The organism is Stenotrophomonas sp. STEN054 (assembly GCF_056854535.1).
Window position 1 is genome coordinate 1 of the sequence record NZ_JBXFWG010000012.1, and the last position, 56,259, is coordinate 56,259.

General features: G+C 66.8%; 59 protein-coding genes. 51 read left to right on the top strand and 8 right to left on the bottom strand.

The features are described from left to right. Positions 1-88: 88 nt before the first annotated feature. Positions 89-982: a hypothetical protein gene (locus AC1VXD_RS06600; RefSeq protein ID WP_482991397.1), complete on the bottom strand. Its 894-nt coding sequence runs from the start codon at positions 980-982 to the stop codon at positions 89-91. Between the two features lie 190 nt (positions 983-1,172). Here AC1VXD_RS06600 and AC1VXD_RS06605 point away from each other — a divergent pair, with 190 nt between their 5' ends. From AC1VXD_RS06605 to AC1VXD_RS06620, 4 genes are all read left to right on the top strand, one after another. Next, positions 1,173-2,297, top strand: coding sequence for a GNAT family N-acetyltransferase (locus tag AC1VXD_RS06605; RefSeq protein ID WP_482991398.1), 1,125 nt, complete (start codon positions 1,173-1,175; stop codon positions 2,295-2,297). An 84-nt stretch (positions 2,298-2,381) separates the two neighbouring features. Then, a complete protein-coding gene (aat, locus tag AC1VXD_RS06610) occupies positions 2,382-3,122 on the top strand; it encodes a leucyl/phenylalanyl-tRNA--protein transferase (RefSeq protein WP_482991399.1) in 741 nt (246 codons plus the stop codon). Between the two features lie 86 nt (positions 3,123-3,208). Next, positions 3,209-3,427 (top strand): translation initiation factor IF-1, encoded by a 219-nt coding sequence (gene infA, locus AC1VXD_RS06615; protein WP_005409596.1) that lies wholly within the window; start codon positions 3,209-3,211, stop codon positions 3,425-3,427. A gap of 202 nt (positions 3,428-3,629) precedes the next feature. Further along, the gene (locus tag AC1VXD_RS06620) at positions 3,630-4,022 is read left to right on the top strand and encodes a hypothetical protein (RefSeq protein ID WP_482991400.1); all 393 of its coding nucleotides are present in this window, start codon (positions 3,630-3,632) and stop codon (positions 4,020-4,022) included. Positions 4,023-4,085: 63 nt separating this feature from the next. On the opposite strand, the gene clpA is transcribed toward AC1VXD_RS06620, so the two are convergent. Next, positions 4,086-6,368, bottom strand: a complete 2,283-nt coding sequence (clpA, locus tag AC1VXD_RS06625; RefSeq protein ID WP_482991401.1) for an ATP-dependent Clp protease ATP-binding subunit ClpA — start codon at positions 6,366-6,368, stop codon at positions 4,086-4,088. Positions 6,369-6,673: 305 nt separating this feature from the next. Continuing rightward, a complete protein-coding gene (gene clpS, locus AC1VXD_RS06630) occupies positions 6,674-7,000 on the bottom strand; it encodes an ATP-dependent Clp protease adapter ClpS (protein WP_079221861.1) in 327 nt (108 codons plus the stop codon). A gap of 110 nt (positions 7,001-7,110) precedes the next feature. Here clpS and AC1VXD_RS06635 point away from each other — a divergent pair, with 110 nt between their 5' ends. The 8 genes from AC1VXD_RS06635 (at position 7,111) to AC1VXD_RS06670 (ending at position 12,689) form a co-directional block, all read left to right on the top strand. Then, positions 7,111-7,599 (top strand): hypothetical protein, encoded by a 489-nt coding sequence (locus AC1VXD_RS06635; RefSeq protein WP_108768831.1) that lies wholly within the window; start codon positions 7,111-7,113, stop codon positions 7,597-7,599. A 1-nt stretch (position 7,600) separates the two neighbouring features. Further along, on the top strand, positions 7,601-8,062 hold the full coding sequence (locus tag AC1VXD_RS06640; protein WP_482991402.1) for an NUDIX hydrolase: 462 nt from the start codon (positions 7,601-7,603) through the stop codon (positions 8,060-8,062). Next, positions 8,059-9,201, top strand: a complete 1,143-nt coding sequence (mnmA, locus tag AC1VXD_RS06645) for a tRNA 2-thiouridine(34) synthase MnmA (protein ID WP_482991403.1) — start codon at positions 8,059-8,061, stop codon at positions 9,199-9,201. The genes AC1VXD_RS06640 and mnmA overlap by 4 nt, the downstream gene beginning before the upstream one ends. Continuing rightward, the gene (gene hflD, locus AC1VXD_RS06650; RefSeq protein WP_482991404.1) at positions 9,198-9,812 is read left to right on the top strand and encodes a high frequency lysogenization protein HflD; all 615 of its coding nucleotides are present in this window, start codon (positions 9,198-9,200) and stop codon (positions 9,810-9,812) included. Before mnmA ends, hflD begins: the two co-directional genes overlap by 4 nt. 171 nt (positions 9,813-9,983) lie before the next feature. Beyond that, entirely contained in the window at positions 9,984-11,174 is a 1,191-nt protein-coding gene (locus tag AC1VXD_RS06655; RefSeq protein ID WP_482991405.1) for a methyl-accepting chemotaxis protein, read from the top strand. Positions 11,175-11,272: 98 nt separating this feature from the next. Beyond that, positions 11,273-11,494, top strand: coding sequence for a hypothetical protein (locus tag AC1VXD_RS06660; RefSeq protein WP_482991406.1), 222 nt, complete (start codon positions 11,273-11,275; stop codon positions 11,492-11,494). Between the two features lie 103 nt (positions 11,495-11,597). Then, positions 11,598-12,062, top strand: coding sequence for a hypothetical protein (locus tag AC1VXD_RS06665; protein WP_482991407.1), 465 nt, complete (start codon positions 11,598-11,600; stop codon positions 12,060-12,062). A 105-nt stretch (positions 12,063-12,167) separates the two neighbouring features. After that, entirely contained in the window at positions 12,168-12,689 is a 522-nt protein-coding gene (locus AC1VXD_RS06670) for a hypothetical protein (protein ID WP_482991408.1), read from the top strand. A gap of 107 nt (positions 12,690-12,796) precedes the next feature. Here AC1VXD_RS06670 and AC1VXD_RS06675 read toward each other — a convergent pair whose 3' ends face one another. Next, on the bottom strand, positions 12,797-15,535 hold the full coding sequence (locus AC1VXD_RS06675) for a bifunctional diguanylate cyclase/phosphodiesterase (protein ID WP_482991409.1): 2,739 nt from the start codon (positions 15,533-15,535) through the stop codon (positions 12,797-12,799). A 131-nt stretch (positions 15,536-15,666) separates the two neighbouring features. On the opposite strand from AC1VXD_RS06675, the gene AC1VXD_RS06680 reads away from it, so the two are divergent. Together AC1VXD_RS06680 and AC1VXD_RS06685 are read left to right on the top strand one after the other, a co-directional pair. Further along, a complete protein-coding gene (locus tag AC1VXD_RS06680) occupies positions 15,667-17,769 on the top strand; it encodes a sensor histidine kinase (protein WP_482991410.1) in 2,103 nt (700 codons plus the stop codon). 3 nt (positions 17,770-17,772) lie between these two features. Beyond that, on the top strand, positions 17,773-19,548 hold the full coding sequence (locus tag AC1VXD_RS06685) for an EAL domain-containing protein (RefSeq protein WP_482991411.1): 1,776 nt from the start codon (positions 17,773-17,775) through the stop codon (positions 19,546-19,548). Between the two features lie 84 nt (positions 19,549-19,632). Here AC1VXD_RS06685 and AC1VXD_RS06690 read toward each other — a convergent pair whose 3' ends face one another. The 4 genes from AC1VXD_RS06690 to flgA form a co-directional block, all read right to left on the bottom strand. Then, a complete protein-coding gene (locus tag AC1VXD_RS06690; protein ID WP_108768822.1) occupies positions 19,633-20,850 on the bottom strand; it encodes an ATP-binding protein in 1,218 nt (405 codons plus the stop codon). Positions 20,851-20,943: 93 nt separating this feature from the next. Beyond that, positions 20,944-21,282, bottom strand: a complete 339-nt coding sequence (locus AC1VXD_RS06695) for a flagellar protein FlgN (RefSeq protein WP_482991412.1) — start codon at positions 21,280-21,282, stop codon at positions 20,944-20,946. Continuing rightward, positions 21,279-21,584: a flagellar biosynthesis anti-sigma factor FlgM gene (gene flgM / locus AC1VXD_RS06700; RefSeq protein ID WP_482991413.1), complete on the bottom strand. Its 306-nt coding sequence runs from the start codon at positions 21,582-21,584 to the stop codon at positions 21,279-21,281. The genes AC1VXD_RS06695 and flgM overlap by 4 nt, the downstream gene beginning before the upstream one ends. A 75-nt stretch (positions 21,585-21,659) precedes the next feature. Continuing rightward, entirely contained in the window at positions 21,660-22,316 is a 657-nt protein-coding gene (gene flgA, locus AC1VXD_RS06705; RefSeq protein WP_482991414.1) for a flagellar basal body P-ring formation chaperone FlgA, read from the bottom strand. 154 nt (positions 22,317-22,470) lie between these two features. Here flgA and AC1VXD_RS06710 point away from each other — a divergent pair, with 154 nt between their 5' ends. The 37 genes from AC1VXD_RS06710 to fliR all read left to right on the top strand — a co-directional run bounded on the left by AC1VXD_RS06710 (position 22,471) and on the right by fliR (position 56,099). After that, positions 22,471-23,415: a chemotaxis protein gene (locus AC1VXD_RS06710; protein ID WP_079221845.1), complete on the top strand. Its 945-nt coding sequence runs from the start codon at positions 22,471-22,473 to the stop codon at positions 23,413-23,415. Between the two features lie 145 nt (positions 23,416-23,560). After that, on the top strand, positions 23,561-23,956 hold the full coding sequence (gene flgB, locus AC1VXD_RS06715) for a flagellar basal body rod protein FlgB (RefSeq protein WP_482991415.1): 396 nt from the start codon (positions 23,561-23,563) through the stop codon (positions 23,954-23,956). Positions 23,957-23,959: 3 nt separating this feature from the next. Further along, complete coding sequence (flgC, locus tag AC1VXD_RS06720) at positions 23,960-24,367, top strand: flagellar basal body rod protein FlgC (protein ID WP_313148365.1); 408 nt, start codon at positions 23,960-23,962, stop codon at positions 24,365-24,367. Positions 24,368-24,390: 23 nt separating this feature from the next. Beyond that, positions 24,391-25,071 carry a flagellar hook assembly protein FlgD gene (locus AC1VXD_RS06725; RefSeq protein ID WP_482991416.1) on the top strand — a complete coding sequence of 227 codons (681 nt, stop codon included), beginning with the start codon at positions 24,391-24,393 and terminating at the stop codon, positions 25,069-25,071. Between the two features lie 33 nt (positions 25,072-25,104). Next, a complete protein-coding gene (gene flgE / locus AC1VXD_RS06730) occupies positions 25,105-26,328 on the top strand; it encodes a flagellar hook protein FlgE (RefSeq protein ID WP_079221841.1) in 1,224 nt (407 codons plus the stop codon). 32 nt (positions 26,329-26,360) lie between these two features. Then, positions 26,361-27,110, top strand: coding sequence for a flagellar basal body rod protein FlgF (locus tag AC1VXD_RS06735; protein ID WP_482991417.1), 750 nt, complete (start codon positions 26,361-26,363; stop codon positions 27,108-27,110). A gap of 103 nt (positions 27,111-27,213) precedes the next feature. Then, positions 27,214-27,999, top strand: coding sequence for a flagellar basal-body rod protein FlgG (gene flgG / locus AC1VXD_RS06740; RefSeq protein ID WP_482991418.1), 786 nt, complete (start codon positions 27,214-27,216; stop codon positions 27,997-27,999). A 22-nt stretch (positions 28,000-28,021) separates the two neighbouring features. Then, positions 28,022-28,714, top strand: coding sequence for a flagellar basal body L-ring protein FlgH (gene flgH / locus AC1VXD_RS06745; RefSeq protein WP_482991419.1), 693 nt, complete (start codon positions 28,022-28,024; stop codon positions 28,712-28,714). A gap of 2 nt (positions 28,715-28,716) precedes the next feature. Beyond that, positions 28,717-29,859, top strand: coding sequence for a flagellar basal body P-ring protein FlgI (locus tag AC1VXD_RS06750; protein WP_482991420.1), 1,143 nt, complete (start codon positions 28,717-28,719; stop codon positions 29,857-29,859). Position 29,860: 1 nt separating this feature from the next. Next, the gene (locus tag AC1VXD_RS06755) at positions 29,861-31,072 is read left to right on the top strand and encodes a flagellar assembly peptidoglycan hydrolase FlgJ (RefSeq protein ID WP_482991421.1); all 1,212 of its coding nucleotides are present in this window, start codon (positions 29,861-29,863) and stop codon (positions 31,070-31,072) included. Positions 31,073-31,080: 8 nt separating this feature from the next. After that, complete coding sequence (flgK, locus tag AC1VXD_RS06760) at positions 31,081-32,961, top strand: flagellar hook-associated protein FlgK (protein WP_482991422.1); 1,881 nt, start codon at positions 31,081-31,083, stop codon at positions 32,959-32,961. Beyond that, the gene (gene flgL / locus AC1VXD_RS06765; RefSeq protein WP_482991423.1) at positions 32,958-34,163 is read left to right on the top strand and encodes a flagellar hook-associated protein FlgL; all 1,206 of its coding nucleotides are present in this window, start codon (positions 32,958-32,960) and stop codon (positions 34,161-34,163) included. Before flgK ends, flgL begins: the two co-directional genes overlap by 4 nt. A 68-nt stretch (positions 34,164-34,231) precedes the next feature. Then, positions 34,232-35,374 carry a flagellin gene (locus AC1VXD_RS06770; protein WP_481562503.1) on the top strand — a complete coding sequence of 381 codons (1,143 nt, stop codon included), beginning with the start codon at positions 34,232-34,234 and terminating at the stop codon, positions 35,372-35,374. 217 nt (positions 35,375-35,591) lie between these two features. Beyond that, positions 35,592-36,731 carry a flagellin gene (locus tag AC1VXD_RS06775; protein ID WP_482991424.1) on the top strand — a complete coding sequence of 380 codons (1,140 nt, stop codon included), beginning with the start codon at positions 35,592-35,594 and terminating at the stop codon, positions 36,729-36,731. Between the two features lie 165 nt (positions 36,732-36,896). Then, positions 36,897-38,246, top strand: coding sequence for a flagellar filament capping protein FliD (gene fliD, locus AC1VXD_RS06780; protein ID WP_482991425.1), 1,350 nt, complete (start codon positions 36,897-36,899; stop codon positions 38,244-38,246). Positions 38,247-38,368: 122 nt separating this feature from the next. Then, positions 38,369-38,791, top strand: coding sequence for a flagellar export chaperone FliS (fliS, locus tag AC1VXD_RS06785; RefSeq protein ID WP_482991426.1), 423 nt, complete (start codon positions 38,369-38,371; stop codon positions 38,789-38,791). Positions 38,792-38,801: 10 nt separating this feature from the next. Beyond that, the gene (gene fliT, locus AC1VXD_RS06790; RefSeq protein ID WP_482991427.1) at positions 38,802-39,107 is read left to right on the top strand and encodes a flagellar protein FliT; all 306 of its coding nucleotides are present in this window, start codon (positions 38,802-38,804) and stop codon (positions 39,105-39,107) included. Continuing rightward, positions 39,104-39,682, top strand: coding sequence for a PilZ domain-containing protein (locus AC1VXD_RS06795; protein WP_482991428.1), 579 nt, complete (start codon positions 39,104-39,106; stop codon positions 39,680-39,682). Before fliT ends, AC1VXD_RS06795 begins: the two co-directional genes overlap by 4 nt. 91 nt (positions 39,683-39,773) lie before the next feature. After that, positions 39,774-40,406 (top strand): response regulator, encoded by a 633-nt coding sequence (locus AC1VXD_RS06800; RefSeq protein ID WP_482991457.1) that lies wholly within the window; start codon positions 39,774-39,776, stop codon positions 40,404-40,406. A gap of 294 nt (positions 40,407-40,700) precedes the next feature. Next, complete coding sequence (gene rpoN / locus AC1VXD_RS06805; protein WP_482991429.1) at positions 40,701-42,110, top strand: RNA polymerase factor sigma-54; 1,410 nt, start codon at positions 40,701-40,703, stop codon at positions 42,108-42,110. 14 nt (positions 42,111-42,124) lie between these two features. Beyond that, positions 42,125-42,502: a response regulator gene (locus AC1VXD_RS06810; protein WP_049460600.1), complete on the top strand. Its 378-nt coding sequence runs from the start codon at positions 42,125-42,127 to the stop codon at positions 42,500-42,502. Further along, a complete protein-coding gene (locus AC1VXD_RS06815; RefSeq protein ID WP_482991430.1) occupies positions 42,499-43,986 on the top strand; it encodes a sigma-54 dependent transcriptional regulator in 1,488 nt (495 codons plus the stop codon). The genes AC1VXD_RS06810 and AC1VXD_RS06815 overlap by 4 nt, the downstream gene beginning before the upstream one ends. 161 nt (positions 43,987-44,147) lie before the next feature. Next, complete coding sequence (locus AC1VXD_RS06820) at positions 44,148-44,696, top strand: SUKH-4 family immunity protein (protein WP_482991431.1); 549 nt, start codon at positions 44,148-44,150, stop codon at positions 44,694-44,696. Positions 44,697-45,146: 450 nt separating this feature from the next. Continuing rightward, on the top strand, positions 45,147-45,515 hold the full coding sequence (gene fliE / locus AC1VXD_RS06825) for a flagellar hook-basal body complex protein FliE (protein WP_482991432.1): 369 nt from the start codon (positions 45,147-45,149) through the stop codon (positions 45,513-45,515). A 13-nt stretch (positions 45,516-45,528) separates the two neighbouring features. Continuing rightward, positions 45,529-47,175: a flagellar basal-body MS-ring/collar protein FliF gene (fliF, locus tag AC1VXD_RS06830; protein WP_482991433.1), complete on the top strand. Its 1,647-nt coding sequence runs from the start codon at positions 45,529-45,531 to the stop codon at positions 47,173-47,175. 7 nt (positions 47,176-47,182) lie between these two features. Further along, on the top strand, positions 47,183-48,169 hold the full coding sequence (gene fliG, locus AC1VXD_RS06835; protein ID WP_164075426.1) for a flagellar motor switch protein FliG: 987 nt from the start codon (positions 47,183-47,185) through the stop codon (positions 48,167-48,169). After that, positions 48,166-48,807 (top strand): FliH/SctL family protein, encoded by a 642-nt coding sequence (locus AC1VXD_RS06840; RefSeq protein ID WP_482991434.1) that lies wholly within the window; start codon positions 48,166-48,168, stop codon positions 48,805-48,807. The genes fliG and AC1VXD_RS06840 overlap by 4 nt, the downstream gene beginning before the upstream one ends. Next, positions 48,804-50,180 carry a FliI/YscN family ATPase gene (locus AC1VXD_RS06845; RefSeq protein WP_200751856.1) on the top strand — a complete coding sequence of 459 codons (1,377 nt, stop codon included), beginning with the start codon at positions 48,804-48,806 and terminating at the stop codon, positions 50,178-50,180. The genes AC1VXD_RS06840 and AC1VXD_RS06845 overlap by 4 nt, the downstream gene beginning before the upstream one ends. A 12-nt stretch (positions 50,181-50,192) precedes the next feature. After that, positions 50,193-50,660 carry a flagellar export protein FliJ gene (fliJ, locus tag AC1VXD_RS06850; RefSeq protein WP_108768798.1) on the top strand — a complete coding sequence of 156 codons (468 nt, stop codon included), beginning with the start codon at positions 50,193-50,195 and terminating at the stop codon, positions 50,658-50,660. Beyond that, positions 50,660-51,814: a flagellar hook-length control protein FliK gene (locus AC1VXD_RS06855; RefSeq protein ID WP_482991458.1), complete on the top strand. Its 1,155-nt coding sequence runs from the start codon at positions 50,660-50,662 to the stop codon at positions 51,812-51,814. Before fliJ ends, AC1VXD_RS06855 begins: the two co-directional genes overlap by 1 nt. Positions 51,815-51,928: 114 nt before the next feature. After that, entirely contained in the window at positions 51,929-52,444 is a 516-nt protein-coding gene (locus AC1VXD_RS06860; protein WP_482991435.1) for a flagellar basal body-associated FliL family protein, read from the top strand. Between the two features lie 12 nt (positions 52,445-52,456). Beyond that, positions 52,457-53,461: a flagellar motor switch protein FliM gene (gene fliM / locus AC1VXD_RS06865; RefSeq protein WP_108759997.1), complete on the top strand. Its 1,005-nt coding sequence runs from the start codon at positions 52,457-52,459 to the stop codon at positions 53,459-53,461. Continuing rightward, positions 53,458-53,793, top strand: coding sequence for a flagellar motor switch protein FliN (gene fliN / locus AC1VXD_RS06870; RefSeq protein WP_108768795.1), 336 nt, complete (start codon positions 53,458-53,460; stop codon positions 53,791-53,793). Before fliM ends, fliN begins: the two co-directional genes overlap by 4 nt. Next, the gene (fliO, locus tag AC1VXD_RS06875; RefSeq protein WP_150456146.1) at positions 53,790-54,197 is read left to right on the top strand and encodes a flagellar biosynthetic protein FliO; all 408 of its coding nucleotides are present in this window, start codon (positions 53,790-53,792) and stop codon (positions 54,195-54,197) included. Before fliN ends, fliO begins: the two co-directional genes overlap by 4 nt. A 1-nt stretch (position 54,198) precedes the next feature. Then, positions 54,199-54,975 (top strand): flagellar type III secretion system pore protein FliP, encoded by a 777-nt coding sequence (gene fliP / locus AC1VXD_RS06880; protein ID WP_482991436.1) that lies wholly within the window; start codon positions 54,199-54,201, stop codon positions 54,973-54,975. A gap of 49 nt (positions 54,976-55,024) precedes the next feature. Further along, positions 55,025-55,294 (top strand): flagellar biosynthetic protein FliQ, encoded by a 270-nt coding sequence (locus AC1VXD_RS06885; RefSeq protein ID WP_005413254.1) that lies wholly within the window; start codon positions 55,025-55,027, stop codon positions 55,292-55,294. Positions 55,295-55,307: 13 nt separating this feature from the next. Next, positions 55,308-56,099, top strand: coding sequence for a flagellar biosynthetic protein FliR (gene fliR / locus AC1VXD_RS06890; RefSeq protein WP_482991437.1), 792 nt, complete (start codon positions 55,308-55,310; stop codon positions 56,097-56,099). Positions 56,100-56,259: the final 160 nt, after the last annotated feature.

Here is a 56,259-nt window from a genome sequence, read left to right on the forward strand (position 1 = left end):
CGGACCGCCTCGATCTTGAACTCATCGGTGTACCGCTTCGTGCTCATAATCACCTCCGCCTAAGCCATAGTTTATGGCTGCGAGGTGTCTACGGAACCCTGGGCGATTCAGCACCGCGAATACCAGGAGCAGAGTTTCCGTTGGTATGCAGGCTCAACATCACGTCCACACCAAGATGATTGGCATAGTTGGGGCGAGTGCGAATGTCTTCATTCACCTCTCGAATACGATCAGGGCTGTTCGGCAACTCATTCCAGATGTCAACACGCTCAGGTAAGGGCGCTTTCAGGTGATATCTGGAAGACATAAGCTCCCAAGGGTGCCCGGACTCCGGATGCGGGTCTGTAGAGCGACTGCGAGCTCGATGCACGACCAGTCCGCTTCGTTGCTCGAGCAAGCCCTGCAACTCGTCACCATACTCCGGACTCAGCACATCCTCCTGCAGTCCTAGCGGCGCTGGGCGCTGAAACTCCCATGCCCTACTAGGATGCAAGGCGATGTATCCATGACTTGATGAAACCAAGGCCTGCGAATGCGCGGATCTGGATTTCACCGCCTCCCGCACAGGATGACCTTCGGGAAAATGAACCCTCATCGGCTTGCCCTGAAAGAGGAAGTCCACGTCCAGAATTTCAAGGCCTGCGCGCTCCGAGTAATGCCGAAGGTCGGCAGCCAACGGTATGAGGAACAGCTCCCCATAGTTCTGGTCATCGCCTGGAAGATACCCGGGCCCAAAGTTGACGACCATCCTGCGCTTTCGCGGCTCGATCACGATTCCGACCGTCACCTGCCTCAGGATTCCTCGTTGCTGCAGATGACTCGTCAACCGGGCGCCCACCTCCTTTTCAAGCATTGCCGCGAGTTCAGCATAGATGCGTGGATCTTCCATGCCAGGCGAGATCGGAGCCTCAGACGCCGACACCTGCTGCGGAAAAGCCAAGCCACAAACAACTGCCAGCACAGCCAGACGCATTCCTTTCATCTTTGATTTCTCCGTTGAAGTGGGTGCGCCGATCCTGCAGCGCCCCCACACCCTGTGCCACACCAATCCTGCGGTCCTCCACCAGCCACGCACAATCGAAGATTTACAACTTTCCTCACGGCGGCCCCGAAACAGACCAAGCCAATTCCGCCAGTCCCGTTCGCACCCGACCTGCCCTATCCTTTCCCCCATGCCTTCCGCCCGCTTCCTCGACACCCTGCAGGCCATTCCCGCCACCGACTGGGATGCGCTGCACGACGGCCGCAACCCTTTCGTCAGCCACGCCTTCCTGTCCGGAATGGAAGCCCACGGCTGCCTGCGCGACGACTGGGGCTGGCAGCCGCAGCACTTCACCCTGTGGGACGGCGGCACCCTGATCGGCGCCATCCCCGGCTACCTGAAGACCAACTCCCACGGCGAGTTCGTGTTCGACCATGCCTGGGCCAATGCCTACGCGCGGCATGGTCGCGACTACTACCCGAAATGGCTGGGCGCGGTGCCCTATTCGCCGGTGACCGGGCCGCGCCTGCTGACCCGTCACGATTCAGACAGGCCTGCGCTGCTGTCAGCGCTTCGCGAGCAGCTGTCAGGGCTCGACGTGTCCTCGGCGCACATCAATTTCCATACGAGCAGCGATGACGAGGCCTTCAGTTATGACTGGCTGTTGCGTGAGGACGTGCAGTTCCAGTGGCAGAACCCGGGCGATTGGACCACGTTCGAGCAGTTCCTCGGTGCGATGGACCACAAGCGTCGCAAGAACATCCGCCAGGAGCGGGCAAAGGTCGCCCGCCAGGGCATCAGCTTCCGGGTGGTGCATGGCGATGAGGCCAGCCGCGCCGACCTGCAGGCGATGTACCGCTTCTACCTGCAGACCTTCCTTGAGTACGGCAATGCGCCGGCGCTGACCGAGGCGTTCCTGCGCCACCTGGCGATTTCGCTGGGGCGCGGACTGGTGCTGTTCCTGGCCGAGCTCGAGGGCGAGCCGATTGCCGGTGCACTGTGCCTGCGCGGAGGCGACACGCTGTATGGGCGCTACTGGGGAGGGGCAACCCTGCCCGGCCTGCATTTCGAGGCCTGTTACTACCAGGGCATCGAGTATTGCCTGCGCGAGGGACTGATGCGTTTCGAACCGGGCGCGCAAGGCGAGCACAAACTGGCGCGAGGATTCCTGCCCACGCTGGTGCGCAGCCGGCATTGGGTGGCCGATGCGGATTTTGCCGAGGCACTGCAGGAGTGGTGCCGGCAGGAACGGCGCGACGTGCGCCGGTACCGGCAGGCGTTGATGGGGCACAGCCCGTTCCGCGCGGACGAGTGACCTGCGAACCAAGGTTGGCATCTGCCAAAGCGACCGCCGGGCATGGCCCGGCGCTACCGGTGCGGCCGTCGCTACAATGCCCGCATGACCCGCCCGTTGCCCTGGCGCCTGGCCGATGCGCCGGATTCGCCCTTCCCGCCCGCCGAGACCGCGCTGCGCAAGCCCGACGGACTGCTGGCCGTGGGCGGCGACCTGCATCCGCTGCGCCTGCTCAACGCATACGCGGGCGGGATCTTCCCGTGGTTCAGCGAGGGCGAGCCGATCCTGTGGTGGTCGCCCGATCCGCGCATGGTCTTCCGCACCGATGGCGTGCGCCTGTCCAGCCGCTTCCGCCGCCAGTTGCGTGCCAGCACCTGGGAGGTGACCGCCGATACCGCTTTCAATCGGGTGATGCGGGCCTGCGCCTCCGCACCCCGCCCGGGCCAGGACGGCACCTGGATCAGCCCGGAGATGGTGCACGCCTACAGCCACCTGCACGACCTCGGCTTCGCCCACTCGTTCGAGGTCTGGGACCAGCAGTCCCTGGTCGGCGGCATCTATGGGGTGGCCATCGGCCAGATGTTCTTCGGCGAAAGCATGTTCAGCGGCGTCAGCGGCGGCTCCAAGATCGCCCTGGCGGCGCTGGCCGCGACCCTGCACCGCTGGGGCTGGCCGCTGGTCGATGCCCAGGTGGAAAACCCGCACCTGCTGCGGATGGGGGCCGTTCACCTGCCGCGCGAGGAATTCCTGCAGCATGTCCGCCAGGCGGTGCGCCGGGAGGGCCGTGAAGGCCCGTGGACCCAGGTCGTTGGGCGCATGCCAGCCCGTGATCTGGCGGCAAATTAACCAGATCTTTGCAAGCTGGACGAAGGGCGCGTAAAATACTGCGCCTTAGGCCCAGCGTGGCCGTTTTCTGAACCGCACAGGACTACATGTCGAAAGACGATTCCATCGAGTTCGAGGGCACCGTCAGCGAGACGCTGCCGAACACCACTTTCCGCGTTCGTCTGGAAAATGGGCACGAAATCATCGCCCACATCTCCGGCCGCATGCGCAAGAACTACATCCGCATCCTCACCGGTGATCGGGTCAAGGTTGAAATGACCCCGTACGACCTGACCAAGGGTCGTATCACCTACCGCATGAAGTAAGCGGTCGGCGCTCTGCGCCATCCTGACAAGGCCAGCCTCGCTTGCTGGCCTTTTGTCATGCCTGCAATCCGGCCCTGCCGGAGGTCACCCTGACCGAACACACCGTGGCATCGGTCAGGCCGCCTTGAGGCAGATTCGCATTCGCATCGTTGGCGGCAAGGTGGTACCCGATCCAGTCCGGATCGCCATCCCCTGCCCCGCCATGAACATGCACTCCCTGCCCGCCCTGTTCGCCGCGCTGGCGCTGTCTGCCGGCACCCTGCTGGCGATGCCCGCGCACGCCGCGGATGTACCTCCTGCCGGAACGAAAGACTGCATCCAGCTGGACACCGACCTGCAGCTGGTGCGCGCCGGCGCATCACGCAACATCCTGCTGCGCAATGGCCAGGACCATTACGTGGTGCACTTCAGGGATGACTGCAGCAAGGCCGGCTACTCGCGCAAGCTGACCTTCGTGACCGATGGCGAGCAGGGCCAGGTCTGCGGCGCCGGGCGCACCGAACTGCGGACCGATGGCGGCAACTGCGCCATTGCCAGTGTCGAGCCGATCGATGCAGCGGCTTTCAAGCAGAAGGCGCGCAAACGCACCCGCTGATGGCAGACACAACAAGGGCGGCCGAAGCCGCCCTTGTCCTGCAACATCCATCAACCCGCGCCCTTACTCCACCGTTGCCGGCAGCAGGCGCTCCGGTTCGGCGTGGCTCTCAACCACCAGCTCGTCGTCGCGCACGTCGATGCTGACACGACCACCATCGACCAGCTTGCCGAACAGCAGTTCGTCGGCCAGCGGACGCTTGATCTTGTCCTGGATCATGCGCGCCATCGGGCGGGCACCCATCAGCGGGTCGAAGCCGTGGTGGGCCAGCCAGTCGCGCGCGGTCGGGGTGGCCGACAGGCTGACGTGCTTTTCCTGCAGCAGCATCTCCAGCTCGATCAGGAACTTGTCGACCACGCGCAGGATGTGCTCGAAGCCCAGCGGCTGGAACTGCACCACCGCGTCGAGGCGGTTGCGGAATTCCGGCGTGAAGCTGCGGCGGATGGTCTCCATTGCGTCGGTGGCATGGTCCTGCTTGGTGAAGCCGATCGAACGTCGCGAGGCCTGGGCCGCGCCGGCATTGGTGGTCATCACCAGCACCACGTTCTTGAAGTTGGCTTCGCGGCCGTTGGTATCGGTCAGCACGCCGCGGTCCATCACCTGCAAGAGGATGTTGAAGATGTCCGGGTGGGCCTTCTCGATTTCATCCAGCAGCAGCACGCAGTGCGGGGTCTTGACGATCTTCTCGGTCAGCAGGCCACCCTGGTCGAAACCGACGTAGCCCGGGGGCGCACCGATCAGGCGGCTGATCGAATGCGCTTCCATGTATTCGGACATGTCGAAGCGGACAAGCTCGATGCCCAACTGCAGCGCCAGCTGCTTGGTCACCTCGGTCTTGCCCACGCCGGTGGGGCCGGCGAAAAGGAAGTTGCCGATCGGCTTTTCCGGATTGCCCAGGCCCGAGCGGGCCAGCTTGATGGCCGAGGCCAGGGTGCCGATGGCCGGATCCTGCCCGAAGATCACCATCTTCAGGTTCCGCTCCAGGTGCTGCAGCACGTCCTTGTCGGTCGCGCTGACCTGCTTGGCCGGGATGCGGGCCATCTTGGCGATGATCGCCTCGACCTCCTCGACGTCGATCAGCTCCTTGCGCTGACCTTCCGGCAGCAGGCGCTGGCGGGCACCGGCCTCATCGATGACGTCAATGGCCTTGTCAGGCAGCAGGCGATCGGCGATGTGCTTCACCGACAGATCCACTGCAGCCTGCAGCGCCTCGTCCGAATAGGTCACACCGTGGTGAGCCTCGTACTTGCTCTTCAGGCCCTGCAGTATCTCGTAGGTTTCACCCACGGTGGGTTCGACGATGTCGATCTTCTGGAAGCGCCGCGCCAGGGCACGGTCCTTCTCGAAGATACCCCGGTATTCCTGGAAGGTGGTCGAGCCGATGCAGCGCAGCTCGCCCGACGCCAGGGCCGGCTTGATCAGGTTGGAGGCGTCCATGGTGCCGCCCGACGCCGAACCGGCACCAATGATGGTGTGGATCTCGTCGATGAACAGCACCGCGTTGGGCACCTTCTTCAGCGCGGTCAGCACGCCCTTCAGGCGCTTCTCGAAATCGCCGCGGTACTTGGTGCCGGCCACCAGGGCGCCCAGGTCGAGCGAGTAGATGACGGCATCGGCCAGCACGTCCGGCACGGAGCCTTCGACGATGCGGCGGGCCAGGCCCTCGGCAATGGCGGTCTTGCCGACGCCGGCCTCACCCACGTACAGCGGGTTGTTCTTGCGGCGGCGGCACAGGACCTGGATGGTGCGCTCGATCTCGTCGGCGCGGCCGACCAGCGGGTCGATGCGACCGGCCCGGGCATGTTCGTTGAGGTTGCTGGCGAATTCGGTCAGGGCATCGCCCTTGGGCTCACCGTCCCCGCCCTCCATGCGGCCATCACCCTCGGGGGAAGACGGCTGCTCGCCCTCCTCGCCCAGCTTGGCGATGCCATGGGACAGGTAATTGACCACGTCCAGCCGGGTGACGTCCTGCTGGTTGAGGTAATAGACGGCGTGGGAGTCCTTTTCGCCGAAGATGGCCACCAGCACGTTGGCACCGGTGACCTCCTTCTTGCCCGAGGACTGCACGTGGTACACGGCCCGCTGCAGCACGCGCTGGAAGCCCAGGGTCGGCTGGGTATCGCGGCCATCGTCTTCGGCCAGGCGGGACACGGAGGCCTCGATGGCCTGCTCCAGCTCCTGGCGCAGGCGCTCGGCGTCGGCGCCGCAGGCCTTGAGCACAGCCTGGGCGGACGGGTTGTCGAGCAGTGCCAGCAGCAGGTGTTCGACCGTCATGAATTCATGCCGGGCCTCACGGGCACGCTTGTAGCACTGGCCGATGGTGTGTTCGAGGTCTTTGCTGAACATGGATTACTCCGGCGGCAGATGGGGACAATATGCGGCCTGACTACGCGATTTCCATCACCCTAGCGGATTGCTGCGTTCAGATGGCGTTAGCAGTGCGGATTGCTTGATCATCGTTCACGCCCGGGGAGCCCGCCGGAGCTTCGGCGAACCCTACCCGAGCCACCAGCGATTGCCACGTGATGACCCGCAACGCGCCCCGCCCGTGATCTTTGCGGGCAAGGCAGGCGGATTTAACGTGAGCACGCAGACGGGGCCAGAGAACGGCCATGGCTGGAACAGTGCGGATTACCGGCGATGCGCCGGAGTCAGGCCTTTTCCATCGTGCAGAGCAGCGGATGCTGGTTCATGCGCGAGTACTCGTTGACCTGGGCGACCTTGGTCTCGGCCACTTCGCGGGTGAAGACCCCGCAGACACCGCGGCCGCGGGTATGGACGTGCAGCATCACCTGCGTGGCCTTGTCCAGGTCCATGCTGAAGAACTGCTGCAGGACGTCCACCACGAAATCCATCGGGGTGTAGTCGTCGTTGAGGATCATGACCTGGTAGAACGGCGGCGGCGCCACTTCCGGGCGCGCGGGTTCCACGGCAATACCGTGATCGTGATGGGATTCGGGGGAGGACTCGCGGGGCATGTGGGCATTATAGAGGGTGCGACGGTCCTGCGTCGGCCCGCCTCGGAATGGACGGCACGCACGGCCGCCGTCACAATCAACGCCTGTCCCCCACGTTTCACAGGATTTTCATGAAAAGGACCCTTCTGCCTGCCCTGCTTTTCGCCCTGGCTGCCGCCGGCAGTGCAGGTGCCGCGACCGCCGCAGAGAGCAGCAAGGCCGACGCCGCCATCGCCCGCCATCTGGAAAAGCTGGGCTACACCTTCGAGGTGGACGAGGACGGCGATTACCAGATGGTGTTCGATGTCGAAGGCGATCGCACCCAGATCGTCTACGTGCGTTCGGCCGTGGAGGACTTCGGCAGCCACAACATCCGTGAGATCTGGTCGCCGGGCTACGTGTCCAAGACCGCGCAGTTCCCCGAAGCCGTGGCCAACCGCATGCTGGAGGACTCCCAGGACGCCAAGATGGGCGGCTGGGTGAAGCAGGACAAGACCGCCATGTTCGTGGTGAAGATCGACGCCGATGCCACCACCGACCAGCTCAGCGACGCCATCGATGCAGCCATCCGTACCGCCGATGCGATGGAGCTGGAGTTGACCAAGAAGGACGACCTCTGAGTTGAACGCTGTGCAGGACCCGCGCTGGGCACCGCATGCCACCGTGGCCACCGTGGTGGTCGACGGCGGCCGCGTGTTGCTGGTGGAAGAAACCATCGAGGGGCGGCAGGTGCTGAACCAGCCCGCCGGCCACCTGGAAGCGGGCGAGAGCCTGGCCGCCGCCGCCCTGCGCGAGACGCGCGAGGAGACCGGCTGGACGGTGGAACTGACCGCCTTCATCGGCTGCTACCAGTGGACCGCGCCTGACGGCACGGCGTTCCTGCGCTTCTGCTACGCCGCCCGCCCGCTCTCGCACGACCCGGAGCAGCCGCTGGATACCGGCATCGACCGCGCGCTGTGGCTGGACCCGGCCGAGCTGCAGGCCGCCGGGCCGCGCCTGCGCAGCCCGCTGGTCTGGCAGGTGGTGGCCGACTACCTGGCCGGCCAGCGCCACCCGCTTTCCCTCGTCCAGGAGGTCGCATGAGCAGCCCAAGGGTGATGGTCGGCGTGTCCGGCGGCGTGGATTCGTCCGTGGCCGCCTGGCGCCTGGTGCAGCAGGGCGAAGCCGTGGCCGGCCTGTTCATGCAGAACTGGGCCGACGATGGCAGCGGCGACTGCCGTGCCGAGGATGACCGCCGCGATGCGGTGGCCGTCTGCGGCCTGCTCGGCATCCCGTTCCACTTCCGCGATTTTTCCAGTGAGTACTGGCGGGGCGTGTTCGAGCACTTCCTGGCCGAGTACGCCGCCGGCCGCACGCCCAACCCGGACGTGCTGTGCAACCGCGAAGTGAAGTTCAAGCATTTCCTGGACGCCGCCCGCGAGCTGGGGGCCGAGCGCATCGCCACCGGCCACTACGCGCGGGTCGCCCAGCGCGGCCAGCAGTGGCTGCTGCTGCGCGGCGCCGACCGTTCCAAGGACCAGAGCTACTTCCTGCACCAGCTGGGGCAGGAACAGCTGGCCGCCACCCTGTTCCCGATTGGCGACCTGGAAAAGAGCGACCTGCGCCGGATCGCCCGCGACGTCAGCCTGCCGACCCATGCCAAGAAGGATTCGACCGGCATCTGCTTCATCGGCGAGCGTGACTTCCGCGAGTTCCTCGGCCGCTACCTGCCGGCGAAGACCGGCCAGATCCTCGACCCGGCCGACGGCAGCGTCATCGCCGAGCACCCGGGCGTGTTCTATTTCACTCTGGGCCAGCGCGAGGGCCTGAACATCGGCGGCGTGCGCGGCCGCCCGGCGGCGCCGTGGTATGTGGTCGGCAAGGACGTGGCCAGCAACGTGCTGTACGTGGACCAGGATCGGGACAGCAAGTGGATGCTGTCCGACCGCCTGCGCTCGGAAACCGCGCACTGGATTGCCGGGGCCCCGCCGGCCCGCCGCTTCGAGTGCACCGCACAGACCCGCTACCGGCAGCCGGACGAGCCGTGTAGGGTCGAGGTGCTGGACGATGGCAGCGTGCAGGTGACCTTTGCCCGCCCGCAGCGCGCCGTGACCCCGGGCCAGTCGCTGGTGCTGTATGACGGCGACGTCTGCCTGGGCGGCGCGGTGATCGCCGCCACCGATGCGCCGCTGGAACAGCGCCTGCGTACCACCCCTTCTCCTTTTGAGGTAATCGCTGCATGAGTTTCACTGTCGACGACCGCGTCCTGGCCCTGGCTGGCATTGCCCAGGCCCTGCAGCAGGTACGCCGCATCGCCGATACCGGCCATTCCGACGCCGCGGCGGTGCGTACCGCGGTGGACAGCGTGTTCCGCATCGACGCCGCCTCGCCGCAGGAGGTCTTCGGTGACCGGGACGCACTGAAATCCGGCCTGCGCCTGCTGCACAACTACTTCCGCAACCAGGGCCAGGACCCGATCCTGCCCAAGCTGGCCCTGTCGGTGCTGCAGCTGGAGCGGCGGTTCGTGCAGGACGGCGCCACCGTGAACAAGGTCGCTTCGGGCATCGAGCGTGCCCAGCGCCAGGCCGCCGAGCTGGGCGACAGCAGCCACCCCGATGTTCTGGCCGCGCTGGGCGGCCTGTATGCAGACACCATCAGCCACCTCAAGCCGCGGGTCATGGTGCAGGGCAACCCGCATTACCTGGGCCAGGCTGGCGTAGTGGCCGAGATCCGCGCGCTGCTGCTGGCCGCCGTGCGCGCCGCGGTGCTGTGGCGGCAGCTGGGTGGCAGCTACTGGGACTTCCTGCTCAGCCGCAAGGCGATGGTCGATGCCGTGGACCGGCAGCTGGCCTGACCGCAACAGCCGCCGGGCACGGCCCGGCGCTACCGGTCAAGCGCCGCCAAGGTAGCGCCGGGCCATGCCAGGCGGAAGCGTCGGAAATCCGGCGCGCCCAAAAGCCACATCGACGTTAAAGAGAAAGGGCGTACGGCCGATACATCCTCCGTGCACCTCCCGAGAACGTCCATGTACTCACGCATTTTCATCCGTCTGGCCGCCCCCCTGGCCTTGACCCTGCTGCTCCCCTTCGCCATCGGTTTCGAATGGCCGGCCGCCCTGCGCTGGGCGATCCTGACCACGATGACGCTGAGCTGGCTGGGCTTTGCGTGGTGGACCACCCGCGCCCAGGCGCAGCGTTCCCCGGAACATGCCCGTGTCCTGCGTGAGCAGGACCAGCTGCTGACCGAACTGCGCAGCTTCGTCGGCAACGAGATCGACGGTTCGCGTGGCGAAGTCGAACGCGCCCGTGACCTGATCCGCCAGGCCGTCTCCAGCCTCGGTGGCAGCTTCGATGCGATGAACCGCAAGTCGCGCCAGCAGAGCCAGGCCCTGTCGCGCATCGTCGACCGCGCCGGTGAGGAAGGCACTGCCGGCCTCGACGTCGCCCGCTTCGCCCAGCACGCCAACCACCGCATGGAACAGTTGGTGGAAGCACTGGAACAGGTGAGCGGCCAGAGCAGCACCACCGTGCAGCACATTGACCAGATGGCCCAGCACCTGGACGGCATTTTCGCCCTGCTGGAAGACGTCAAGTCGATTGCCGACCAGACCAACCTGCTGGCGCTGAACGCGGCCATCGAAGCAGCCCGTGCCGGTGAAGCCGGTCGTGGCTTCGCGGTGGTGGCCGACGAAGTGCGCAATCTGTCCGAGCGCTCGACCACCTTCAACGAACAGATCCGCAAGCTGGCCCACAGCTCCAAGGACGCCATCGCCAAGGTGCGCGAGACGGTCTCGCACATGGCCTCGCGTGACATGGACCGTTCCCGCGAAGCACGCCAGGAAGCAGCGGCGATGCTGGACAACGTGGCGCAGATCAATGCCTCGCTGGGCGATGGCATGCGCGAAGTGTCCGAGTGCGCCCGCTCGATCGACGGCAGCGTGGCAGAGGCCGTGCGCGCCCTGCAGTTCGAAGATATCGCCACCCAGGCCCTGGGCGGCGTGCACACCCACCTGGACCGCCTGACCGCGATCAACCGCGAAGCCGTGGCCCTGCAGGAACTGCTGCACCGTAACGGCGGCGTGTTCGACGAAGAGATCGCCACCGCGCTGCAGCGCACCGGCAGCCGCCTGCGCGAACTGCGCAGCGAGTGGGAGCGCCCGCCGCACAAGCCGGTGGCCCAGCAGAACATGGGCGCCGGCACGGTCGAGCTGTTCTGATCCTGATGTCCGCTGCCTGCTCCGGCAGCCCGCAAGGCCCCGGTCATTCCGGGGCCTTTGCCTGTAACCTGCCGTTGCATGCACCCGACCCGCGCACCATGACCCTGATCCGCGCCCTGCCCCCGATCGACCCCGCCGAACGCCCGCGCAACCCCAGCGTGCGCGAACAGCTGCAGCAGCTGGAGGCGGTGGCACGCGAGGAAATCGAGGAGCTGAGGCAGCTGGCCGATGCCCGCCCTGCCCCGTCGGCGCCCGCGGGTGAGCTGCTGGGGATGGCCTGGGATCTTGGGCTGGATGGGGATGCGCTGAAACATCCCTGACGGGTGCCCGATCCGGCACCACTGATGCCAATTTAGGATTTGTTGCATCGCGTGCGCTTCATGGAAGGGACACACTGTCTGCTCCATCTGGCACGGCATCAGCATGACGCTTGACCTGGACGAGGCCGGCGAAGCCTTTGATCAATTCCTGATGCTCATGGACGGCCAGAATGAATGGCTGGTCGTGCAAGCACGAATCCATGGCATTGCGCTCGATGGAAGCCCCGAAAGCCTCGACAGGCTGGAACGCCTGCATGACTTGATGGCAGTCACACTGTCAGATGATGAGCGGGACTCCCTGAGGATCATACTTGCCCGATACCCGGGAGAGACCGTCAGGGTGTTGCACGGTGGGAGGTGGGACCTGCCACTGGATGATCCCAGGGACGTTAACTTCAACAGACCCGTAATCGTGGGGCACTCGCGCCACCCCCTGTGTGAATTCAGCCCCGTCCATGCGATACGCGCCTACTCGCTTCGACGACGCCCGGGGCTGATAAGGAGCATCGTTGCCAGCAGTGTCAATCCGCAGATCCTGGACCTGAGCGATCTGCCTGAAGATGACTGACATGTAGGAGCAGGACCATCCTGACACCATCCACGCATGGCGTGGATCTACGCGCGTGGCGTAATCGCTATGGCATGATGCGCCGGTCCCGTCCATGGAAGACCGATGGCCATCGCCCTCATCGCATTGCTGTTGGTCGAAGTCCTGCTGTTGATCTTCTGGGCGCCGTTTTTCTACCGCACCGGCATCATCCTGTTCAACCAGCGTGTCGCCGCTTCGCCTGCTGAGCTCAGCCAGGTGTCGCTGGCCGGGCTGGACCACGATCTTCCCATCGATAAATGGCTGCGCCTGGCATTCCATGCCCTGCCCGACGGCAGCGTGGCCTTCCGTGAGAGCTTCGAGCCGACCTTCGGGGGGCGCTACTTCGCGCTGATGCACGGCCTGCTGGTGGTCGACAAACGGCGCCGCGAGGTGCGCGTGATCGGGCGCTGCAGCTGGTTCGCGCTGGCCCTGACCCTACTGGTGGTACCGATCATGCTGGTGCGGCCGATGGCATGGCCGATGCTGGCGTGCCCGGTGATCTTCTACCTGGGCTACCGTATCCAGCGGCGACGCTATGCCAACGTGGTCGAGGCCGTAAGGGCACGGCTGCGCTCGGAATTTCCGCGGCGGTTCCTCGACCGGTAGATCCACGCCATGCGTGGATGAGCGCCAATGCGGGCATCCGCGCCGACCAACGGCCGGCACCCACCAGGGCGCAGATCAATGCCGCCGGGCATGGCCCGGCGCTACCGTCAACGGGCCAGGGCGAGTTCTGGCGGGGCGTGCTGCTGGCGCAGCCACAGCGCGAGGTCGCGCGGGCTGAGCGGGCGTGAGTACAGGTAGCCCTGGATCTCGTCGCAGCCCTGCCGGCGCAGCATGTCTTCTTCCTGGTGCGTTTCCACGCCCTCGGCCACCACCTTCATGCCCAGCGCGTGGCCCAGGTGGACGATGGCCTGGGTGACTTCGGCCGTACCCGTGTCGTGCAGCATGCCCTGGACGAAACTGCGGTCGATCTTCAGGCGCCCCACCGGGAATCGGTTGAGGTAATGCAGGTTGGAGAAGCCGGTGCCGAAGTCATCCACCGCCAGCGGCACGCCGTGTCGTTCCAGCACATCGAAGCAGTGGCGCAGGATGTCGGTGTCACGGATCAACGCCGATTCGGTCAGTTCCAGCTCCAGCCGCTGCGGCGGCCACCCATGGGCGTGGCAGATCTCGATCACGCGCTCGGCGAACCCGCGGTCACGCAGCTGCACGGCCGATACGTTCACCGCGATGCGCTCGAAACGCAGGCCGGCACGATCCCACGACGCCGCCTGGCGGCAGGCTTCGGACAGCACCCAATCGCCGATGCGGACGATCTCGCCGCACTTCTCGGCAATGGGAATGAACTCGGCCGGGCTGCAGTAGCCCACGCCGGGACGATGCCAGCGCAGCAGCGCTTCGATCGCCGGCGGCTCACCGTGGTGGGCATGCAGCAGCGGCTGGTAGGCCAGGCTGAATTCCTCGCGCTCGATGGCGCCGTGCAGGCCGTGCTCGATTTCCAGCCGGCGCTGGATGCGCGCCAGGGCGTCCTGGCTGTAGTACTGATAGGTGTTGCGCCCGGCTTCCTTGGCCGCATACATCGCCGCGTCGGCGGCACGCAGCAGGGAGTCGAAATCGGTCTGGCTGTCGCCCAGCATGGCGATGCCCACGCTCGCGCCGACCTTCAGGGTGGTGTCGCCACGGCGCAGCGGCTCGGCCAGCGAGCCGATCAGCTTGCGCGCCACGTGGCCGGCATCCTCCGGCTCGGCCAGGTCGCGCAGCACCACGATGAATTCGTCGCCGCTGAAGCGGCCGAACAGATCGTTGTTGCGCAGGTTCTGGTGCAGGCGGGTGGCTGCGGCCTTCAGCAGCGCATCGCCGGTGGCGTGGCCGAAGCTGTCGTTGATGTTCTTGAAGCCATCCAGATCAATGAACAGCATCGCCAGCGAGGTGCCGCGGTCGCGCGCCTCCTCGATGGCCTCGGCGGTCTGCTCGCCAAGCAGCAAGCGGTTGGGCAGGCCGGTCAGCAGGTCGTAGTGGGCCAACAGCTCGATGCGCTCGTTGGCTTCGCGCTCGCGGGTGATGTCACGGAACAGGACCACGAAGCGCGGCGGCAGGCCGTCGCGACGATCCAGCTCAATCAACACCTGCACCCACACACGCAGGCCGGACTGGCGGTAGAAGCACAGGTCCAGCTGTTCGGGCAGGCCACCACCGGCGATACGCAGCAGTGCGGCTTCAAAGTGCGCGCGCGAATCCTCGGTGTACAGGGCCAGCGCCTGCTCCAAGGTAATCGGCTCCTTGCGCAGGCCGTGGATGCGGTAGCACTCCTCGGTCCACTGCATGTTCCGGGTGCTGACCTCGATCTCGCAGCCGCCGATGCGGCCCAGCGCGGAGACACGGTTCAGCAGTTCAGTGCGCCAGCGGATGAGTGCATCGGTCTGGTGCTGTTCGGTGATGTTCTGCACCTGGCCCAGCAGGCGCTTGGGATGGCCATCCATGTCCAGCAGCGGCTGCATCCACAGGCGCAGGTGCTGGGACGGCTCGCTGCCGCGGGTCAGTTCCAGTTCCAGGTTGGCGGCACGGCCGTCGCGCCACAGCCGGCGCCAGGCCGCACGCAGCGCGCCGCGCGAGCGCGGGTGCAGCTGCTTCAGCCAGCGTCGCTGGCCGGGCACTTCGCCGGGCGCCAGGGCCAGCAGCGAGCGTAGCTCGGGCGACCACCAGAACCGGCGGTTGGTGGGGTCGAACGACCAGCTGCCCATGCTGGCGATGCGCTGGGCCTCGCTCAGGTGCAGCTGCTGTTCCTGCAGCAGCGCTTCCAGCTGCTTCTGCTGCTCGATATCGGTATGGGTGCCGACCATGCGCAGCGGCTGTCCATCGGCCGTACGTGCAACCACGCGACCGCGATCGAGCACCCAGCGCCACTGGCCATCCTCCTGGCGGAAGCGGAACTGGGCGCTGTACTGCTCGCTGTGGCCGCGCAGGTGCTCGTCCAGCGCCGCACGCATGTCGGCCAGGTCATCGCTGTGGACACGGGAAATGATGTTGTTGGCGGTCTCGTCCACCAGCGAAGGCGTCCGTACCACCCGGTCACTGGGAATATCCCAGTCCCACAGGCTGTGGCCGGCGCTCTCCAGCGCCAGCTCCCAACGGCCACCGGCATCGACCGGCACCGGCTCGGGCACGCTGAGCGTGAATGCCAGCAGGTTGCCGCTGCCATCGTGCACCGCGCGCAGGTAGCCGTCGTAGTGGCCGCGTGGGCCGCCCGGCAGGCTGCAGGCGACGATGCCACCGTCGGCCGCCAGCAGGCGCAGGTCCTCCAGCATCGGCGCGTAGGCGGCCACCGTCGCCGGCAGGCCGTGTTCGCGCGCGGCCGGGTTGGCTGCCAGTGGACGCCCGCCACGGTCGACGATGACCAGCGCCGAGGCAAGCGGGTGCTGCAGCAGGCTGGCGATAATGCCTTGGTCCACGCGATGTTGCTCCGGAATGGCGCGCCCGACAGCGGGGCACGAAGTGGTTAACGGCGCGTCCGGCGGATAATTGAGTGCCAGGGCGCACCCGCGCGGTAAGATGGCCGGCGCCCCCTCTTCCTGCCCTGCCCATGCCCGCAGAACCGACCGGCACCCTCCCCGCTCCCGACCCGCAGATGGCGAAGGCACTGGGTCGTGACCGCCGTCGGGTGGTGCTGACCTATCTGATGCTGGCGCTGGCCTGGATGATCGCAACCGATGGCGCCATGGCGGCAATGATGTCGGACCCGCGGCAGCTGGCGTTCTGGCAGACCGTGAAGGACGCCTTCTTCGCTTTTGCCAGCGCCGGCCTGCTGTACCTGCTGCTGCGCCCCCTGGCCGAACACGTACTGCGCACCCATGCGCGCCTGCAGGGCTCGGAGCTGCGCCTGCGGCAGATGTTCGAAGGCAACCCCGGGCCGATCCTTGTCTACGACCTGGACAGCCTGGCCATCCTCGACGCCAACCCGGCCGCCTGCCTGGCCTTCGGCTGGAAGCGCGAGGCGCTGCTGGAGCAGACCATCGACGTGCTGTGGCCACCCGGCGACAGGCTGATCCTGCAGAACAAGCTGGAGGCGATCCGCGAGGCGCCCGAGCAGATCTGCGTGCTGCGCACCCCGCTGCAGCTGCGCGATGGCAGCCGCCGGCAGATGGAACTGCGCTCGAACGCGATCGACTACGACGGCCATAATGCCCGCCTGCTGATCGCCATCGACCGCACCGCCGAGGACCTGGCCCAGCTGCGCCGCGACCAGGCCCTGGCCCGCGTGGAAGAGGCACACGAACTGGCCCGCATCGGTGCCTGGGAGCTGGACCCGTCCAGCGGCCTCGGCCGCTACTCCAGCCAGGTGTACCGCCTGCTGGGCCGCCGCCCGCCCGAGGCGCGGCGCTGGCATCGCTTCGATGAGCTGCTGGTGCCGGCCGATCCGACCACGGCCGCGCAGACCGAGCAGCTGCTGGCCGAACTGTGCACCGACCGCAAGCTGCAGGTGGATGTGCTGCTGCCTGTACTGTCGATGGATGGCCGCACCCTGATGGTGCACCTGCGCGCGGCCTGTGGCACGGACGAGGCCGGCCGCGAGCGGGTACTGGGCACCCTGCAGGACGTGACCGAGCGCGAACAGTCGCGGCGCCTGCTGCGTGAGCGCGAGGAGCAGTTCCGCGAGCTGGTGCGTGTGCTCCCCGACGGCGTGGTGATCCTGTCCGACGAGCACGTGCTGTATGCCAACGCCTGGGCCGCGGCCCTGTTCGGCTATGGCAGCCAGACCCTGCTGGGCGAGCCGCTGGACGCACTGGTGGACCCGGCGGAACTGGAGCGGGTGCGCCTGCAGCTGCGCGCCGGCCAGCCGCAGCACAGCCCCGGGCACAACAGCGTGGTGGTGATGCAGCGGGCCGATGGCCGCCGCTTCCACGCCGGCCTGGCGGTGGGCGAGGTCCGCTACGGCGGCCGCGACTGCAAGCTGCTGATCGTGCGTGACCTGAGCGAATCCGAGCGCACGCGCACCGCGCTGGAAACCAGCAATCGCGAACTGCAGGCCATGGCCGGCCGCCTGTTCTCGCTGCAGGAAGACGAGCGCCGCGCCATCTCGCGCGACCTGCACGATGACATCGGCCAGGCCATCACCGCCATCAAGCTTTCCGCCTGCGCCGCGCAGGATGAAGCAGACGCACGCCGCCGCAGCGAAGACCTGGCGCAGATCGTCAGCCTCGCCGACACCACGGTGGCCAAGCTGCGCGACATCTCCACCCTGCTGCGCCCGCCGCAGCTGGACGCCCTGGGCCTGGAGGCTGCACTGAGCTGGCAGGCACGGGTGCTGTTCCGTTCCTCGCCGGTGGAGCTGCTGGCCGAGATCGACACCCTGCCCTCGCGCCCGGACAACAGCATCGAACAGGCCTGTTTCCGCATCGCCCAGGAAAGCCTCACCAACGTGCTGCGCCACGCCCGTGCCAGCCAGGTGCAGCTGCAGCTGCGCGATGTCGATCAACGTGGCCTGCACCTGTTGATCCGCGACGACGGCGAGGGTTTCGACCCGGACGGCCCGCGCGGCCTGGGCCTGATCGTGATGCGCGAACGTGCGCAGAGCGTCGGCGGCAACGTCCGCATCGAGTCGGCGCATGGCGCCGGTACGCTCGTCGACGTCCATCTTCCTTACCAGGCGGTCACTGCGATCGCCGCTGATTCCCCGGAACGCTGAGCCATGTGGAACCCCAACATGCCCCCTGTCAGCATCGACGACGCCCCCGATCGGTTGGGCGCCGGCAACCCCGAGCTGCAGGCCATGGTCACCGAAGCCGCCTCCGGCGGCACCCCGCTGATGCTGATGCACGTGGATATCGACCACTTCGCATCGGTCAACGAAAACATGAGTGCCGAAGTCGGCGACCAGGCTCTGGTGCTGGTCGCGCAGCGCCTGCAGTCCTACCTGCGCGGCCGCGGCAAGCTGTGGCGCCACGGCAGCGATGAATTCCTGCTGGCCGTGCCGCGCACCGCCGACCTCCCGCTGCCCGAAGACTTCGCCGAAGAGATCCGACAGCAGATGGAACTGCCGCTGTCGGTGCTGCCGTACACACTCTTCATGACCGGCAAGCTGGGCGTGAGCCTGTGCCCGGAGCATGCCAGCAACGCTTCGCGCCTGCTCGACCACGCCGAGGATGCGCTGTACCAGGCCGCCCGCGAAGGCGGCAATGCGGTGCGCATCCACGCGGTGGACACCCCGCCGAGCGCGCACAGCGAGAGCATCATCGCCCGCCAGATCGTCGATGCGATCCCCAACGGCGAACTGAAGCTGCGCTACCAGCCGCTGGTCAGCGCCCGCGATGGCCACGTGGTGGGCATGGAGGCGCTGCTGCGCTGGCAGTCACCGACTCTGGGCATGTTGGTACCGGAGCGCTTCATGCGCACCGCCGAGCGCCTGGGCATCATCGTGCAGATCGGCACCTGGGTGCTGGAAGGCGCACTGAAGCAGGCGCGGCTGTGGCGCGACCAGGGCTTCGATGACTTCACCATCGCGGTGAACGTGTCGACCCTGCAGCTGCTGCGTCCGAACTTCTTCGCCGAGGTGATGGGGCTGATCCAGGCCGCGGGCGTGCCGGCGCAGATGCTGACGCTGGAGATCAACGAAAGCGCGCTGACCAACAACGTCAACTTCGTCCACGAGACCCTGGCCAACCTGCGCAACGAAGGCATCAGCCTGAGCCTGGACAACTTCGGCACCGGCGATTCCAGCCTCAGCGCGCTGGTGCGCTACCCGGTGGACAAGCTGAAGATCGACCGCAGCTTCATCAAGAGCGCACCGGCTGGCAACCGCGAGGCCGCCATCGCCCGCGCGATCATCGCCATGGGCCACCAGCTGGGCATGACGGTGATTGCCAACGGCGTGGAATCGCAGGCACAGCTGGGCTTCCTGCGTCGCAACGACTGCGATGTGTTCCAGGGCTACCTGTTCGGCGAGCCGATGTCGGCCGATGCGGCCGGCATGACCCTGCGCCGCCGCTACCTGCGCCCGGAGGCCTTCGCCGAGACCCGCCCGGACCGCACCCTGCTGCTGCTGGACGACGAGGAGAACGTGCTGCGCTCGCTGGTGCGCCTGTTCCGTCGCGATGGCTACCGCATCCTGGCTGCCGGCAACGTGCGCGATGCGTTCGACCTGCTGGCGATCAACGACGTGCAGGTGATCCTGTCCGACCAGCGCATGAGCGACATGAGCGGCACCGAGTTCCTCGGCCGGGTGAAGATGCTGTACCCGGATACGATCCGCCTGGTGCTGTCCGGCTACACCGATCTGAACACGGTGACCGATGCAATCAACCGCGGCGCGATCTACCGCTTCCTGACCAAGCCCTGGAACGACGATGAGCTGCGCAAGCACATCCACCAGGCGTTCCGCACGTACGAGGAACAGCGGCGCAGCAATGCCGGGCCGACGGCGGTGGAAGCGGTGGATGCCGGCGAGGATCGCTCGCCGCTGCGGTGAGGGAAACCGCCGGGCATGGCCCGGCGCTACCGATGCGCGCGGGCGGCGCCGGGCCATGCCAAGCGGAATGTCCGGCAGCCGCCGTCAGCGCGGCTGCTTGATCGGCAGAACCACCCGGAAGCGCGAGCCGACGCCGGGTGTGCTGTCCAGGTCGATGCGGCCGTGGTGCTTGTTGATGATGCTGTAAGAGATCGACAAGCCCAGGCCGGTGCCGCTGCCCACCGGCTTGGTGGTGAAGAACGGATCGAAGATGCGCTGGCGCAGTTCCGGCGAAATACCGCCGCCGGTGTCCTCGAACTCCACCCAGACCGTGTCGCCGTCCACGCCGGTACGCACGGTGATGGTGCCGCGCTCGGCGATCGCATGGCCGGCGTTGAGCAGCAGGTTCATGTAGACCTGGTTCAACTCCGAAGGGAGGCACTCCACCAGTGGCAGCTGGCCGAACTCACGGTGCAGGGTGACCTTGTACTTGAGCTCGTTCCAGATGATGTTGATGGTCGATTCCAGCCCGGAATGCAGGTCTACCAGCTTCCACGACTCGTCGCGGCCGGAATACGAGAAGTCCTTCAGGTCGCGCACGATGCGGGTCACCCGCTCGATGCCCTCGCGCGATTCCGCCATCAGCTGCGGCAGGTCGCGGCTGATGAAATCGATGTCCAGGCGGTCACGGATATCGTCGATTTCCGGGATCAGCGCCTTCGGATCCGGCGCGCGCAGAGCCCGCTCGTACGCTTCGATGACGGTGAACAGGCTGCGCAGGTATTCCTGCAGGCTGCCCAGGTTGGAGTGCACGTAGCCGATCGGGTTGTTGATCTCGTGCGCCACGCCGGCGGCGAGCTGGCCGATGGAGGCCATCTTTTCCGACTGCAGCAGCTTTTCCTGGGTGCCGTTGAGGCGCAGGTAGGCCTGCCGCAGTTCGGCGTGGCGCTGCTGCAGCTCGCGCTCGTAGTCTTCCTGCCCCTCGATGGGGCGGAACAGGGCCAGGTAGTGGCCGCTGCCCGGTTGGCCGTGGTGGTAGAGGTGGGCGATGACCACGCCCTCGCCGACCGGCAGGCTGCCGTTCCACTGCCCGTGCAGGCGCGCCTGCTCCAGTGCATCCGGCGGCAGCAGCTCACGCAGGCGCTGCGGCGCGGGCCCGGTGGTCTCGTTGCTGCCCAGCAGGTTCTGTGCGGCCGGATTGGCCAGGGCGACCTGCCCGTCTTCGGTGAACAGCAGCATGCCTTCGCGCACGCGCTCCAGCAGGGCCTGCAGCACCGGCTGCGGCGGAAGGGGGGCGGTAACCAGGGCGTTGGCGGCGGACACGGCGACTCGGGGGCTTGCGGACAAGCACCCAATATACGCGCTGCCGCGCCATCGCAGCAGCCCACCGGCTGCTGCCGGCGGCCGGTGGATCGATCAGGCGACGGCCAGTGGCCGGCGTGCGTTGACCGTGTGGGCCTGGCCCTTGGCGTCGTATGAGGACGATGCCTCGGTGCGGCCGAGCTGGCGCAGCGCCCAGTCCACCTCGCGGCGGCGGCGCGACAGCAGCACGCCGTTGGCGCGGTTGCGCTCGGCCAACGCCTGCAGCTGCTCGCCCTCGCCCACCGGCGGGGTGGTATCCAGGGCGCGCAGTGCTTCCAGCTTGGCGCCGGTCGCGCGGATCAGCGCGTGCACATCGTGCTCGACCAGGGCCTGATGTTCGACATCCAGGGCCTGGGAAAGTCGCTGAAGATGTTCACTCATTGCCGCGGTCATCCCTGCAGCTGCTGGTCCAGTTCGAGCATGCGCGATGCGATCGCGTCCGGATTGATCCTGTAGCTGCCGTTCTGCAGCGACTCGCGCACGGCGGCGACACGCTGGGTGTCGATGGCCGGGGCGGTGCTCAGCTCACGCTCGAGCGCCTGCAGGTTGGTGGCCTCGCCGGTCAGGCGCAGGCTGTCCGCAGCCTCCACCGGGCGCGCCGGTGCATCGCCGCTGACGCCGGGCTTGGTGGCCGGGGTCGTCACGCTGCGCAGTGCCTGGGGGACCTGCAGGTTGCCGTCGATTTTCTGGCTCATGGGGTGTCCTGGAGTTGCCGTTCACAAGGGATAACGGCCGCTGGGCCGTGATCTTTAGGGAAATCTCTTACTTTTTCAACGCGCCACGATTACGTCACCATGGGCGTCCACGGTCCCCTGCACGATGCGGCGGGAGGACAGGTTCTCTACCGAAACCCGGTCGTTCTCGCCCGCATCGCCCATCGCCCGGCCGGCAATGCGCACCTCGACCGAACCGCGCCGCGACACCAGCGCCACGCTGTCTCCTCGCTTGATGAGACGTTCGGTGACGAGGTCGTTGGCCGACAGCAGGCTTCCGGCCTGCAGGGGCCGACGGGCAATGCGACCGACCGCCGCGGCGGGATCGGACAGCACGGCGCCGGCGATCCGTGCGGCGTCACGCTGGACAGTGCTGATATCGGCCGCGGCCAGGGTTTCTCCAGTGGCAATGCCACGGGTGAGCACCAGCACGGCCTGGTTGCGGCGCACCTTCACCGGTACGAACAGGCGCCAGCCGCCGGCATCGGGGCAGCTGACCTCCACCGTGGTATTGGCGGTGGGCTGCACCTGCAGGGCCAACCCGCAGCGCGGCAGGCGCATTGCATCGGCCACCACGGCCTCGCCCTCGCTGCCGGCAGGCAGGGTCGACAGCGCCGCTGTACGGATGCTGGCGACCGGCTGCCAGTCGGCAGCGGCCGCCCATGGCGAGGCAAACGCCAGGGCGATGGCCAATAGAGATGTGATCAGGCGCATGGCGCCTCCTGTTCGGTAAGACCTGGCCGAGTGCGTGCAAGCGCCGTGCCAGAGGGAGGGATGCGACCCTACCAATCAGGCAGTCGACCAACGGTCGACTCTACCGATGCAGATACGCCTCAAGTTTGGCCGCCCCCACGCCGATAGAGCAGCCATGTCCCATGACCTGCTCAACCGGATCGACCAGCGGACCCGACTGGCCGGCCACAATCGCTTGGCGCTGCTGCTGTTCCGTCTCGGCGGACGTCAGCTTTTTGGCGTCAACGTCTTCAAGGTGCAGGAAGTCCTGCGCCGCCCGGAGCTGTTCCAGGTGCCCGGCCTGCCCGGCCAGTTCGCCGGCGTGGCCGACGTGCGGGGCCGCTCGGTGCCGGTACTGGACCTGGGACTGGCCATCGGCCACCCCGAGCGTGAGCCGGACGCGGACACCGCCCCCGGCTACCTGGTGGTGACCGAGTTCAACCGCTCGATCCAGGGCTTCCTGGTGAGCGGGGTCGAGCGCATCGTCAACATCGCGGTGGAGGACATCCACCCGCCGCCGGAGCTGGGCGCCGAATCGAGCTACCTGACCGCGGTGACCCGCTTCCAGGGCGAGCTGATCCAGGTGATCGACGTGGAAAGCGTGCTGGCCGACATCGCCCAGATCCGTGGCGAAGCCGTGCTGGACCCGACCATGGCCATGCCGGCCGACGCCCCGCAGCTGCAGGTGCTGGTGGTGGACGACTCGCGCGTGGCCCGCCAGCAGATCCGCAGCGTGCTGGACCAGCTGGGGGTGGGCGCCACCCTGCTCTCCGATGGCAAGCAGGCGTTGGACCACCTGCTGCAGATCCACGCTTCAGGCGAAAACCCGGCCGACCGCTACGCCATGGTGATCTCGGACATCGAGATGCCGGCCATGGACGGGTATACGCTGACGACGGAAATCCGGCGCCACGCCGGCCTGTCCGGGCTGTATGTGCTGCTGCACACCTCCCTGTCCGGCGTATTCAACAATGCGATGGTGGAACGCGTGGGCGCCAACGCCTTCGTGGCCAAGTACTCGCCGCATGAGCTGGCCGACTTCGTGCTGGACCGCCTGCGCAAGGTGGCAATGGCGGCGTAAGGCCGCCCCACGCGAACCCCCGCCGGGCGCGGCGCTACTGCGATCTCCCGCACCCCAGAGGTAGCGCCGGGCCATGCCCGGCGGCCCACACGCCTTTGGCACACCCCTTGCAGCTTCCCGGGCATCGTTCCCGTGGGAGTGCACCGTGCGCAACCTGATTACCGATTACCTGGGCGTGCATGCCCAGGCCATGCCGTTGCGCGAACAGCGGATGAAGCTGATCGCCAGCAACCTCGGCAATGCCGACACTCCCGGCTACAAGGCCCAGGACCTGGACTTCGACGCCGCCCTGCGCAATGCCCAGGGGCTGGACGCCAACGGCCTGATGACCACCACGAACGAGCAGCACTACCAGATCAGTAGTGGCCTGAACCCGTTCCAGGTGGCCCGCGAGGGCGTGCAGCCCAGTCTGGACGGCAACACCGTCGACCCCGATGCCGAGCGTGCTGCCTATGGCCGCGCCGCGCTGGAATACCGTGCCTCGCTCAGCTTTGTCGAGAGCAAGGTCCGTTCCATGCTCACCGCGATCACGGGGCAGTAAGCCATGAGCAACCTGCCGATCTTCGATATCGCCGGCTCCGCACTGCAGGCGCAGTCGGTGCGCATGAGCACCATCGCCTCCAACCTTTCCAACGCCGACAGCATCGCCGGCTCGGCCGACGCGGTCTACAAGCCGCTGGAGCCGATCTTCCAGGCCGTGACCAGCAAGACCGATCCGAACATCACCTCGGTGCAGGTCAAGGAAATCACCCAGAGCGATGCGGCGCCGATCAAGCGCTACGAGCCCGGCCATCCACTGGCCGATGCCGATGGCTACATCTACCAGCCCGACGTCGATCCGGTGGCGCAGATGGTCAACCTGATCTCGACCTCGCGCAATTACCAGGCGGGCGTGGAGATGTTGACCACCGCCAAGGAACTGGCCCTGGCCACCCTGACCATGGGCCGCTGAGGCGCGCCCGCGAGGACCACCGCATGACCACCGTCGCCACCCAGAGCAACCAGGACGTCTACGCCGCACTCGGCCTGAACGCCCCCAACAGCAACAGCACCAAGAAGAAGAACACGCTCGACCAGGCCGACTTCCTGCGCCTGATGACCGAGCAGCTGCAGCACCAGGATCCGCTGAAGCCGATGGACAACACGCAGATGGTCGCGCAGATGGCGCAGATGTCCACCGTGCAGGGCATCACCGACCTCAACACCTCGGTGAAGGGCTTCCAGGAATCGATGGCCAGCGACCAGGTACTGCGTGGCGCGGCACTGGTCGGCCATGAAGTGCTGGTGCCGTCTGAGAAGCTGGTACTCGAAGCGGAAGGCGATGTCAGCGGCACCGTCGCTGCACCGGCCGCTGGCATCGTCACCGTCGATGTCACCGATGCCAACGGGAGCAAGGTCACCTCGATCAGTGTCGAGGCCAGCGCCGCCGGTGAGGTCGCGTTCAAGTGGGACGGCAAGGACGCCAATGGCAAGCGCATGGAACCGGGCAAGTACTCCATCGTCGCCAACCACGTCGACACCGCGGGCACCAGCACCAAGCTCTCCACGTACGTGCAGGCACCAGTGGAAAGCGTGACCGTTGGTTCCGATGGCCTGTACCTGAACCTCAAGGGCCTGGGCACGGCCCCGATCGATTACGTGCTCCGCGTCAGCTGAGCCGCCCCCCCCGCATCTACCAGGAGCAATCCCATGGGCTTCAACGTCTCGCTGTCCGGCATCAACGCCGCCAATACCGACCTCAGCGTCACCGCCAACAACGTTGCCAACGTCAACACGGTCGGCTTCAAGCAGTCGCGCGCTGAATTCGCCGACCTGTTCGCCGCCACCAGCTACGGCCTGTCCAACAACCAGACCGGCTCGGGCGCGCGCGTCACCAACGTGGCGCAGCAGTTCATCCAGGGCAACAACGACCAGACCGGCCGCAGCCTGGACATGGCCATTTCCGGTGAGGGCTTCTTCACCATGAACATGAACGGCGCACGCGTCTATTCGCGCGCCGGCAACTTCCAGACCGACTCGGCCGGCTACGTGGTCAACCCGCAGGGCGCACGCCTGCAGGTCTTCGCACCCAATGCGGATGGCACCAGCTTCGACGCCGGCCGCCTGGTCGACCTGCAGCTGCTGACCACCGACAGCCCGCCCAAGCAGACCAGCGAAGTGAAGGTGGGCTTCACCCTGCCCGCCAACGCCAAGCAGCCCACGGTCGCCGATTTCGATCCGACCGATTCCAACAGCTACAACCAGTCCAGCGGTGGCATCACCGTCTATGACTCGCTGGGCGTGAGCCACATCCAGGTGTCCTACTTCGTCAAGGACGCCGCGACCAACGGCTGGACCGTGCACAACTACGTCGATGGCGAACCGGCCGGTACTCCGACCGCGATCGCGTTCGACAACAGCGGCAAGCTCACGACCCCGGCCGACGCCAAGATCAGCCTCGGCACGTTCACCCCCACCACGGGTGCGGGCGAACTGAACATGACGCTGGATATCAGCGGTTCGACCCAGTACGGCGAGAAGTTCGCCCTGCGCAACACGCAGCAGGACGGCTATGCGGCCGGCAAGCTCAACGAGATCACCGTGTCCGACAGCGGCGTGGTCTACGCGCGCTACTCCAATGGCGATGACAAACCGCTGGGCCAGGTCGCCCTGACCAGCTTCAACAACACCCAGGGCCTGGCGCAGAAGGGCAACAACCTGTGGGTGGAAACCTTCGAGTCGGGGACCCCGCGCACCGCCGCGCCTGACAGCTCCAACCTCGGCAAGATCCAGGCCGGCGCGCTGGAAGCATCGACCGTGGACCTGACCGAGCAGCTGGTGAACATGATCACCGCGCAGCGCAACTTCCAGGCCAACGCGCAGATGATCACCACGCAGGACCAGATCACCCAGACCGTCATCAACATCCGCTGATGACCTGCTGAACCTGTCACGGAACGCCCCCCATGGATAAAGCCCTTTACGTTGCGATGACCGGCGCCCGCGCCTCCCTGCAGGCGCAGGGAACGCTCAGCCACAACCTCGCCAACTCGGACACCCCCGGCTTCAAGGAAGCGCTGGCCAACACCGAAGCCTTCCCGATCCGTGGCCAGGGCTTTGCCTCGCGGGTGGATGCGCTGCACGTCGACGCCGGCTTCAACCGCACCGCCGGCGCGCAGCACATCACCGGCAAGCCGCTGGACCTGTCGCTGCAGACCGGCACCTGGCTGGCCGTGCAGGCCACCGACGGCAGCGAGGCCTACACCCGTGGCGCCGCGCTGTCGGTCACCCCGAACGGCCAGCTGGTGACCTCCAGCGGCCGTCCGGTGCTGGATGACAACAACAACCCCATCGCCATTCCGCCCTACCAGGCGATGGAAGTGGGCAACGACGGCACGATCTCGATCATCCCCCAGGGCGAAGGCCCGCAGACGATGGCGATGATCGGCCGCATCAAGATCGTGCAGGCCGCCGACGAACGCCTGGAGCGTCGCCTTGACGGCCTGTTCGCCAACACCGATCCGCAGCAGCCGTTCGTGCAGGCACAGGGACCGACGGTGCACAGCGGCCAGCTGGAAGGCAGCAACGTCGATGCCGCCGGCGCACTGGTGCAGATGATCCAGCTGCAGCGCCAGTACGAAATGCAGGTGCAGGTGATCAAGCACGGTGACGAGAACGCGCGCAGCGCCAACAGTCTGCTGCGCTTGGGCGGCTGACGGAATTCCGGCACCGGCACGCGCCGTTGCTGGCACGCCGCTTGCACTGCTTTACACAAGGGCCGCACCGCGCGGCCGGCTTCACCCAGACAGGACTTCGAAGATGAACCAGGCACTGTGGATCGCGAAAACCGGACTGGATGCGCAGCAGATGCGCATGTCGGTGGTTTCCAACAACCTCGCCAACACCAACACCACCGGCTTCAAGCAGGACCGCGCCAGTTTCGAGGACCTGTTGTACCAGCAGGTGCGCCAGCCTGGCGGCGCATCGTCGGCGCAGACGCAGCTGCCGACCGGCCTGCAGATCGGTACGGGCGTGCGCGTGGTGGCCACCGCCAAGAACTTCGAACAGGGCAGCCAGCAGCAGACGGGCCGCGCCTTGGACGTGATGGTCAACGGCCGCGGCTTCTTCGAAGTGCAGATGGCCGATGGCAGCTCCGCTTACACGCGTGATGGCTCGTTCAAGATCAACCAGGACGGCGAGCTGGTCACCAACAGCGGTTACCCGGTACAGCCGGGCATCCAGATTCCGGAAGGCGCGCAGTCGCTGACCATCGGCAGCGACGGCACCATCAGCGTGAAGATGGCCGACAACGCAGCCAACGTGGAAATCGGCGCACTGACGCTGACCGACTTCGTCAACCCGGCGGGCCTGCAGGCCCGCGGCGAAAACCTGTTCCTCGAAACCACCGCATCGGGCCCGGCCCAGAACGGCAACCCCGGCCTGAACGGCCTGGGCAATGTGGTGCAGGGCGCACTGGAAGGCAGCAACGTCAACGTGGTGGAAGAGTTGGTCTCGATGATTGAAACCCAGCGCGCCTACGAAATGAACGCCAAGGCCATTTCCACCACCGACGCGATGCTCGGCTACCTGAACCAGAACGTCTGACCGACGCAAACGGATGATCGCCATGTCGCCCCTTTTCAAACTTGCCCGCATCGCCCTGCCCTGCGCCGTGGCCGCCCTGCTTGGCGGCTGCGTGATCGCCGGTGACGTACGGCCGTATCCGGCGATGGCGCCGATCCAGCCGATCATGCCGCCGCAGGCCGCGCCGACCGCCGGTGCGATCTACGCCGCCGGCCCCACGCTGCAGCTGTATTCGGACCGTCGCGCCCGCGATGTCGGCGACCTGCTGACCATCACCCTGCTGGAAAACACCACCGCCACCACCAGCGCCAACACCGCGACCAACAAGGAATCGAACCTGAGCATCGGCACGCCGTCGATTTTCGGTGCACCGGTCACCCTCGGCGGCAAGGACATCCTCAGCGCCACCGCCAGTGGCAAGCGTGACTTCACTGGCAAAGGCAACAGCGCGCAGAGCAACCGCCTGCAGGGCAGCGTGACGGTGACCGTGGTGCAGCGCCTGCCCAACGGCAACCTGGTGGTGCAGGGACAGAAGAACCTGCGGCTGAACCAGGGCGATGAGCTGGTACAGGTGCAGGGCATCGTGCGCCCGGCCGACATCGCGCAGGACAACAGCATTCCCTCCAGCCGCGTGGCCGACGCCCGCATCGTCTACGGCGGCCGCGGCCCGGTCGCGCAATCCAACGCGATGGGCTGGCTGAGCCGCTTCTTCAACTCCGGCCTGACGCCGTTCTGAGCATGGCCATGAACTCTCTCTTCTCTTCCGCCTGGCAGCGTCGCCTCGCCGCGTGCGTCGGCGTATTGGTCCTGGCAGTGGCCGTGGCGGCACCGGCCAGCGCCGAACGCATCAAGGACCTGGCCCAGGTCGGAGGCGTGCGTGGCAATGCCTTGGTGGGCTACGGCCTGGTGGTCGGCCTGGATGGCAGCGGTGACCGCACCAGCCAGGCGCCCTTCACCGTGCAGAGCCTGAAGAATCTTCTGGGCGAGCTGGGCGTGAACGTGCCGGCCAACGTCAACCCGCAGCTGAAGAACGTGGCCGCCGTGGCGATCCACGCCGAGCTGCCGGCCTTCGCCAAGCCGGGCCAGCCGATCGACATAACCGTGTCTTCCATCGGCAATGCGGTATCGCTGCGCGGCGGCTCGCTGTTGATGGCGCCGCTGCGCGGCGCCGACGGGCAGATCTATGCGATCGCCCAAGGCAACCTGATCGTCGGTGGGTTCGGCGCACAGGGCAAGGATGGTTCGCGCGTCTCGGTGAACGTGCCCAGCGTCGGCCGCATTCCCAACGGCGCGACCGTCGAGCGTGCCTTGCCCGATCCGCTGGCCAACGGCGGCGACATCACGCTGAACCTGCACAACGGCGATTTCACCACCGTCTCGCGCATGGTGGCCGCACTCAACAACGCCTTCGGCGAAGGCGCTGCGCGTGCCGTCGATGGCGTGACCGTGGCCGTGGCCGCACCGACCGATCCGGGCGCACGCATCGGCCTGCTGGCCCGCATCGAGAACCTGGAACTGACCCCCGGCAGCGCACCAGCCAAGGTGGTGGTGAATTCGCGCACCGGCACTGTGGTCATCGGCCAGCAGGTGCGTGTCGGACCGGCCGCGATCTCGCACGGTTCGCTGACGGTCACCATCCAGGAGAACGCCAACGTCAGCCAGCCCAACGCCTTCGGCGGCGGGCAGACCGTGGTCACCCCGCAGTCGACCGTCACCGCCACCAACGATGGCAGCCGCATGTTCAAGTTCAACGGCGGCACCACGCTGGATGAAATCGTGCATGCCGTGAACGCCGTGGGTGCTGCCCCGGGCGACCTGATCGCGATCCTGGAAGCACTGAAGCAGGCCGGTGCGCTGAGCGCCGAGCTCGAGGTGATCTGACATGCGCATCAATCCCGCCTTTGACCTCAATCCTGTACAGCAGAACGACCCGGCCAAGATCGACAAGGTCGCTCGCCAGCTGGAAGGCCAGTTCGCACAGATGCTGGTCAAGAGCATGCGTGATGCCAGCTTTGGTGATTCGCTGTTCCCCGGTGAAAACAAGATGTTCCGGGAGATGTACGACCAGAAGATCGCCGAGGCGATGACCCGCGGCAAGGGCCTGGGCCTGTCGTCGATGATTAGCCGCCAACTGTCCGGCCAGCAGGCCGATGGCCCGGCGCTGGACACCCGCGTGGACCCGGCCAAGGCCAGCCGCGCGTACCAGTTGAATGCACCGGCCAAGGCGGCACCCTCGCTGTCGCTGGACGATGCCAGCCAAGCCGTGCGCATGCTGCAGCAGATGGCGGCAGGCGCCCAGGAGGGCGCGCAGGCCGCGGCCAGCCCCGCTCTGGCACCGATGGAGCAGGCACTGGACCTGATTGCCGGCCGCGACAGCAGCAGCATGCACCGTTCGCTGGGCACGAGCGATCCGTACGCCAGCAGCATCGACGGCGACGATTGGGCGGCCAGCAACGACCAGTGGGCGGCCACCGCCAGCAACCGCGGCAGCATGGCCACGCCAGCCGATGCCCTGGCCACCCGCAACGCCGTGGCCCAGCTGGGCGCGAACACGCCCGAAGGATTCGTGGCCAGCATCTGGGGCCACGCACAGAGCGCGGCCAAGGAGCTGGGCGTGGATGCCCGCGCCCTGGTGGCCCAGGCCGCGCTGGAAACCGGCTGGGGCAAGCGCCAGATCAAGCACGCCGACGGCAGCACCTCGCACAACCTGTTCGGCATCAAGGCCACCGGCTGGAAGGGCCAGAGCGCCGTCGCCGGCACCCACGAGTATGTCGATGGCGTGCGCCGTAACGAAACGGCCAGCTTCCGCGCCTACAGCACGCCCGCCGAGAGCTTCGCCGACTACGTGCGCCTGCTGAAGACCAGCCCGCGCTATCAGCAGGCCCTGCAGGCAGGCACCGACGTGCAGGGCTTCGCCCGCGGCCTGCAGCGCGCCGGCTACGCCACCGATCCGCGCTACGGGGCCAAGATCGCCGCGATCGCTGGCGGCCCGACCATCGAGCGCGCCGTGGCCGCCGTGGCCGACGCCGGCACGCGCCTTGGCCAGACCTTCGCCAGCACCGCGACTGCGGCGCTGGGTATCACCCGTCGTTGAGGAACCCCATGTCCAGCGTCCTTTCCACCGGTACCAGTGCCCTGCTCGCCTTCCAGCGTGCGTTGGCGACCACCAGCCATAACGTCGCCAACATCAACACGGCCGGCTACAGCCGGCAGAAGGTGGACTTCGCCACCGCCGATCCGCAGAACTACGGCTACGGTGACGTCGGCAACGGTACCCGTATCGTCGACATCCGCCGCACGGCCGACCAGCTGGCGATCTCGCGGCTGCTCGACAGCAGCGGTGAACTGGCGCGCCTGAAGCAGCTGTCGACCATGGCCGACCGGGTCGATGCGCTGTTCTCCGATTCGGCCACGAATGTCGCCGGTGTCTGGTCCAACTTCTTCGATTCTGTCAGCGGCCTGTCTTCCAATGCGTCCGGCAGCGCTGACCGCCAGAACGTGCTGGACAGCGCCAACACCCTGGCCAACCGCTTCCAGCAGCTGAACACCAGCCTCAACACGCTCAACAGCGAGGTCAACAACGGCCTGACCGCCGCGGCGACCGAGATCAACCGCCTGGCTGCCGAGATCGCCCAGCTCAACGGCGCCATCGGCGGCAACGCCACCACCGCAGCACCGGACCTGCTGGATCGCCGTGACCAGCTGATCGCCAACCTGGTGGGCTACACCGGCGGCACCGCCGTGGCCCAGGACGGCGGCACCCTGAACGTCTACACCGCCGGCGGCCAGGCCCTGGTTGTCGGCACCACGGCATCGAAGGTGACCACCGTCACCGACCCGTACCAGCCCGAGCGCCTGCAGCTGGCGCTGGAAAGCCAGGGCGTGAAGATCACCCTCGACCCGAAGTCGCTCGGCGGCCAGGTCGGCGGCATGCTCGAATTCCGCGAGACCGTGCTGACCCCGGCCCAGGCCGAGCTCGGCAAGCTGGCCATCGGCCTGGCCAGCACGTTCAACGAGTCGCACCGCAACGGCGTGGACCTGTACGGCAACATGGGTGGCGACCTGTTCAACATCGGCAGCCCGCGCGTCACCAACAGCACTAGCAATACCGGCACCGCATCGATCACCGCCAGCTACGGCGACCTGTCCGCCCTGGATGCGCAGAACATCGTGCTGAAGTACAACGGCAGCCAGTGGCAGGCCGTGCGGTCGGACACCGGCGCCAGCGTGGCGATGACCGGCACCGGTACCGCAGCTGATCCGCTGGTGGTGAACGGCGTGGAGCTGGTGGTCAGCGGCACCCCGGCCACCAACGATCGCTTCCTGCTGCAGCCCACCGCGGGCGTGGCCGGCAGCATCAGTGTGGCCATCACCGATACCTCGCGCCTGGCGGCTGCGGCGCCGGTGAAGGGCAGTGCCGCGCTGGCCAACACCGGCACCGGCAAGGTGACCGACGTCAAGGTGACCGACGCCAGCAATGCCGATCTGCGCAACGCAGCCTCGATCGTGTTCACCTCGGGTACCGAGTACACCATCGACGGCGACGGCCCGTTCACCTACACCCCCGGGCAGACGATTTCCGCCAACGGCTGGAGCTTCGTCCTGGACGGTGCTCCAAAGGCCGGCGACGTCTTCAACATCGATCCGACCCCGGTCGGCTCGTCCGACAACAGCAATTCGCTGGCGATGGCCAAGGTCGAGGATGCCAAGGCATTCAACGCCGGCACCATCACCCTCAGTGGCGCACTGGGCGGCCTAACTACCCAGGTCGGCGCCGCCGCCCGCGCCGCCGAGTACTCGCTCGATGCGCAGCAGGTGATCACCGACCAGGCGCAGTCTGCACGTGACTCGATCTCCGGCGTGAACCTGGATGAGGAAGCGGCCGACATGCTGCGCCTGCAACAGGCCTACCAGGCGGCATCGCAGCTGATTTCCACCGCCGACAACATGTTCCAGACCATCCTCGGAGCCGTATCGCGATGAACAACCGTGTCTCTACCGGGATGATGTTCAACCAGTCCGTCTCGCTGATGCTTTCGCGCCAATCGAAGCTGCACCACATGGAGCAGCAGATTGCCACCGGAAGCCGCCTGGTCAGCGCGAAGGACGATCCTGTCGCAGCAGGCAGCGCAGTGGGCCTGGACCGTGCCGTGGCCGCACTTGCGCAGTTCGAGCTGAACGGCAACGCCGTGCAGAATCGCCTTGGCCTGCAGGAGAACGCCCTGCAGCAGGCCGGCGAGCTGATGGCGCGGGTCAACGAACTGACCTTGCAGGCCAGCAACGGCACGCTGTCTGCAGATGACAGAAAGACCATCGCTGCTGAAATCGACAGCATCCACGACAGTCTGCTGGCGCTGGCCAACACCCAGGACGGCAATGGCCGCTACCTGTTCGCCGGCACCGCGGATGACTCGACTGCCTTCACCCTCAGCGGCGGAAAAGTCACTTACAACGGTGACCAGACCCAGCGCAGCATGGAAATCGCACCAGACACCTTCGTGAAGGATGCGCAGAACGGCGCAGAAGTGTTCATGCGAATCCCCACCGGCGATGGCACCCTGGATGGCAGCGCTGCCACGGGCAACGCAGGCAACGGCGTGCTGTCCAACTTCGGCCGCGACACCGCAAGCGGTGACTGGAACGGCAGCAGCTACAGCGTGGTGTTCGGCGCAGACAACACCTACACGGTGACTGATGCCCAGGGAGCCGTCGTGTCCACCGGCACCCGCGCAGAAGGCGAAGACATCACGTTCGCAGGCGTGCGGATGCGCATCGATGGCACGCCGGTTGCAGGTGACTCATTCAGTATCGGCGCCTCCAGCACCCGCGACATCTTCGCCACGCTGAAAGGGCTCTCTTCGGCACTGACGGCAGATACCGGAAGCGGCAACGGCCAGACCGTGCAGAACAACGCTCTCCAGGCTGCCATCCGCGATGTATCGCGCGCATCGGAAAACATGATCGATGCGCGTGCCAATGGCGGCTCGCAGCTCAGCGCGATCGACGCCGCCACCAATGTCCGTGATGCCAATGAAGTGACCCTCAAGTCCACCCTTTCCTCGCTTCGCGACGTCGATTACGCCGAGGTCATCAGCCAATACAAGATCGAGAGTGCAGCACTGCAGGCGGCGCAGACCGTCTTCAGCCAGATCCAGTCAATGTCCTTGTTCAACATCATCCGCTGAACCTGCGCCACGCGGCGCATTCCCCCGAAACACCAATCAAACGCAGTACCAAACCGGAGTAGATAGAAATGGCACAAGTCATCAACACCAACGTGATGTCGCTCAATGCCCAGCGCAACCTGACGACCAGCGGCAACAGCCTGGCCACCAGCATCCAGCGCCTGTCGTCGGGCCTGCGCATCAACAGCGCAAAGGACGATGCCGCCGGCCTGGCGATCTCCGAGCGTTTCACCACCCAGATCCGCGGCCTCGACGTTGCAGTCCGCAACGCAAACGATGGCATCTCGCTGGCGCAGACTGCCGAAGGCGCGCTGTCGGAGATCGGCAACAACCTGCAGCGCATCCGTGAACTTGCCGTGCAGGCCTCCAACGGCACCAACAGCCAGACCGACCGCGAAGCCCTGGACAAGGAAGTGGCGCAGCTGAAGTCGGAAATCCAGCGCGTTGCCGAGCAGACCAACTTCAACGGCACCAAGCTACTGGATGGTTCGTTCGCAGGCGTCGCCTTCCAGGTGGGTGCCAACGCCGGTGAAACCATCTCGATCAGCAGCATCGCCAATGCGCAGCTGGCCACTCTGGGCGGCGAGACCACCCGCTTCAGCGCCAATGTGCTGGCGAGCAGCATCACCGACCTGGACGCTGTGCCGGCCGGCGGCCTGACCATCAACGGCGTCGACGTGGGTGCCATCGACGCGGCGGCCAACTCGCAGGAGCGATCCAGCCAGGTCGTGGAAGCCATCAACCGCGTGTCGTCGCAGACCAAGGTCGGCGCGTCGTACAACGCAACCACCGGCGAAATCACCCTGACCGGCAGCGCCAACTTCACCATCGCCGGTACCGCGACCGCCGACGCAGTGGGCGTCGCCGGCGTCACCCCCACCGACACCACCACCACGGGCCTGGGCGCCCTGAACGTGAACAGTTTCGCTTCGGCGCAGATGGCCATTGATCAGATCGACAACGCGCTGAAGGAAGTGAACACCGCCCGCGCCGACCTCGGTGCCGTGCAGAACCGGTTCACCTCCACCATCGTGAATCTGCAGACTACCTCGGAAAACATGTCCGCTGCGCGCAGCCGCATCCGTGACACCGACTACGCAAAGGAAACCGCCGAACTGACCCGCAACCAGATCCTGCAGCAGGCAGGCACGGCGATGCTGGCCCAGGCCAACACCTCCCCGCAGTCGGTGATGACGCTGCTGCAGCAGTAAATGTGTGTGCTTTGAACCCACGCAAGGGGCCCTTCTCAGGGCCCTTTTCGTTTCTGCGGGGCGCACTGGCAGGCGGCAATCGCAAAAATTGCGTATTGGGGCCTAAAGCGGGGATGGGCACTGCCGTTATTGATTTCAGCAGCGGCAAGGTCAGTCCCCTCTGCGAACGGTCCGGCGACACCTTGCCGGTTCATACGCCCTAAAGGAAGAAGCCACCATGGCACAAGTCATCAACACCAATGTTATGTCGCTGAACGCCCAGCGCAACCTGTCCTCCAGCGGCAGCAGCCTGGCGACCAGCATCCAGCGCCTGTCCTCGGGCCTGCGCATCAACAGCGCCAAGGACGACGCCGCCGGCCTGGCCATCTCCGAGCGCTTCACCTCGCAGATCCGTGGCCTGGACCAGTCCGTCCGCAACGCCAACGACGGTATCTCGCTGGCGCAGACCGCTGAAGGCGCGCTGTCGGAAATCGGCAACAACCTGCAGCGTATCCGTGAGCTGGCCGTGCAGGCCTCCAACGGCACCAACAGCCAGACTGACCGCGACGCCCTGAACAAGGAAGTGACGCAGCTGAAGGCTGAAATCCAGCGTGTCTCGGAGCAGACCAACTTCAACGGCACCAAGCTGCTGGATGGTTCGTTCAAGAGCGTTGCCTTCCAGGTTGGCGCCAACTCCGGCGAGACCATCTCCATCTCCAGCATCGCCAATGCACAGGTTGCGCAGCTGGGTGGCGTCACCAACCGCTTCACCGCGAACGTCGACTCCGGCGACATCACCGACCTCGACGCCCAGGTTGCTGGCGCCCTGACCATCAACGGCATCGACGTGGGTGCCATCGATGCCGCCGCAAACTCGCAGGAGCGTGCCGGTCAGGTCGTCGAAGCGATCAACCGCGTTTCCTCGCAGAGCAAGGTTTCGGCCTCGTACAACAGCACCACGGGTGAAATCACCCTGACCAGCGCAACCACCTTCACCGTCGCCGGCACCGGTGCCGCTGATGCTCTGGGCGTCAGCGGCGCAACTGCCACCGCTGCCAGCGAGACCGGCATTGCCGACCTGAACGTCAGCGGCTTCGCCTCGGCGCAGATGGCCATCGACCAGATCGACAACGCCCTGAAGGAAGTGAACACCGCCCGCGCCGACCTGGGTGCCATCCAGAACCGCTTCAGCTCGGTGGTCACCAACCTGCAGACCAGCTCGGAAAACATGGCCGCTTCGCGCAGCCGCATCCGCGATACCGACTATGCCAAGGAAACTGCGGAACTGACCCGCAACCAGATCCTGCAGCAGGCCGGTACCGCCATGCTGGCCCAGGCCAACAGCTCCTCGCAGAGCGTGCTGAGCCTGCTCCAGTAACGGAACGCAAGCCAGTGGAACCACGAGGCCCGCGCAAGCGGGCCTCGTGCGTTCTGGCATGGGCCTTGCAGGATGCTGTGCATGGGACGGCCCTAAAGACGCGGGCCGCCCCTGCCGATAACCCCTGCGTGCGCTCATCGCGCGCTTTCCACCCAAGGACCTCCCATGGCCACCTCCTCCCTCTACTCGATCGGTTCGGGCCTCGACATCCCCACCCTGGTCTCGCAGCTTGTCGCCGCTGAACGCGCGCCTGCCGAGAACCGCATCAATGCGGCGGGCACGGCCGCCACGGCCAAGGTTTCCGCGCTGGGCAACATCAAGAGCGCCATGGACAACCTGCAGACCGCGCTGACCAACCTGACCAAGGACACGGATACCCGCACCCGCAAGGCCAGCGTCGCCGATGGGTCCGGCTTCACCGCAAGTGCAGGCACCGGCGCCTCGATCGGCAGTTACGACATCGAGGTGGTGAGCCTGGCCACCAGCCAGAAGCTCAGCTCGAGCGCATTCAGCAAAACCGAGACCGTGGGCGAAGGGTCCCTCAGCATTGCCTATGGCAGCAAGACCCTCAACATCGACGTCGCGGCAGGCCACACATTGTCCGACATCGCAAAATCGATCAATGCTGCTGCGGGGGGCAAGGGTGTCACTGCCTCCGTCGTGACCGCCGACGATGGACAGCACCTTGTCCTGACTGCACTGGACAGCGGCACCGCTGGCAAGATGACGATCACGGCCAATGGCGCTGGCCGCCTCGGCGATCTTGCCTTCGACAGCCAGGGCGGCGCAGGCATGACCGAGACGATCAAGGCCACCGACGCGGTGATCAAGGTCGATGGCCAGACCCGCACCTCCAGCTCGAACACGCTGACCGACGTCATCCCCGACGTCACGCTGACACTGAGCGCCGTGACCACCGGTGGCGCCAAAACGCTGACAGTCAAGGAAGACAACACCGTATTGAAGACCGACCTGCAGGCGCTGGTCACCACCTACAACAGCGTCCAGTCGATCCTCAAGTCGTCCAGCGCATTCAACGTAACCGCAGGAACCAGCTCGGCGCTGACCGGCGACTCGATGGTGCGCGGCGCACAGACCCAGCTGCGCAACCTGGTCAGCACAAACGTGGCCGACCTCAAGACCCTGGGCGTCACCATCGCGACCGACGGCACGCTGACCTTCGACAGCGCCGCCTTTGATACGGGCATTGCCAAGGACCCGACGGCCGCAACGCGTGTGTTCGGTGCTGACGGCAGCATCACCGATCCATTGAAGAGCATGCTCGACGCCAACCTCAACAGCACCAACGGCATGATCACCCAGCGCACCACCACGCTGAACAAGGAGATCAAGCGCCTGGAAGCCGAGCTGGACAACCTGGACATGCGCATGGAGAAGGTGTCCGACAACTACACCAAGCAGTTCACTGCCATGGATACGCTGGTCGCGCAGCTGCAGAAGACCAGTGACTACCTGACCCAGCAGCTTTCCAACAACAGCAGTTCGAGCAAGTAAGCGCGGCCAGGCCTCAAGCCCGACCGCATGCGTGCCGATAACGTATCAAGTTCGCCAGCCTTCCCCGCGCCCTGCAACAAATCGTTGCCGCGACGCGGACGGCTACAAAGGAGAAACTCACAGTGTACGGCTCCAGTCGCCAGCACGCAGATCAGTACCGCAAAGTCGGCGTCACGTCGGCAGTCTCGGATGCAGACCCCCACAAGCTGGTCGCCCTGCTTCTGGCTGGCGCCTGCGAGCGCCTGCGCCTGGCCCAGGCCTGCATCGAGCGCGGCGATACGACCCGGAAGGGTCTCGCCATCGGCCAGGTCTGCTCCATCATCGGCCACCTCAATGGTTCGCTCGACCACAACGCGGGTGGTGACATCGCCGGCAACCTGTCATCACTCTACGACTACGTCCTGCACCGGTTGACCGAAGCCAACCTCAACAGCGATGCAGTTGCACTGCAGGACGCACTGCAGGTCATGACCGAAATAGAAGCCGCGTGGCTTGCAATTCCGGCGGCGACCCGCAATGCACCGCAACCGCTCGCCGAGGCTTGACATGGGTTACATGAACGCAGCCCAGACCGTCGAGAACCTTCGCGCATCGCTTGAAGAACTTCGCGATGCTGCTCGCAGCAATGCCTATGAGAAGGCGGAGACCCTGGTCACTTCCTACGACCAAGGTGTGCGCCAGCTCTTCGAGCCGCCGGTGGGCACCCTGTCGCGCCTGGAGCTGGAGCGCCTGCTGGCCTTGCAGCACGCGGTCATGGATGAGATCACCCAGTTGCGTGACAACGCCGCACAGCACCTGCGCGCCGGCCGCACCTCCCTTCGCGCCGCCCATGCGTACCTGAAGGCAGAATCGCTGGCATGAGCCTGCTGCCGATCACGTCGCTGCACCACCCTGCCGAGAGCGAGCTGTTCGATGAAACGCTCAGCTGCGAGCTGGCCCTGCCGGCCGAGTTCCAGGCGGGCAGCGCGGCCGGTCGCACCAGCAGTGCCGAAGGCCTGCTGCGCAGCCTGGCGCTGGTCGAAGACAGCCGCGGGGACGAGCACGACGAACGCAGCGAATCCAGCCTGCAGATCCAGCGCCTGGAAGCCAAGCTGGACCTGACCATGTTGCTGCTGGGCAGACTGGTGCGCCAGCAGGGCCAGGACCTGCCCCTGCGCCCGGTACGCTGGTCCCGCCGCGGCATCCGCCTGCAGCTGGGGCCGCGCAGTGGCGCCCTGCCCGGCCAGTCCGGCGTGGTGCGCCTGCAGCCCAGCGACTGGCTGCCCGACAACATCGACCTGCCGGTGGACGTCATCGCCGAAGCGGCCGATGGCAGCGGCGGCCACTTCCTGTGGCTGCGCTTCAACCGCCTCGGCGATGGCCTGGAGATGGCCATGGAACGGCATTTGTTCCGTCTGCATCGGCGTCAGGTTGCCGAAGCGCGGCGAGCGCGCTGAAACCTGCCACCCGGAAGCGGGACGGAGTGCTCTTGGCGTGCCCGTTCAGCTAAGTTAAGGTGGTCTCCCCTCACGGACCTGCAACGTGCCTGTGCGAGTTCTCATCGTCGACGATCACACCCTGGTTCGCGCCGGCCTGGCGCGACTGCTGCAGGGGTTTGCCGACGTGCAACTGGTCGCCGAGGCAAGCAACGCCGAGCAGGCCCTGCAGATGGCGCTGCTGCATGCCCCGGACGTGATCCTGATGGACCTGTCGCTACCCGGCCGGACCGGCCTGGAAGCCCTCAGCGACATCCGCCTGCGCTCGCCGGGCACCCGCATCGTGATGATGACCATGCACGACGACGCCGCCCATGTGCGTGATGCACTCGACCGGGGCGCCGTCGGTTTCGTGGTGAAGGATGCCGCCCCGCAGGAGCTGGAACTGGCACTGCGCGCCGCGCACGCCGGCCAGGTGTTCCTCAGCCCGCAGATCTCGGCCAAGATGCTGGCGCCGATGCTGGGCCGAGAGAAGCCCACCGGCATCGCCGCACTGTCGCCCCGCCAGCGCGAGATCCTGCGGCGTATCGGCAAGGGCGAGAGCAACAAGGAGATCGCCGCCGATCTCGGCATCAGCGTGAAGACGGTAGAGACCCACCGCGCCCGCATGATGGAATCGCTGGGCTGCCGCCGCGCCAATGATCTGCTGCTGCTGGCGGCCCGCCACCAGCACGAGCTGGAATGACCGGATCTGGTCGGACGGCACACATCCGCGCCCGAACTGACGACGACTTTCCGTCATCCTGACACGAACTGTCGGGTTTCCGTTCACCGGCACCCCGAACGATCGTCTTGCACCCACGCAAAATCAACGACTTGCCACAGGGCATCGTCAACTTCCCGCGCCAGCGTAGGGAAAATCCCTACATCCTGTCGGGAAGATCACCAGTGCACTCAGGAACCCCCCGATTCCCCCTGCCTGGGATCAAAAGCAAGATGTGTTCCACAAGGCGTCGGGGAGCGGCGCCGGGGAACTGAAATGAAGGCTGCACTTTCGACCCAGCTGGGCCAGACGCTTCACCTCACGCCGCAGCTGTTGCAGTCCATCCGACTGCTGCAGCTGGACGGGCTGCACCTGGAACAGGAGATCCAGCGCCTGTTGGACTCCAACCCGCTGCTGGAAATCGAGGACGCCGAGGCACCGGCGGCCGACGCCACCGACGCCAGCGCCACGACCCTGGAAACGGCCGCCTTCGATGAGCTGCCCGAGTCCTCGATGTGGGACGTGGCCGGCAGCAGCTGGCAGGACGGCGACGACGATCGCATGGCGCGCATCGCTGCAGGCGAATCCACCGACCCGCAGCTGCGCGTGCTGCAGCGCCTGGCGCTGGATCTGGACGAGCGCGAACTGGCCGTGGCGGCCTTCTGGCTGGAGCATTGCGACGAGGCAGGCTACCTGCAGGCCCCGCTGGAGCAGCTGCAGCTGCTGGCCAGTGCGCAGTTCGATATCGATAGCGCCGGCGTGGAGGCCGTCCGCCAGCAGCTGCTGCACGGCGAACCCGCCGGCATGGCCGCGCAGGACCTGCGCGAAGGCCTGTTGGCCCAGCTCTACAGCCTGCACGGCGTGGTGCCGGCCCGGCACCTGGCCGCACGCATTCTGGAAGGCGCGCTGGAGGCCCTGGCCGCACATGACTATTCCGCGCTGGCCCGCCAGCACGACGCCGAAGTGGATGACGTGCGCGAGGCCGTGCGCCTGATCCTGTCACTGCAGCCGCGCCCGGGCGACAGCGTGCTGCCCGAGCGCAATGCGGTGGTGGTGCCCGACGTGGTCGCCTGGCACGCCGACGGGCAGTGGAAGGTGGCCCTGAACCCGGCCACCAGCCGCCGCGTCTCGATCAACAGCCAGTACGAACAGGCCCTGGCCGAAACCGGCGACGCCGCCCCGGCCCTGCGCGAGATGCTGCAGGAAGCGCGCTGGTTCAGCCGCGGCCTGTCGATGCGCTATGACACCCTGCTGCGCACCGCGCGGGTAATCGTCGAGCGCCAGGCCGCGTTCCTGGTGCGTGGCGAGGAAGCCATGGCCCCACTGACCCTGAAGGAAGTGGCCGAAGAGATCGGCATGCACGAATCCACGGTGTCGCGCATCACCACCGGCAAGTTCCTGCAGACCCCGCGCGGCACCTTCGAACTGAAGCATTTCTTCGCGGTGCGCCTGGAAGGTGCCAGCGTGTCCGGGCAGGCCGTCAAGGCCATGGTCCGCCGCCTGATCGACGCCGAACCGGCCGGTCGCCCGCTGGCCGACGAGGCCATTGCGGGACTGCTGTCACGCCAAGGGGTGAACATTGCCCGCCGAACCGTCGCAAAATACCGCGAACAACTGGATATCGCCCCGGCCCGTGAACGGCGCCGGCTCAGCGCCAGGCAACCACAGCTGGCCCGAGTGGGCTGAAAAGGATGTTGGACATGAACAAGCTCACAGTGCTGCTGGTCGACGACCATGAGGGTTTCATCAACGCGGCGATGCGCCACTTCCGCAAGATCGACTGGCTGCAGATTGTCGGCAGCGCCGGCAACGGCCTGGAAGCCATCGAGCGTTCCGAGTCGCTGCGCCCGCAGGTAGTGCTGATGGACCTGGCGATGCCGGAGATGGGCGGCCTGCAGGCCACCCGCCTGATCAAGTCGCAGGATGATGCCCCGTACATCGTGATCGCCAGCCACTTCGACGACGTCGAGCACCGCGAGCATGCGCTGCGCGCCGGCGCCGACAATTTCGTCAGCAAGTTGTCGTACATCCAGGAAGTCATGCCGATCCTGGAAGGCCTCAGGGAGGATCGATCGTGAGTGAATCGCGCATCCTTGTACTGGACAACGACGCCGTGCGTGCCGAGCGCACCGTTGCCCTGCTGGAATTCATGGACTTCAACCCGCGCTGGGTGTCCGACGCGGCCGACTTCGACCTGGGCCGCCAGCGCCAGAACGACTGGATGGCGGTGATCGTCGGCAGCCTGGACGACAGCGCCGCCAGCACCGCGCTGTACGCCTGGCTGGGCGGCAGCAGCCTGCCACCGCCGGTGCTGCTGGCCGATGGTGAAGCTGCAGCGTTTGCCCACCAGCACGGCCTGCACGAAGCCAACATCTGGCCGCTGGAAGCGCCGCTGCGCCACACCCAGATGGAAGCGCTGCTGCGCCGCGCCAGCCTCAAGCGGCTGGATGCCGAGCACCAGGCCGGCGCCGCACAGGACCACGGCCCGACCGGCAACGGCCCGGCCGTGACCGGGCTGCGCACGATGATCGAGCAGGTCGCCGCCTTCGACACCACCGTACTGGTGCTGGGCGAATCGGGCACCGGCAAGGAAGTGGTCTCGCGTTCGATCCACCAGCGTTCGCCGCGCCGTGATGGCCCGTTCGTTGCGATCAACTGCGGCGCCATCCCGGCCGACCTGCTGGAAAGCGAGCTGTTCGGCCACGAAAAGGGCGCGTTCACCGGTGCGCTGACTGCGCGCAAGGGCCGCTTTGAGATGGCCGAGGGCGGCACCCTGCTGCTCGATGAAATCGGCGACATGAGCCTGCCGATGCAGGTGAAGCTGCTGCGCGTGCTGCAGGAGCGCAGCTTCGAGCGCGTCGGCGGCAACCAGACCATCCGCTGCAACGTGCGCGTGATCGCTGCGACCCACCGCGACCTGGAGACCCGCATCGCCGAAGGCAAGTTCCGCGAGGATCTGTTCTACCGCCTCAACGTCTTCCCGATTGAAGTGCCGGCCCTGCGCGAACGTCGCGAGGACCTGCCGGCCCTGGCGGAAACCATCGCCATGCAGCTCGGCCGCACTGGCCGTGGCGAAGTGCGCTTCACCCCGGAAGCCCTGCAGGCCCTGGCCAGCTACGAGTGGCCTGGCAACGTACGCGAGCTGACCAACCTGGTCGAGCGCCTGGCCGTGCTGCACCCGGGTGGTTCGGTGCGCGTGCAGGACCTGCCGGCCCGCTACCGTGGCGACGCCGCACTGGCCGTGGTGGCGGCGCCCGCCCCGGCACCGGTGGCCGCCAGCGAGGAACGTCTGGACCTGCGCAGCTTCTCCTTCCACACCCCGGGCAGTGGCGGCCAGGCCGCCCCGGAGAGCGCTGGCGCCCAGGCGGCCCTGCCCAGTGATGGTCTGGACCTGCGCAACCACATGGCCACGATCGAACTGGGCCTGATCAACGAAGCACTGGAACGCACCCAGGGCGTGGTCGCCCATGCCGCCCAACTGCTCGGCCTGCGCCGCACCACCCTGGTGGAAAAGCTGCGCAAGTACGGCATCGAACGCGACCAGGCCGAGCTGGCCAGCTGAGCCGATGACGCCGGGGTCAGGCCCTCCCGCAGAGAGGGCGCTGACCCCACGCGATCCCAATCAGTAGATCCACGCCATGCGTGGATAGGGACCCAGTTGCCTAGCTGCGTTTGCAACTTCTCCTAAAGGCACCGTCGAAACGTGGCGGTAGCCTTCCCCAGATGGAGAACTCAACCCGTCCGCCAACACTGGACTTCGTGCCGATCAGCCAGGATGAGATCGATCAATCTTCCCTGATGCTCGAAATGCAACGGCTGTCTGATCGCCTTGAGCCGTATGCCTACAACAACACGAAGTTCCACTCTCGCCTGCAGCGACACGAGAATGACGATCGCACCCTGGCGATTTTCGGACGCGTGTTGGGCGGACTGTTCTTCGTGGACCTGAAAGATGGTTCAGTAGGACTGCTTCCAATCAGCTGCGAAGCAGTGCCCCAATACTGCAATTCAGATCTGCGGAGTTTCGCAGCCTTCCATCAGGCGTTCATGGCAGCAATCCGGCCTATGCTGAACTCCAGCGGTGACCTGGCGGAGTCCACCCTCATGCAACCCGAGACCGCATTCCGCACCAGGGATCCGGCCTCAATGGCCGACAAGGGTAGCTTCTGGCCCACATGCCTTTACGAGCTATCAGAGGGCTTCTTTCCTCTTTCCTCCGAGAGGGTGGAACTACACCGCTCACTCGGGATCGATCTCGACCATCCCTGGTAGCCATCGGCTCAAACACGCTGCGCGGGCCCGACCCCTCTGCGTTTCCAGCGCCAGAATTCCGGCCACGAAGCCCCACAGCGTCAGGCCAGAAAACCGACGCCGGTTAAATGGCGCCTCCAGCGGGGTCAGAGCCCGTGCGCCCCGGCAACCGCATCCACGCATGGCGTGGATCTACCTGGCGGGGTGTGTCCGATTGAGGGGGCGTGAGCCGCATGGATGCGGTGACCGAGCTTACAGGGACGTACTTGCAGCGTCCCCCTCAACCGGGCCCACCCCGCCAACCCAGGCAATGCCCGCCTTTGACGTTGAAGTTGACGTTGAGCAGGTGCAGGGCCCAGCCCTGCCAGCACACCCACAATCCTCACGACACTGAATCGAAACCCGGTTTCGGCACGCCACTTGCAACTGTTCCAGCGAACACCCCCATCCCTGTTTCTGGAACCGTTGCAGATGTCCCACTCCGTCACTTCGATTCTTTCCCAGATCCGCTCCTATCAGACCCAGATGGGACAGCCGGCGGCGCTCAACCCGCTGGCCGAAGCGCCGCGCAGCAATGCCCTGCCCGGTGCGGTCCTGGAGGCATCGCAGGTCCAGCCCGCCAGCTTCACCGAAACCCTGCGCGGCGCCATCGCCGGCGTCAACGACGCCCAGCAGAAGTCCGGCGCCCTGGCCAAGGCTTTCGAACTGGGCGAACCCGGCGCCGACCTGGCCAAGGTGATGGTCGCCTCGCAGCAGTCCCAGATCGCCTTCCGCGCCACCGTGGAAGTCCGCAACCGTCTCGTCCAGGCTTACCAGGACGTGATGAACATGCCGCTGTAAGGAACATTGACGCATGGCACTGACGCTCTCCAAGGAAACCCTGAACGCCGAAAAGGCCGGGCAGTGGTTCGACCGCCTGCAGAGTCTGCAGATCACCCGCCGCCTCGGCCTGATGGCGATGATCTCGGTGGCGGTGGCGGCAGGCCTGTTCGTGTTCTTCTGGTCGCAGAAGCCCGGCATGGTCCCGCTGTACACCGGCCTGGACCAGAAGGCGACCGCCGAAGCCACCGACCTGCTGCGCGCGGCACAGATTCCGTTCGAGCTGGACCCGGCCACCGGTGGCATCACCGTGCCGGAGAAGAACCTGCACGATGCGCGCCTGAAGCTGGCCGGTTCCGGCCTGACCGACAGCGGCAAGCTCGGCTTCGAGCTGATGGAACGTGACCCCGGCTTCGGCGTCAGCCAGTTCGTCGAAAGCGCGCGCTACCAGCACGCATTGGAAACCGAACTGTCGCGCACCATCAACACCCTGCGCCCGGTGCGCGATTCGCGCGTGCACCTGGCCATTCCCAAGCCCAGCGCCTTCACCCGCCAGCGTGACGTGGCCAGCGCCTCGGTCACCCTGGAACTGCGTGGCGGCCAGCAGCTGGAACGCAGCCAGGTCGATGCCATCGTGCACATGGTGGCCGCCGCCATTCCTGATCTTGCGCCGGAACGGGTGACCATCGTCGACCAGAGCGGCCGCATGCTAAGCGTCAGCGATCCGAACAGCGAAGCGGCGGTCAACGCCGCCCAGTTCGAGCAGGTGCGCCGCCAGGAAACCTCGTTCAACCAGCGCATCCGCGAGCTGCTGGAGCCGATGACCGGCCCCGGCCGCGTCAACCCGGAAGTGAGCGTGGACATGGACTTCTCGGTGACCGAGGAAGCCCGCGAACTCTACAACGGTGAACCGCAGAAGCTCCGCAGCGAGCAGATGAGCGAGAACACCAGCAGCACCCCGGGTCCGCAGGGCGTGCCGGGCGCGACCAGCAACAGCCCGCCGGCCCAGCAGGCGGCACCGCCGACCGCGCAGACCCCGACCGAAAGCAGCAAGAACGCGACCCGCAACTACGAGCTGGACCGCACCCTGCAGCACACACGCCAGCCGGCCGGCCGCATCAAGCGCGTCTCGGTGGCGGTGCTGGTGGACAACGTGCCGCGCGCCGGTGCCAACGGCAAGGTCACCCCGCAGCCGCTGGCGGCCGCTGAACTGACCCGCGTCGAGGCGCTGGTGAAGCAGGCGGTGGGCTTCAACGCCGAGCGTGGCGACACCGTGTCGGTGATGAACGCGCCGTTCGTGCGCGATACCACCCCGGTGGAAGGCCCGGCCTGGTGGGAGCTGCCGTGGGTGTTCGACGCCGGCCGCATGGTGCTGGGCGCGGTCGTGGTGCTGGCGCTGCTGTTCGGCGTGCTGCGCCCTGCCCTGCGCGGCATCACCGGGCAGAACAGGAAAGACGAGAACACCGCGCTGGAACCGCACACCGCGGACGTCCAGCTGGTGGATGACGATGGCACGCCGCTGCCGGCGCTGGGCGCTGACCGCCTCAGCCTGGCCGGTGCGGATCCCCTGGCCCTGCCGGTGGATTCCTATGAGGAACGACTGCGGATGGCGCGTGAAGCCGTGAAGACCGATTCCAAGCGCGTGGCCCAGGTGGTCAAGGGCTGGGTGGCCAATGACTGACGTGCAACTGACCGGCGTGCAGCGCGCTGCCGTGCTGCTGCTGTCGCTGGGTGAACTGGACGCGGCCGAAGTGCTGCGCCACATGGAACCCAAGGAAGTGCAGAAGATCGGCATCGCCATGGCGACCATGACCGACATCACCCGTGACCAGGTGGGCCGGGTCATGGACCAGTTCAACCAGGAACTGGGCTCGAAAACCTCGCTGGGCGTGGGCTCGGACGACTACATCCGCAACATGCTGATCCAGGCGCTGGGCACCGAGAAGGCCAGCGGCCTGATCGACCGCATCCTGCTGGGCCGAAACACCACCGGCCTGGACGCGCTGAAGTGGATGGACCCGCGCGCGGTGGCCGACCTGGTGCGCAACGAGCACCCGCAGATCATCGCCATCGTGATGGCCCACCTGGAGACCGACCAGGCCGCCGACGCGCTGAAGCTGCTGCCTGACCGCACCCGCGTCGACGTGCTGCTGCGCATCGCCACCCTCGACGGCATTCCGCCTAACGCGCTGAACGAACTGAACGAGATCATGGAGCGCCAGTTCGCCGGCAACCAGAACCTGAAGTCGTCCAACATCGGCGGCGTGCAGTGTGCGGCCAACATCCTCAACTTCATGGAAAGCGGCCAGGACCAGGCGATCCTGGGCGAGATCGCGCGCATCGATGCGCCGCTCAGTGGCCGCATCCAGGACCTGATGTTCGTGTTCGACGATCTGGTGGACCTGGACGACCGCGAAATGCAGCTGGTGCTGCGCGAGGTCAGCGGCGAGCGCCTGGGCCTGGCCCTGCGCGGCGCCGACATCAAGGTGCGCGACAAGATCACCCGCAACATGTCCCAGCGTGCGGCCGAGATCCTGCTGGAAGACATGGAAGCCCGTGGCCCGGTGCGCCTGTCCGATGTGGAAGGCGCACAGCGCGAGATCCTGGCCATCGTCAAGCGCATGGCCGATGAGGGCACCGTCACCATCGGTGGCAGCGCGGAGGCGATGCTGTGAGCAACGTCGTGCGCTGGCTTGCCCCCGACCTGCTGGCCCAGCCGCAACGGCAGCTGGAGCAGGAGGACATCTTCGAGCTCACCGAGCCGGACCCCGAGCACGAGCCGGAACCGGTGCTGCAGCTGCCGACCCTGGAGGAGATCCAGGCGATCCAGGACAGCGCCGAAAAGGAAGGCTTCCAGCACGGCCACGCCGAGGGCTACGGCCAGGGCCAGGCCGAGGTACGCCGCCTGGTCGCGCAGATGGAAGGCATCCTCGACAACTTCAGCCGGCCGCTGGCACGGCTGGAGAACGAGGTGGTCGGCGCGCTGGGCGAACTGGCGGTGCGCATCGCCGGCGCCCTGGTCGGTCGCGCCTACGAGGCCGATCCGGCCCTGCTGGTGCAGCTGGTGGGTGAAGCGGTGGATGCAGTGGGCGGCAGCACGCGCGAAGTGGAAGTGCGCCTGCACCCGGACGACATCGCCGCGCTCGCACCGCTGATGACCCTCACCCCGACCCAGCGCCTGGTGCCCGATACCAGCCTGAGCCGCGGCGACCTGCGCGTGCACGCCGAAGCGGTGCGCATCGATGGCACCTTGGAAGCGCGCCTGCGTGGCGCACTCGATGCGGTGATCCGCCAGACCGGAGCCACGCCATGACCCCCGAACCGAACCTGCCCCCGCCGTCGACCGACTGGGCCGTGGCCCGCAACCTGCGCCTGGCCCGCCGCCTGGATGGCCTGCGCGTGGATACCGCGCATGGCCGCGGGCTGATCCGTGAGGGCGTGCTGCGTCGCGCGGTCGGCTTGACCCTGGAAGCCGTGGGCTGCGAGGCGCCGCTCGGTGCCAGCTGCAAGGTGGAAGTGGTCGACGGTGGCTGGGTCGACGCCGAAGTGGTCGGCTTTGCCGGCGAGCGTACCTACCTGATGCCCAGCGCCGAACTGCATGGCCTGCTGCCCAACGCTCGCGTGGTTCCCTCTGCGCGCCGTGGCGGCGTGGAAGTGGGCGAAGGCCTGCTCGGCCGCGTGATCGACAGCGATGGCGTGCCGCTGGATGGCAAGGGCCCGATCCGTGCGGAAGGCCACGTCGGCATGGCCGGCGTCTCGATCAATCCGCTCGCGCGCGAGCCGATCACCCAGCCGCTGGACGTCGGCGTGCGCGCCATCAACGCCCTGCTCCCGATCGGCCGCGGGCAGCGCGTGGGCCTGTTCGCAGGTTCCGGTGTCGGCAAGTCGACACTGCTGGGCATGATGACCCGCTACACCGCCGCCGACGTGATCGTCGTCGGCCTGATCGGTGAACGCGGCCGCGAAGTCCGAGATTTCGTCGAGACCACGCTGGGCGAGGAAGGCCTGCGCCGCGCCGTGGTGGTAGCCAGCCCGGCCGACCGGCCGCCGCTGGCACGCCTGCACGGTGCCTACCGCGCCACGGCCATCGCCGAGTGGTTCCGCGACCAGGGTCTGAACGTGCTGCTGCTGATGGATTCGCTGACCCGTTTCGCCCAGGCGCAGCGCGAAATCGGCCTGTCGGTGGGTGAACCGCCGACTACCCGCGGCTACCCGCCGTCGGTGTTTGCCAAGCTGCCGGCGCTGGTCGAACGTGCCGGCAACGGCGCCAAGGGCCGTGGCTCGATCACCGCCTTCTACACCGTCCTGACCGAGGGTGATGACCCGCAGGATCCGATCGCCGATGCGGCGCGCGCCATCCTCGACGGGCACATCCTGCTCTCGCGCCGGGTGGCCGACAGCGGCCTGTACCCGGCCATCGACGTTGAATCGTCGGTCAGCCGCGTGGTCACGGAAATCGCCGACGAGCCGTGGCGCCTGCGCATCCGCAAGCTCAAGCGCCTGGTCTCGGCCTATTCCTCCAACCGCGACCTCATCGCGATCGGTGCGTACCAGCGCGGCAACGATGCCGCTACCGACGAAGCCCTGGAACGCTGGCCGGAAATCATGGAGTTTCTCGGCCAGGACGTGGCCAAGGCCGCTGATCTTCCGCACAGCCAGGCGGCGCTGCAGCGCCTGGTGGATTAAGAGAGCTGAACCATGACACAGTCCAAGCGCATCGATCCCCTGCTGAAGCGCGCCCAGGAACACGAAGACGCCGTGGCCCGCGACCTGGCCGAGCGCCAGCGCGTGCTCGACACCCACCTGTCGCGCCTGGACGAGCTCCGCCGCTACGCCGAGGAGTACGCAAACGCGCAGATGGCCGCCACCAGCCCGGCGCAGCTGCTGAACCGCCGCGCCTTCCTCGACCGCCTCGACAGCGCGGTGGAACAGCAGCAGGCCACGGTGAACGGCAACCGCGAAAAGGTGGAAGCCGAACGCGCGCGCCTGATCCTGGCCAGCCGTGACAAGGCCGTGCTGGAACAGCTGGCCGCCAGCTATCGCGCGCAGGAAAAGGTGGTGACCGACCGCCGCGACCAGCGCGAGATGGATGACATCGGCGCCCGCCGTGCACGCCTGGCGCAGACGGCAGAACCGGACGGCGGCGAGCAGGGAGGCCGCACGTGATGCCCTCCGCACTGTCCAGCAGTATCGGCACCGGCAGCACCGCCAGCAGCACCGCCAGCCCGACGCGCAGCACCGGCCGCGGCAACGACTTCGGGCAGATGCTGCAGGGCTCGCCCGCGGCCGACACCCGGGCGAAGCCTGCCAGCAACGCGACCCCGGCCAAGCCGGGCGCCTCGACCGGCAGTGCAGCACCCAACCCGGACGACAGCGCGGACAAGGCCTGGACCAGCGGCAGAGACAGCGAGGCCAGCACGACCGAGGCCACCGCGTCGAACGCGCCCTCCTCCACTGCCGCGCAGGACAAGGACGCGGACACGGACAACAGCGCCGACGGCGACGATGCGCCGTGGCCGCCGCTCGGTCTGGCCGGGCTGGTGCTGGCCACGCCCGTGCCGGCCGAAGCCGCCGCGCCGGTGGTGAACACCGATGGCGCCGACGCGGCACTGCCGGCCGCTGCTCCGGCGCTGCCCACCGCACCGCCGCTGGCCGCCGGCGCAGCCGTGACCACCGCAGCGACTGCCACTGCAACGGACAGCGATGGCGACGTCGTCACCCAGCCGCTGCCGGACATGATCCTCGGCCAGCAGGCGCTGGATGGCGCCGACGACAGCGACGGCCTGCTGATCGGCGATCGCACCCCGACAGTCCCGTTGCAGGGCGCATTGCCCGCCGCGCTGCAGGACCTGAAGGCCGCGCTGGCCAGCACGCCGGTCTTCGATGGCGAACCGACGCCCACCCCGACCCTGGGTGACGACGGCTTCGACCAGGCGGTCGGCGCGCGCCTCAGCTGGCTGGCCGACCAGAAGATCGGCCACGCCCATATCCGCCTGAACCCGGAAGACCTGGGTCCGGTGGACGTGCGCCTGCAGATGAATGGCGACAAGGTCCACGCCAGCTTCAACAGCCCGCACGTGGATGTGCGCCATGCGCTGGAAAGCAGCCTGCCGCGCCTGCGTGAACTACTGGGCGAACAGGGCTTCCAGCTCGCCCACGCCGATGTCGGCCACCAGAACAGCGGCGACGGCAGTCCGTCGGCGCAGCCCGGCGGCACGGGCGACCTGGTCGGCGGCGACGGAGAACCGTCGCGGGGCGACACCACGGTGTCAGCCGCACAGCTGATGCGCCAGCGCGGGCTGCTGGACGCCTATGCGTAACGATTCGCCGGGCATGGCCCGGCGCTACCGACAGTTTTCCGTCGCACCCCTCTCCTTGCGCTGCGGCACGCCCCTTGCATATCCCGGTGAAGCAACCCTCAGGAGCTTCACCTCGTGGCCGCAGCCGCTGACAAAACCAAGAAGACCGCCGACAAGGACAAGGCCGCCAAGCCGCGCAGTCCGCTGTTGATCACCGCCCTGGTGGCCGTGCTGGCCGCAGGTGCCGCCGGTGGCGGCGTCTGGTTCTTCAACCAGTCCAAGCACGAAGACAAGACCGCCGAGGCCCCGAAGAAGAGTGCCGTGCCGGCCCCGGCACAGTACTTCGCGCTGGATCCGGCCTTCGTGGTCAATCTCAACGGCTCGGTGGACGGTCCGCGCTACCTGCAGGTGGAAGTGCAGCTGATGACCCGCGATCCGGCCGCGCTGGAAGCGATCAAGACCCACGCCCCGGCCATCCGCGCACGCCTGCTGATGCTGTTCTCGCAGGTGACCTCCGACCAGATCGCCGACATCGCCGGCAAGCAGAAGCTGCAGGCCAATGCGCTGGCCGAAGTGCAGAAGGTGCTCAAGGCCGAGACCGGCAGCAACGGTGCCGACGATCTGCTGTTCACCAGCTTCGTGACCCAGTAAGGGCTGCCCCCGATGAATGACCTGCTGTCCCAGGATGAGATCGATGCCCTGCTCCATGGCGTGGACAGTGGCGCGGTCGAAACCGAACCGGAGGCGCCCAGTGGCGAGGCCCGTTCGTACGATTTCGCCAGCCAGGACCGGATCATCCGCGGTCGCATGCCGACCCTGGAAATGGTCCACGAGCGTTTCGCGCGCCTGTGGCGGATCGGCCTGTTCAACCTGATCCGGCGCTCGGCCGAACTCTCGGTACGCGGCATCGAGCTGATCAAGTTCAACGATTACATGCATTCGCTGTATGTGCCGACCAACCTGAACCTGATCCGCTTCAAGCCGCTGCGAGGCACCGGCCTGATCGTGTTCGAGCCGACCCTGGTGTTCGCCATCGTCGACAACTTCTTCGGCGGTGACGGCCGCTACCCGACCCGCATCGAAGGCCGCGAGTTCACTGCCACCGAAATGCGGGTGATCCAGCTGCTGCTGAAGCAGACCTTCGCCGACCTGCGCGAGGCGTGGGCGCCGGTGATGGAAGTGGATTTCGAATACATCAACTCGGAAATCAACCCGCACTTCGCCAACATCGTGACGCCGCGCGAATACGTGGTCGTGTGCCGCCTGCACGTCGAACTCGACGGCGGTGGCGGCGACATCCACGTCACCCTGCCGTACTCGATGCTGGAGCCGATCCGCGAACTGCTCGACGCCGGCATCCAGAGCGACCGCAATGATCGCGATGCCAGCTGGGGCGTGATGCTGCGCGAGCAGCTCAACATCGCCGAAGTGACCCTGTCCAGCGTGCTGGCCAGCAAGCGCATGACCCTGCGTGACCTGACCCGGCTGAAAGTCGGCGACATCCTGCCGATCGAGCTGAACCCGCAGGTACCGCTGTGCGTGGAGAACATCCCGGTATTCACCGGCGAGTTCGGCGTCGCCAACGGCATGAACGCCGTGAAGATCACCGCTACCCATCCGCCGGGCACCCGCCCGCGCGTACCCGTCATCCAGGAAGACCCGCAATGAACGATATCGACGCCCTCGAACCGACCCCGGCCCAGTTCGGCAACCTGCAGGCCGACGAGTCGATCGGCCCGGACCTGAACCTGGACGTGATCCTCGACGTGCCGGTGACCCTGTCGCTGGAAGTCGGCCGTGCCCGCCTGCCGATCCGCAACCTGCTGCAGCTCAACCAGGGCTCGGTGGTGGAACTGGAACGCGGCGCCGGCGAATCGCTGGATGTGTTCGTCAACGGCACCCTGATCGCCCATGGCGAAGTGGTGGTCATCAACGATCGCTTCGGCGTGCGCCTGACCGACGTGGTCAGCCCGAGCGAGCGGATCCGGAGACTGCGTTGAGCCTGCTGCTCGCCACCGCCCAGGCGGCTGCGAAGACCACCCCGCAGATCGGCCAGCATGCGGCCAGTGCACCGAGCCTCTTCGGCGCGGTGCTGGCGCTGCTTGCGGTGCTGGCGCTGGTGGTCGGCCTCGGCTGGCTGCTCAAGCGCATGCCGGGCAGTGGCTTCCGCCCCCCGGAGGGCATGAAGCTGGTGGCCAGCCTGAATGTCGGCGCCAAGGAACGCGTGGTGGTGGTCGAGGTCAATGGCCAGCAGCTGCTGCTGGGCGTGACCGCCGGCAGCATCAACACGCTGCACACCCTTTCCGAACCGCTGCCGCCGCCCGCGCCCGCGCGCGTGCCGGACTTCAAGAACCTGCCGAATTTCGCCCAGCTGCTGCAACAGCGGCTGCGCAAGGACCCCTGACATGCGTGTCGCCCGTACCCGCCCCGCCACCGTTCTGTCGTGGCTGCTGTTGATCGCTCTGTGCCTGCTGCCCGTGCTGGCATTTGCCGCGCCCGGTGCGCCGGCCGCGCTGCCGGACGTCAACGTCGGCAAGATCGGCGGCCAGCCGGTCAGCCTGCCGTTGCAGACCCTGCTGCTGATGACGGCGATCACCCTGATCCCGTCGATGCTGCTGGTGCTGACCTCGTTCACCCGCATCATCATCGTGCTGGGCCTGCTGCGGCAGGCGCTGGGCACCGGGCAGACGCCGTCCAACCAGGTGCTGCTGGGCCTGGCCCTGTTCCTGACCGCGATGATCATGATGCCGACCTGGGACAAGGCGTGGAGCACGGGCATGGCGCCCTACCTCAACGGCGAGATCGACTTCCAGACCGCCTGGACGATGACCACCACGCCCCTGCGCGCTTTCATGCTGGCGCAGATCCGCGAGACCGACCTGATGACCTTCGCCGGCATCGCCGGGCACGGCACTTACGCCAGCCCCGACGCGATCCCGTTCCCGGTGCTGGTGGCCTCGTTCGTCACCAGCGAACTGAAGACCGCCTTCGAGATCGGCTTCCTGATCTTCATCCCGTTCGTGATCATCGATCTGGTGGTGGCCAGCGTGTTGATGTCGATGGGCATGATGATGCTGTCGCCGATGCTGGTGTCGGCGCCGTTCAAGATCCTGCTGTTCGTGCTGGTCGATGGCTGGGTGCTGACGGTCGGTACGTTGGCGGCCAGCTTCAACCCGTCGTGAATCGAGCATACCCCGCCGGGCATGGCCCGGCGCTACCGATGGAACAATGATGTCTCCCGAACTTGCCTTGACCGAACTGCGTGGCGGCCTGATCACCGTGCTGTGGGTGGCCGGCCCGCTGCTGCTCACCGTGCTGGTGGTGGGCGTGGTGGTGGGCGTGGTGCAGGCCGCGACCCAGCTCAACGAGCCGACCATCGCCTTCGTCGCCAAAGCCGCCGCGTTGACGGCCGTGCTGTTTGCGCTGGGCAGCCTGCTGATCGGCCACCTGGTCGAATTCACCACGCTGCTGTTCCAGCGCATTCCACACCTGATCGGCTAGGAACTACGCGCTGATGGATGCCGCCACCCAGATGGCTGCCGACGGCCTGCAGGCCTTCAGCATGATCGCCACGGTGCTGTGGACGATGCTGCGCATCGGCGCGGTGGCGATGGCCATGCCCATGATCGGTACCCGCGCGGTGCCACAGCGGATCCGCGTGATCCTGGCCGGCACCCTGTCCATCGCCCTGGCCCCCCTGCTGCCGCCGGTACCGGAATGGACCGGCTTCGACGCCGCCACCGTGTTGACCATCGCCCGTGAAATCGCCATCGGCGTGTCCATCGGCTTCATGCTGCGGCTGATCTTCGAGGCCGGCGCCATGGCCGGCGAACTGGTCGCGCAGGGCACCGGCCTGGCCTTCGCGCAGATGAGCGATCCGCTGCGCGGCGGCACCTCCGGCGTCATCGGCCAGTGGTTCTACCTGCTGTTCGGCCTGCTGTTCTTCACCGCCAACGGCCATCTGGCGTTGATCTCGCTGGTGGTGGACAGCTACCGCGCGCTGCCGATCGGTGCGCCCCTGCCCGACCCGACCGCTTTCTTCAGCATCGCCCCGACCCTGCTGCTGACCGCCCTGCGCGGCGCCCTCACCCTGGCCATCCCGCTGACGGTGGCGATGCTGGCGGTGAACCTCGCCTTCGGGGTGCTGGCCCGTGCCGCGCCCGCAATGAACCCGATCCAGCTGGGCCTGCCGGTCTCGCTGCTGCTGGGCCTGTTCCTGCTGGCCCTGCTGATGGGCGAAATGGGCCCGCCGGTGCAGCGCCTGTTCGACGCGGCCTTCGAAGCGGCGGGTGCCGTCACCCGGTGACGCGTATCTGTAGAGCCGAGCGCATGCTCGGCTGCTCCTGGCCGAAGGAGGAAGCCGAGCATAGGCTCGGCTCTACCCCTCCCCCACCAGTTCGCGCTAGAGTGAATGGGCGGGACCCAGGGGGACACCGCACGTGGCAGCCGCCGTGCGGGCTGCCTGC

Excerpts from the sequence above, each read along its gene's own strand:
- AC1VXD_RS06600 (WP_482991397.1), bottom strand. The coding sequence starts at position 982 with ATGAAAGGAATGCGTCTGGCTGTGCTGGCAGTTGTTTGTGGCTTGGCT.
- AC1VXD_RS06605 (WP_482991398.1), top strand. The coding sequence starts at position 1,173 with ATGCCTTCCGCCCGCTTCCTCGACACCCTGCAGGCCATTCCCGCCACC.
- aat (WP_482991399.1), top strand. The coding sequence starts at position 2,382 with ATGACCCGCCCGTTGCCCTGGCGCCTGGCCGATGCGCCGGATTCGCCC.
- infA (WP_005409596.1), top strand. The coding sequence starts at position 3,209 with ATGTCGAAAGACGATTCCATCGAGTTCGAGGGCACCGTCAGCGAGACG.
- AC1VXD_RS06620 (WP_482991400.1), top strand. The coding sequence starts at position 3,630 with ATGAACATGCACTCCCTGCCCGCCCTGTTCGCCGCGCTGGCGCTGTCT.
- clpA (WP_482991401.1), bottom strand. The coding sequence starts at position 6,368 with ATGTTCAGCAAAGACCTCGAACACACCATCGGCCAGTGCTACAAGCGT.
- clpS (WP_079221861.1), bottom strand. The coding sequence starts at position 7,000 with ATGCCCCGCGAGTCCTCCCCCGAATCCCATCACGATCACGGTATTGCC.
- AC1VXD_RS06635 (WP_108768831.1), top strand. The coding sequence starts at position 7,111 with ATGAAAAGGACCCTTCTGCCTGCCCTGCTTTTCGCCCTGGCTGCCGCC.
- mnmA (WP_482991403.1), top strand. The coding sequence starts at position 8,059 with ATGAGCAGCCCAAGGGTGATGGTCGGCGTGTCCGGCGGCGTGGATTCG.
- hflD (WP_482991404.1), top strand. The coding sequence starts at position 9,198 with ATGAGTTTCACTGTCGACGACCGCGTCCTGGCCCTGGCTGGCATTGCC.
- AC1VXD_RS06655 (WP_482991405.1), top strand. The coding sequence starts at position 9,984 with ATGTACTCACGCATTTTCATCCGTCTGGCCGCCCCCCTGGCCTTGACC.
- AC1VXD_RS06660 (WP_482991406.1), top strand. The coding sequence starts at position 11,273 with ATGACCCTGATCCGCGCCCTGCCCCCGATCGACCCCGCCGAACGCCCG.
- AC1VXD_RS06665 (WP_482991407.1), top strand. The coding sequence starts at position 11,598 with ATGACGCTTGACCTGGACGAGGCCGGCGAAGCCTTTGATCAATTCCTG.
- AC1VXD_RS06670 (WP_482991408.1), top strand. The coding sequence starts at position 12,168 with ATGGCCATCGCCCTCATCGCATTGCTGTTGGTCGAAGTCCTGCTGTTG.
- AC1VXD_RS06680 (WP_482991410.1), top strand. The coding sequence starts at position 15,667 with ATGCCCGCAGAACCGACCGGCACCCTCCCCGCTCCCGACCCGCAGATG.
- AC1VXD_RS06685 (WP_482991411.1), top strand. The coding sequence starts at position 17,773 with ATGTGGAACCCCAACATGCCCCCTGTCAGCATCGACGACGCCCCCGAT.
- AC1VXD_RS06695 (WP_482991412.1), bottom strand. The coding sequence starts at position 21,282 with ATGACCGCGGCAATGAGTGAACATCTTCAGCGACTTTCCCAGGCCCTG.
- flgM (WP_482991413.1), bottom strand. The coding sequence starts at position 21,584 with ATGAGCCAGAAAATCGACGGCAACCTGCAGGTCCCCCAGGCACTGCGC.
- flgA (WP_482991414.1), bottom strand. The coding sequence starts at position 22,316 with ATGCGCCTGATCACATCTCTATTGGCCATCGCCCTGGCGTTTGCCTCG.
- AC1VXD_RS06710 (WP_079221845.1), top strand. The coding sequence starts at position 22,471 with ATGTCCCATGACCTGCTCAACCGGATCGACCAGCGGACCCGACTGGCC.
- flgC (WP_313148365.1), top strand. The coding sequence starts at position 23,960 with ATGAGCAACCTGCCGATCTTCGATATCGCCGGCTCCGCACTGCAGGCG.
- AC1VXD_RS06725 (WP_482991416.1), top strand. The coding sequence starts at position 24,391 with ATGACCACCGTCGCCACCCAGAGCAACCAGGACGTCTACGCCGCACTC.
- flgE (WP_079221841.1), top strand. The coding sequence starts at position 25,105 with ATGGGCTTCAACGTCTCGCTGTCCGGCATCAACGCCGCCAATACCGAC.
- AC1VXD_RS06735 (WP_482991417.1), top strand. The coding sequence starts at position 26,361 with ATGGATAAAGCCCTTTACGTTGCGATGACCGGCGCCCGCGCCTCCCTG.
- flgG (WP_482991418.1), top strand. The coding sequence starts at position 27,214 with ATGAACCAGGCACTGTGGATCGCGAAAACCGGACTGGATGCGCAGCAG.
- flgH (WP_482991419.1), top strand. The coding sequence starts at position 28,022 with ATGTCGCCCCTTTTCAAACTTGCCCGCATCGCCCTGCCCTGCGCCGTG.
- AC1VXD_RS06750 (WP_482991420.1), top strand. The coding sequence starts at position 28,717 with ATGGCCATGAACTCTCTCTTCTCTTCCGCCTGGCAGCGTCGCCTCGCC.
- AC1VXD_RS06755 (WP_482991421.1), top strand. The coding sequence starts at position 29,861 with ATGCGCATCAATCCCGCCTTTGACCTCAATCCTGTACAGCAGAACGAC.
- flgK (WP_482991422.1), top strand. The coding sequence starts at position 31,081 with ATGTCCAGCGTCCTTTCCACCGGTACCAGTGCCCTGCTCGCCTTCCAG.
- flgL (WP_482991423.1), top strand. The coding sequence starts at position 32,958 with ATGAACAACCGTGTCTCTACCGGGATGATGTTCAACCAGTCCGTCTCG.
- AC1VXD_RS06770 (WP_481562503.1), top strand. The coding sequence starts at position 34,232 with ATGGCACAAGTCATCAACACCAACGTGATGTCGCTCAATGCCCAGCGC.
- AC1VXD_RS06775 (WP_482991424.1), top strand. The coding sequence starts at position 35,592 with ATGGCACAAGTCATCAACACCAATGTTATGTCGCTGAACGCCCAGCGC.
- fliD (WP_482991425.1), top strand. The coding sequence starts at position 36,897 with ATGGCCACCTCCTCCCTCTACTCGATCGGTTCGGGCCTCGACATCCCC.
- fliT (WP_482991427.1), top strand. The coding sequence starts at position 38,802 with ATGAACGCAGCCCAGACCGTCGAGAACCTTCGCGCATCGCTTGAAGAA.
- AC1VXD_RS06795 (WP_482991428.1), top strand. The coding sequence starts at position 39,104 with ATGAGCCTGCTGCCGATCACGTCGCTGCACCACCCTGCCGAGAGCGAG.
- rpoN (WP_482991429.1), top strand. The coding sequence starts at position 40,701 with ATGAAGGCTGCACTTTCGACCCAGCTGGGCCAGACGCTTCACCTCACG.
- AC1VXD_RS06810 (WP_049460600.1), top strand. The coding sequence starts at position 42,125 with ATGAACAAGCTCACAGTGCTGCTGGTCGACGACCATGAGGGTTTCATC.
- AC1VXD_RS06820 (WP_482991431.1), top strand. The coding sequence starts at position 44,148 with ATGGAGAACTCAACCCGTCCGCCAACACTGGACTTCGTGCCGATCAGC.
- fliE (WP_482991432.1), top strand. The coding sequence starts at position 45,147 with ATGTCCCACTCCGTCACTTCGATTCTTTCCCAGATCCGCTCCTATCAG.
- fliF (WP_482991433.1), top strand. The coding sequence starts at position 45,529 with ATGGCACTGACGCTCTCCAAGGAAACCCTGAACGCCGAAAAGGCCGGG.
- AC1VXD_RS06845 (WP_200751856.1), top strand. The coding sequence starts at position 48,804 with ATGACCCCCGAACCGAACCTGCCCCCGCCGTCGACCGACTGGGCCGTG.
- fliJ (WP_108768798.1), top strand. The coding sequence starts at position 50,193 with ATGACACAGTCCAAGCGCATCGATCCCCTGCTGAAGCGCGCCCAGGAA.
- AC1VXD_RS06855 (WP_482991458.1), top strand. The coding sequence starts at position 50,660 with ATGCCCTCCGCACTGTCCAGCAGTATCGGCACCGGCAGCACCGCCAGC.
- fliM (WP_108759997.1), top strand. The coding sequence starts at position 52,457 with ATGAATGACCTGCTGTCCCAGGATGAGATCGATGCCCTGCTCCATGGC.
- fliN (WP_108768795.1), top strand. The coding sequence starts at position 53,458 with ATGAACGATATCGACGCCCTCGAACCGACCCCGGCCCAGTTCGGCAAC.
- fliP (WP_482991436.1), top strand. The coding sequence starts at position 54,199 with ATGCGTGTCGCCCGTACCCGCCCCGCCACCGTTCTGTCGTGGCTGCTG.
- AC1VXD_RS06885 (WP_005413254.1), top strand. The coding sequence starts at position 55,025 with ATGTCTCCCGAACTTGCCTTGACCGAACTGCGTGGCGGCCTGATCACC.
- fliR (WP_482991437.1), top strand. The coding sequence starts at position 55,308 with ATGGATGCCGCCACCCAGATGGCTGCCGACGGCCTGCAGGCCTTCAGC.